Origin of the sequence: Prosthecobacter sp., from assembly GCF_044232965.1 — a bacterium.
In the GTDB taxonomy this organism is placed as follows: Bacteria; Verrucomicrobiota; Verrucomicrobiia; order Verrucomicrobiales; family Verrucomicrobiaceae; genus Prosthecobacter.
Window position 1 is genome coordinate 1 of record NZ_JBIIKX010000054.1, and the last position, 41,879, is coordinate 41,879.

The window sequence follows — 41,879 nt, forward strand, 5'->3', positions numbered from 1 at the left end:
GCGAAGGCCAGCCAGTGCATGCCGGTCAGAGTCGAGGCCAGACGCTCGTAGTCCCTGGAAAGACGCTTGAAGTGTGCTGCCCAGCCAAAGCTGCGTTCCACCACCCAGCGGCGCGGCAGCAGCACAAAGCCCTTCTTGGCTTCCGAGAGCTTGACCACCTCAATTCTGATGCCGTGCTCCCGGCCCTGCCGTGCCGCCTCTGCTCCAGCACAGACCAACCGGCGTTGGTGGCCTCGATCTCGTAGAAGCTGGTTCGTCCGATCTTTGATGGTGAGGAACAGTACGTGTTGGGACCAACTGATCATGAAAGGGTTTCCCAATTTTCGAAAGCGGCTTCTCGGAAATTGCCAATTGGTCAGACGGCGTCTGACCTTTTTGGATTGCCCCAGATTTCCCAATAGCCTGCTGGGGGAGCTCGTTGGCGTCAGATTTGCCAGAAGCCTTCTGACAAATTGAGGTAACCTTGTGTTGCCACTCGATGAAGAAGTTCCGCATGGCCTGAAGATTCGACCGCGAAAATCCTCTCCCAAAACTCCTCCGTCAGCACCGCAGGGCATTGCAAAGGACAGTTTCACGCCACACGGCCTCACCCATAGGCCCGCACCTCGACAACTCGCGCATGGTCGAGGCCGTGGGTGGCCGTGATGATGAGGCGCAGGGCGGTGACAGGCCCGGCGATGGCCGACAAGTGCTTGCGATGCCTCTGGTGGTTGTTTTGGATGGACTCGACGGTTTGCCAACCGGTGGGCGTTTCGACGCTAAGCTCGTAGTCGCTCACCGTTTCCGGCTGCGGCTGGCCCCAGAGCATTTTTTGCGTGTAGCCGTCGGCTTGTGACAAAGTCAAAAGACGATGCAAACCGGTGTCGAAGGTCAAAACGACCTCGCGGAGCATCACAGGCTTGTTCCAGCGGATTTCGAGTGTGGCGGGCAGTTCGCAGCTCATCCAGCGATGCAGGCCGGGCTGCAAACGATCATGAGGGAGTTTGGAAACGATGCGCGTGATGCCACTGCGGATCATCTCAGGGCTGCATTTGTCTTGTTGGCAGGAGAATGACGGCAGGAGAATCTCAGAATCCATTCTTCTGCCCCCATTCTCCTGCCAGTTGGATTGGTAAGAAGAGGCCGTGATCTGTCCGGCGGTGCGCACGAGGTCGAGCGGGTCTGCGTTCGAGACGCCGATCAGGTAACAGTCATCGCGCAGGAGTTGTTGCTGGATGGCGTGGACGAGTTTCACATCGGCGGCGATCTCGGCGGGGAGAACGTTTTGCTTCAAAGCGAACGCTGCGGCAGTGCCAACACCTTGCCCGACGACGGCGCAGGTGGCCATGACGCGGGTGGAGGCGAAGGCGATGTGCGTGGCGGAGATGTTGCGACCGGCGAACATCAGATTGCGCGGGCCGATGGAGACGCAGCAGCGCAGCGGGATGTCATAGATGAAGGGCGGATGATGCTGCGTGCAGGGCGGCAGCTCCGGCGCGTCCACGCCCTCCGGCGGATGGGTGTCGATGGGCCAGCCGCCATAGGCGATGGCATCAGGAAAGGCGCGAGACGTGAGCAGATCGCCCTCTGTGAGGATGTGCTGGCCAATGAAGCGGCGGCTCTCGCGCTTGCCAGGCACGAAGCCGATCCACTCCAACGCCCAGTGCGACGCGTCGATGTCCGAGTGGTTTTTGACGAAGTTCCACACACCGAGCGTGATGGCGAGCAACTCATCGCGGATGCGTTCGTTGTCCTTCAGCGTGTCCAGACAGCCGCCCCACTCGATCCACCAGTAGCCGTATTCGAGCCCTAGATCCAAGCCGCTTTGGCCGTAGGGCCGCAGTTTGAAATCATCCGTACTGAAGCGCCTCGCCCACGGCGGAGCCTCAAACGGCATCGGGCGGTCGTGTTTGCGTGCCTGGAACATGATCGACGAGCCTAGCGTCTTCGCATCCGCATCGCCCTGCGCCAGTGATTCGCCGAACTGCGCCTGGCTCTCGCGTCCGCGCATGAACGGCGCACCCGCCTCGATGCCGAGTCGGCCATCGCCCGTGCAATCGACGAAGGTTTTCGCGCGAATGATGAAGGCGTCCTCCGTGGACGGCCGTTCAGCACGCACCTCGCGAATGAGGCCGTCCTCCACCACCGCGCTGACGACAATGGTGTTGAGATAAAGCGTCAGGTTCGGTTCGCGGCGGCATTTGTCGTAAAGCAGTAGGTCCATGAGCGCGGGCGAGCGCTGCGGATTCTGCACGGCGAGATCGAGGCGCAGTTCCTCGATGATGCCGCCCTCACGCAGCTCGTTTTGCAATTCCTCGCCGCCGCTGAGGCCGGTGGCACCGACGATGTGCATCCGCACCTCGCTGCTCGCATTGCCGCCGAGCACGCTGCGGTCCTGGCAAAGGATCACGCGAGTGCCGAGACGTGCCGCTGCCAGCGCACAGCACACGCCCGAGATGCCACCACCTGCCACGAGTAGATCCGTTTCGAGTGTGTGGATGGTCACGGGCATGGCGCGTCAGATTTCGACCGCCGCGCGGGCTGCTTTCATGCCATTGGAGACGCAGCGGAAGTCGCTGATCACATTAAAGAAGCGGAAGCCCATGTCGTGGTAGCCCTTCACCTGCTCCGGTGCGCAGGGAATGGCCGCCACTTTGCCGTGACGTGCACACGCATCAGCCACGCTCTGCAAAATGGCCCGCACTTCAGGATCATCCGTCATGCCGAATTTTCCAAGGCCCAGCGTGAGATCAGCGGGACCGACAAACAGCACATCCACACCCGGCGTGGCCGCGATCTCATCAATGTATGGCACCACTTCAGGCTCCTCGATCTGCACGACGAGGAAGTTCTCGTCATTTGCCTTCACCAGATATTCCGCAGGCGGGATGCGGCCGAAATCCGCCTCCGCATGAATGCCATCGTAGCCGCGCGCACCGAGCGGCGGAAAATTCATCGCCCGCACCACCTCGTGTACCTCGTCGGGATGTTTCACGCGCGGCAGCATGATCCCCCGCGCACCGGCTTCGATGAGATGAAGCACGTCCGTGTAGTTCGACGGCTTCACGCGGATCAGCGCATCCGCTCCGCCGAGCCGACATGCCTGGATGAGCGCGTAAACCATCGATGCATCCACGCGCTTGTGCTCCAGACAAATCCACACGGCGTCAAAGCCGGATGAGGCGATCATTTCGACCAGCTCGGGATCGGTGTAGCAGGACTTCGCCGTGATGACGGTTTCACCAGCGTGGATTTTTTGGAGGACGTAGGATGGTTGCATACGCTCGTTCAGAGAGCCTTGAACGGGCGGCCATGTCAAGGCAAGCCGTGCCTGGTCAAACGGGGCGCACGCCCGTCATCACGTTAGGGCTTGAACACCGCGATCTCTTTCGCGGAGGCAACGTCCCAGGCGCGAACGATGCCGTCTTCATCACCGCCGAGGATGAGATCACCGGCCCGATTGGTCGCGAGTGATTGCAGAAAGCTGGTCGAGCCGGGAAGTTTTTTCACCTCGCCGCCATCGCTGGTGATGAGGCGGAGCTTGGTGTCACCGGCGCTGGTGGCGATCTGATCAGCCGCCCCGAGGTAGCGGATGCCGGTGACTTCTTTGTCCCAGCCATCGACGTTCTTGCGGCGGTCGCCGGTGGTCCAATCCCAGACTTTGACGACGTTGTCCGCGCCGCTGCTGGCAAGCATGCGGCCGTCCGCGCGCCACGAAACGCCCAGCACATGATGCGTGTGGCCTTCAAAAACCTTCACGACTTTGCCGGTGCTCAAATCGGTGATGCGCACGGCCTTGTCGGCTCCGCCCGAGGCGAGGAGCTTGCCATCGGGCGTGAAGTCGAGCGCGAAGACGCTGTCGAGATGACGCTCGGCATAATCCTTGGTGAGCTTGCCGGTTTCGATGTCCCACAAGGTGATGTCGCCGCTGCGCGAAGGCTCGCCGCTGCCGATGGCGAGTGTTTTGCCATCAGGGCTGAAGGCGATGCTGTTGGCGCGGTCGGTGATGAGTGATTTCCCATCCCCCGTGCCGAAGGCGCGTTCAAGAATCCAGGTGGTGCTCGTGCTGCCGGATGCGATGGGTTTGCCGGTGACGGTGCTCCACGCGAGCTGCGGGCCGGCATCGAAGATGGCGATCAATTCGAGGCCGTTGGGTGAGAATTGCAGCGCCTTGGCCTTTTTCATGGAGGCGGCGAGCGCCTTGGTGGCGAGATCACGCTCGGCGTTCGCCTTCTCGGATTCCTTCTTCACGACCTCGAGACGTGCTTTGGCATCCAGCACGGTCTGTTTGGCCTTCTTCTCGTTTTCGGTGACGAGTTTGATTTCGTTCGCGGTGTCGGTGATGGCGGCCTCGCCGCGTGTGAGGGCTTCCTGGGCCAATTTGAGGTCGGTGGCGGCTTTGTCAGCCTTTTCCTTGGCTTCGGTCTGCTTTTTCAGCATCGCGTCATCCACCTTCATTTTCGGCGCGGCAGCGATTTGATCGGCGATGGCCTTCAATGCCTTGTCGGCGGCGGCTTTGGCATCCTCCTTTGGCTTCACGGTCTTCTTTTTCTCTTCGAGGCCCGCTTTGGCGAGTTCGATAAGTTCAGGTGTCGTCTTCGGATCGGCAGCAGCGATGGCGGCCTCGGCTTTTTTGAGAACCGCCTGGGTCTGGGCGAGATCCGCAGCAGTCTTGGCGGCGATGGCTTGAGCCTCCGCCTGCTTTTTGGCGAGGGCTTCATCCGGCTTGCCCGCAGAAGCTTGCGCGATTTGCGCATCGAGGTCTTTCGCGGCCTTGTCAGCGGCGGCGTGGGCGTCCTGCTTGGTCTTCAGGTCCTTCTTTTTGTCCTCAAGGCTCTTCTTCGCGAGTTCGGCGAGTTCGTTGGCTTTCTTCAAACGGTTCGTCTGTTCGGTGGCATCGGTCTCGGCCTTTTTGATGGCTTCATTTTGATAAGCGACCTCCAAAACGGCGCGTGAAGCTGCAAGCGTGCGCTGCGCCACGGCCTGCTCGCCGACGAGGTCGGTCTTGACGTGCGAAATGAGCTTCCCACCTGCGGTTTCAGTGATCTTGATCGAGTTGTCAGCCTCCTGCGTGGCGGTGAACTTCGGATGCGTCGGCACGAGCGCGACGGCGGGCTTGTTTTCGCGTTTCCAGAGCTTCACCTCGCGGAAGCTGCCGGTGGCGAGACGGGTTCCATCGGGGCTGAAGGCGAGAGATTGCACGACATCGCGATGCGCGACTCCGGGCTGCTTGTAGAGGCCGGATTTGAGCAAGGTTTCGTCGGTGAGCTTGGTGACGAGACTCTGCGTTGGCAGATGGTAGATGCTGATTTGATTGGCGCGCGCGGCGGCGGCGAAATCGCCCTGCGATGTGACAGCGATGGCGAAGATAGTCTGCAACCCCGGTGGCAATGGTTCCCAGGAAATGATGACCTCCCGTTTCGGCGAGGCTTTCGCGCCTTCATCGATCCAAGCTTTGAAAAGCGCGAGCTGTTCGGTGGTGAGGTTCACCGCGCCCACTTTGTTGCCCTTCGGTGGCATCTCAGAGTCCCAGGTATGCGCCGCAGCCTGGTACATGATGCTTTCCGCGCCTTTGCCAGGGATGATGCCCACGTCCGTCTCGCCGCCCTTGGTCATCAACTCCGGCGTCTCCATGTTGAGGCCGCCTTTGGTCGTGGTCTTGTTATGGCAGGCGATGCAGTTGTCCTTCAGGAAGGGACGAACCTGTGTGTCGTAATCAATCGGGGCCGCAGATGCGGCGATGACGAACGACGAATAAATAATGACGGATGGAATGATGACTTTCATTTTTTGGCGGCCTCCTTCACGCGGATGCGGATGGGATTGGAATAGACGATGAATGTGGCCTCTTTGGGCGCGGCTTTGGCGGTGAGGTCTTTGACGAGCTTGTCGGCAGTGGCTTTGGCGGTGTCGGCGGCTTTGACTGCGGCGGTGGCCGCTTTGACGAGTTCTGCTTTCTTCGGCGTGGCGTCGGCGTTGGCGGCGTCGAGCTGCTTTTTGGCGACCGCTTGAGCCTCGACGGCTTTTTTGGCATCGGCTTCGGCGGCGGTGAGTTCTTCGACTCCACGACGCATTTTCATCTTGGCGGGGCCTTGGAGAATGATGCCGTAGTCGCCGGGGGCGAGCTTGAGGGTCTTCACATCGAGTGTGAATTTGCCATCGGCTGCTTTGGCGGCGATGTCGGCCTCGGGGGCTTTGGTGACGTCTGCGATGAGGCCGAGGACTTTCAATTTGAGAGCGTCGGTGAACTCGGCGTGGCGGGTGACTTTGAGGGGGATTTCGAGTTTGGCGTCGGCGGCGACTTCGAGGATGTCGGTTTTCTCGGTCTGGATGAAGGCGGGCGCGGTTTGCGTGCTCACACCGAGGGCGGGAGCGCCCGAGGTGCGGTAGAGCGGGCTTTCTTTGGTCATGTCGGTCACGTTGTAACTGACGAACTGGCTTTTGGAGATGCCGCTGAGCACGCTGGCCCCTGCGGGAGCATCGGCCGCGGCTTGAAACGCGATGTAGCCGAGAGACTGGGCTTTGCCAATGAAGCCGCCGAGGCAAGTGACGCCTGCGGGAAGGTTCTCCGCCTTCAATTCGATGGCTTCGCTCAAAGCGTTGCGGTTCGGCGCGACAACTTCGAGCGCGGCGATGCCGTTGCGCGGGACGTTGGAGCTGCCGGACTCGGCGGTCTTGGTTTTCGCTCCGGGCAGGATGGGATTGATGGCGATGAGCGCCGGGGGTTTGGGCGCTTCTTTGAGGATGCGCAGCTCAAACGGATGCGTGGAGCCGAAGGCGTCGTTCAGCGTGAGGCGAAAAGTGCCGTCGGCCTTGGCCTCGTAGGCGTAGGAGGGATCGCGGTTGAGCACGGCGAGACTCGGCGCGGGTGTGATGGCGGGCGCGTCAGCGACTTCGGCCTGCGCGGTAAGTGTGCCGTCGGCCTTGAGGTTCTCGATGACGAGCTGTGGATCGGTGGGATGGCCGAGTTGATGCGAATGGACCTCGATGATGAATTTCTCGCCGGTTTTGAAGGCGAGATCGAAGCTATGAGCAGCACCGAGCGGCAGGAAGGCATCTTGAATGGTCTGACCGATCTGAACGGGACGCACAGGGCCTGCTTTGCTGGCGAGACGGGCCGGAGGCGGTGTGGTGCTGAGTGTGACGCGGTAGCTGTAGTCATCGCCGGGGCGGAACATGAGTTCGTTCAAGCGGAGGCGATAGGTGGCGTCGGCTTTCGCTGTGAAGGTGAGCACGCCATCGCGCATGCGGGCGAGTTCGCGGCCGGTGGGCGCGCTGACGGCGGCGAGAAGCTCCGTGCGCGTGTCGAAACGACGCCCATTGAAAGTAGCGGTGATCGTCTGGCCGTTTTTCGCGTCGAAGGTGAACCAGTGCGGCGCGGCGGACTTGAAGGCGCCCTGGATGACGGAATTCAGCACGACTTTGTGCGCTTTGTCGGCCTTGGTGTTCGTGCCGGGAGATTCGACGGTGTCGAGCGTGCTGATTTCAAACACACGCGGATTGGAGACGCCGTAGCGACCGACGAAACGAAGATCGTAGAGCGCAGGCTTCAGGTCGGCGGGTAACGCGAGGCTGACGACGTTGGGCTTCGGGCTTTTGACGGGAATCGAGCGTTCGTTGAGCAGAATCGCAATGGGTGCATCGAGATCAGTGCCGCGAAGCGTGAGTTCGACGGTCGCGCCGGCTTTGGAGCCGAGTGGAGCGATGCCGGTGAGCGCGGGCGTGGGGAATGTGGCCTGCGAGAACGCTGAAGCAGCGCAAGCGACAAGGATGAACGGAACGATATGAAATGCAGAATGGCAGCGAGACATGGAACGAGTGTTCATGGGCGTTTGGCAGGTCCTGAGTTGGATTTTGGAAGGCGGATGAGGGCATCCGCGCTCCGCATGAAGCGGCGCTCTCGATCAATGATTGAAGAGGAACTCCTTTGTGTTCAGCAGCGCCCACAAGATGTCCTCATAGGCCTCTTTTTTGCCTTTGAAGGCCTCGTCGCCGGTTTTGCCGGTGGTTTTCTTGTCGAGATGCGCGTGGGCGAATTTCACTTCGTCGGCGTTGGGTTCGCGGCTGAGGGCGATGTGGTAGAGATCGGTGATCTTGTCGTCGTCAGGTCGGGCGTCCTTGGTGAGCACGTCGGCGCGTCCATTGCCTCGGGAAAGCTGGGTTTGGATGTCCGCGGCGTTCAGCAGGTGCAGGCTCTGCGCAAGGCTGGCCTCCTGCGTGCGCTCGCATTCGCAGGCGCTGGAGGAATCAGGACGACCGAAGACGCTGAGGAAGTAGGTGCTTTGGTTGTAGCTGTTGTCAGGCAGCGCGACGGCGCGGGTTCCAGGAGCCTGACCGGCGAAATTGCTTTCGACATCAAGCAGCGTGTTCACGGCATCGTAGAGCACCTCGGCATTGAGGCGCTTTGGATAGTAGCGGCTGAAGTTCTGCCGGTCCTTGGCGTTGTGCGCGTTCGGCACGGCGCTGAGCTGATACGTTGTGCTCGTGACGATGGTGCGAATGAGCTTCTTCATGTCGTAGCCGCTTTTCACGAAGTCGGCGGCGAGAGCGCTAAGCAATTCGGGATTCACGGGCGGATTGGTTTCGCGCATATCGTCCTCCGGCTCGACGAGGCCGCGATTGAAGAAGTGCTTCCAATAGCGGTTCACCAGCGTGTGGGCGAAGAAGGGATTGTCTTTCGCGCTCATCCATTCAGCGAGGGCGTGACGTGGGTCTTGTTCGGGTTTCAGCTTCAAAGCGCTGCCGCCGAGGCTGGTGGGCATGACGTTTTCCTTGGTGCGGATGTTCTGCGTCTGAGCGATGCCGCGTTTGTGGAAGATGGTCTCCTCACCGATGAAGGTGGACGGTTTGCGGCTCACGTTGCTGAAGAAGGCAGCGAAGCCGTAGTAGTCCTGCTGGCTCCATTTCTCGAAGGGATGATGGTGGCACTGCGCGCACTGCATGCGCGTGCCGAGGAAGAGCTGCGCGACGTCCTCCATCTGCTGCTTCTGCTCCTTCACCTGCCGATACCACGCGACGGGCGGGTTCTGTTCGAGGTCACCTGCGGCGGCGACGACTTCACGAACGAACTGGTCGTAAGGCTTGTTGTCCGCGATGCTGTCGCGAATCCATGAATAGAAGAGATAGCTGCCACGCGCGAAGGTGGGCTGCGTACGCTGGTTGCGAAGCAGGGCGCTCCATTTGTTGGCGAAGTATTCGGCGTATTCCGGGCTGTCGAGCAGGCGGTCGGTCAGTGCGGCACGTTTGTTGGCATCTTTGGAGGCCATGAAGTCCTTCATCTCGGTGGCGGTGGGCAGGCGTCCGGTGAGATCGAGCGTGAGGCGGCGGACGAAGGTGCCGTCATCGGCCAAATCGGAGGGTGGCATGCCGATGGTCTTTAATTTCGCGAAGACGAGATCGTCCACGAAGTTGCTTACGGGCGGCAGTTTATCGACAGGAGCACCCAGCGGCACGGTGGCACGGAAGGTCGAGACTTTGCCCTGGTAGCGAACCATCACGGCGACATCGCCCGGCAGATCAAAGAGCTGCACGCGGCCGGTCTCGGTCGTTTCGGCCATTGCTTTCTCGTTCGCTTCATAGAGAGCGCGTTTGGTGACATCGCGTGTGCTGCCATCGGTGTAATGAGCGGTCACTTTGAGCTGCTGCGCGCCTTTGAGCGGCATGGTGAGCTTCGAAGGCTCGACGCTGATGCTGGCCATCTTCGGATCGGTGTCCTTGCCGTAGGGCATGCCTTCGCGAATCCAGCGGGTGATGTCGGCGTAGTCCTCGGAGTTCGGATCAAGCTTCTTGCCGCCACCGTGGGGCAGTTGAGCGGTGCCCTTCGTCAAAAGCAGGCTCTGCTCCGGCGATCCCGGAAACACACGCCGGCCACGGGCTTCCTTCACGATGTGCTCATAGTCCTCCTGCGGCTCAAAGCCGAGCAGCGAGAGCTTGAAGCCATTCTGCCCGCCCGATTTGCCATGGCAGCCGCCGCTGTTGCAACTGCCCTTGGTGAGGATGGGAACGATGTCGTTCGCGAAATTCAGCGGACGCGGTGCATCGGCAGCAAAAGCCGAGGAAGACGCGAGGGCGGCGAGGAGGGTGAGGCGTGGCAGGTTCATGACGGCGAGAACCTACGGGCTGAGAATGGGAATCTTGTCGGCGTAAGTCGCTTCGCGACATCTTATTCAAACCAGCTCCGCCATCGGCAGATTGCCATCCACGAGATACTGCGGCCTGCCGGTCAGATCCGTGAGCGTGGCTTTGGTCACGTCGATGCCCATTTGCTTGTAAAGCGTAGCGAAGACTTCGCCGAAGGCGACGGGGCGGTCGGTAGGTTCGCCGGCGTGCTTATCGGTAGCACCGATGACCTGACCGTGGCGCATGCCGCCGCAGGCGAGCAACGCGGAGGCGACACGCGGCCAGTGATCGCGGCCGCCTTTGTCGTTGATCTTCGGTGTGCGGCCGAATTCGCCCCAGACGACTACAGAGACATCCTGGTCGAGACCACGCTCGTGCAAATCGGTGATGAGCGCGGTCAATCCAGCGTCGAGCAGCGGCAAATCCTCACGAAGCTGGCCGAAGTTGTTCGAATGATAGTCCCAGCGGCTGAAGGCGAGCGTCACGACACGAGCACCGGCTTCCACGAGACGACGGGCCATCAGGAAGTGGCTGGTGAGGCGCGGACCACCGTCGTCGCGGTTGCGGTTCTCGCCTTTGCCGTAGCGCTCGACGATGCGCGGGTCTTCGCGGTTCAAATCAAGCGCGTGAAGCAGCTTGGGGCTCGTCAGCACATTAAGCGCCTGTTCATTGAAGACATCCACACCGCCCATGAGGCCGGTGGCGTCGAGATCGCGGCGCAGATTGTCAAAACTGCTCAGCAGCGTCTTGCGGTCGCCGAGACGGTCGAGTGTGATGCCATTGAGCGACATGTCCTCCGTGCCGCCGCCGCGATTCGGCTGGAAAGGCGCATGTGCGACGCCGAGGTAACCCGGCTCGCCCGTGCGGGCCCAGGGCATGTGGCCCATCTTTGGCGCGAGCCCAACAAACGCGGGCATGGCCGGATTTACACTGCCTTCGAGCTTGGAAACGATGGAACCCATCGACGGCCAGCCGCCGGGCGGCTGGCGCTTCGCGCTGCGTCCGGTGAGACACTGGAAGGCATCGTGGCCGCTGTCGCAGTCGGCCAGCGAGCGGATGAGCGTGCATTTGTCCATCATCTTGGCGAGACGCGGCAGATGCTCGCAGATTTGGATGCCGGGGACGTTGGTGGAGATCGGTTTGAACTCGCCACGGATCTCGCTCGGCGCATCCGGCTTCAAATCAAACATATCCTGATGCGACGGACCGCCCGGCAGGAAGACCATGATCACCGCCTTGTGCGACTTGCCCGCTTTCTGCGCTGCTTCGGCGCGCAGCACATCATTCAACGTCAACCCGCCCATGGCGAGTCCGCCGATTTTGAGGAAGTTTCGACGCGACACACCATCGCAGAAGCCGCCGCTGGATTTGGAATAGATTGAGAGCATGACCGCAAACCTACGCGGGCAGTGACAGCTCTCTTGCCACGACGGCGTTGAGTTCAAAACATGAGCGGACTGATCGGACACACCATGTATGGCATCCTCGCGGCGAAAGCGGCGAAGGGACGCGGCCTACCCATCACATCGATCATTGAGCGGCATCTGCCGAGCTTCCTCTGCGGCGCGTATCTCGGCTGTGACATCCAGGTGATGCCGGAAGCTGTGTGCGTCGATACAGGACGGGCGGTCGGCTTTGGCACCGTGCCGCTGGAGAAAAGCCCGCTCACCAGTGGCGCGGTGAGGCCGTGGGTGCTTGTGCATGACGGGCAGATGTATCGTCCCAGGCAGATTCACGAGCTGTTCTATGGCCGTGCACATCTCGTCTTCGGCTGGGCCAAGCCAGACGTAAGCCTCCGAGTGCCGTGGGATCATCTCGCGGACTACTGCGCGCTCGCGATTCGCGATGACATGACCTCCGAGCGTGGTCTGGCTTACGCGCTGGGCTGGATGGTTCACATTGTCGGCGATTCGTTGATCAAGTCGATCCAGCCCGGCATTCATATGCATTTGCTGGATGGCGTTTACACGCCGCGAAACCGCATCGTGCAGGATCAATTCACGTTTCACACGATTGGCGGTGAATTGGGCATCGACTGGCCCAAAACCTTCCGCGACATGGCCGCGACGCCGGTGGAGGCGATCCAACCGCACTACATGCGCATCGGCGAAAAGCGTGGAAAACTCGCCGAACTCTTCGACGAAGGCTGGAAGTCCGAGTTACAGCCGCTACTGGCCGCCGTGCTCGCCGAGAACCGCCGTTGGCTGCCGCGCCATACCGAGGACGTGCTGCGCGTAGTGCAGCGTGACAGTGAAGAGGCGAAACGCGTCAGCGGCGGCCTGGAGCATGAAAAGATGATCCAAATCGCCGAGGCAGCGGGCATGCGACAGACGCTGGTGACGATTGCCGAGAAGTGCACTGATTTGATCGAGCAGGTGGTGATGCAGGTGCCCGAGTGGCGTGGATTGAAGCGGAAACCGGATGACGAGTGGGATGCGCTGAAGAGCAAATGGCACGACGAATGACTCCAAAGTGGCCCGCACAGTCCTCTGTGCAGTGCTCCGCCATATTACATCGTGCCGAATGTCCGCAATGCGTCACTGCACGGTTCCTATCCGAGGGTTTTACAGTTTAGCAAAACCAAGAATCTGCCACGCGCCGCACAGGGGATTGCCTTCGGCGCGCTTCGCGAAGTGCGGACCAATTTACACCAACCCGCCAATCGGCGAACCCATGTAGAGCGTGTGTGGGCGGCCGGTGAAGTCTTTCCAGATGGTTTCGCGAGGGAGGCCGAGCGCTTCGTAGATGGTGGCGGCGAAGTTTTCCGGCGTTTGAGCGTCGCTGATGGGATAGCCGCCGATTTTGTCGGTCTCGCCGATGACGCGGCCTCCTTGGATGCCGCCGCCCGCGAGTAAGATGCTCTGCGCGTGGCCCCAGTGATTACGGCCTGGCAGTGCCGTGGGGGTGATGCTGGAAATTTTCGGCGTGCGGCCAAATTCTCCACCCATGACGATGAGCGTCTCATCAAGCTGGCCGCTGGCGTCGAGATCTTCGATCAAGGCGCTCACGGCTTGATCCATCGGCGGCAGCAGGAAGTTCTTCAGATTCGGCCACGCGGCCTGGTGCGTGTCCCAGGTCTCGTTGTTGCCGAGATTGACCTGCACGAGCCGCACGCCGCTCTGCACGAGGTTTTTGGCCATGAGCAGCGACCAGCCAAAGCTGTGACGACCGTAGCGGTCGAGGAGCTTGGGATCGACTTTCTCCAAGCTGAACGCGTCATGCACCTTGCGGTTGCTCAGCAGGCCGATAGCGGCCTGACGGGTGGAATCGAAGGCTTCATCACCCGCGAGCGCGGTGAGATCGTTGGTTTGCGCTTCGAACGCGTTGCGCAGCGAGACGCGATCCATCACCCGGTCGAGGGTCAGTCCCTGCGGCAGGGAAAGATGCGGGGCTTGGAACTTCAGCTTCTCGTCTTTTTCAAAGCCGCGCTCATGATGAAACAGATACTGCGGATAAGCTCCATAGTGATCCGGGTGGTAGGGCGACATCTCCAAGAACCATGGATCATGCTGCGAACCGAGCATGCCACCGAACTGGCCTGCGAGCGTGCGACCCACGCGATGCACGAGCTTGTCTGGCAGCACGATGGATGGCGGTAGATTGTCCTTCCGCTTCGGCAGCAGTGCGGTGGCGAGCGCGGCGATGCTGGGATGATCGGACTTCTTCGGCTTGCTGGGATCAAAGCCGAGCGGCGCATCACTGCGGCCCGTGAGCATGATGTGATGCCCCAGCGAGTGATCGCTGCTGCCATGCGTGAGCGAACGCACGAGAGACCACTTTTTCGAAATGCGCGCCAAATTCGGCAAATGCTCGCAGATGTGCAGACCGGGAGTGCGTGTGCGGATGGACTTGAACTCGCCACGATACTCCATCGGTGCGTCCGGCTTCATGTCGAAGCTCTCCTGCTGCGCCAGACCACCGCTGAGGAAGATGTAGATCACCGATTTGGCCCGTGCCGGCTGCGTGGCTGCGGTCATCGCCTGCAACGCACTGAGATGATTCATCCCGAGGCCCAGCAAGCCGACCGCGCCCGCCTGAATCATGTCACGGCGGCTGATGGGATGAACTGGATGCGGGAACGACATGCGCATCGAAGTACGCCGCCTACTCCACAAGCCTTTCCGAGCACGTTACTTTCGATTCCAGGCACCCAGCTTGACCTTGTAGTCGGCAGTGGGGGATTCCGAGCTCTTTTGCCGCAGAACCTTGGTCACGACCAGGACGCCATCTTGAATGACCACACGAAGATCTGCTTCGTCGCCTTCTTTGAGAGTCAGGCCCTCGGGTAGTGTGGTCTTAATCGGGGCCATGGAAGTGCCTACGCTCTAAAATGAGTCGAGGCAAGCCACGTCTCCGCATCAAATCAGCTCCGGCATCGGCTGCCATGAATCCGTGAGATACTGCGGACGACCGGTGAGGTCGTTGAGCGTGGTCTTCACGGTGTCGATGCCCATGTGCTTGTAGAGCGTGGCGAAAACCTCGCCGAAATGCACAGGCCGCTCGGTGGGTTCGCCGCCGAGTTTGTCGGTGGCACCGATGACCTGGCCGGTGCGCAAACCGCCACCAGCGAGCAACGCGCCGCCGACACGCGGCCAGTGATCGCGACCACCGTCCTTGTTCACGATCGGCGTGCGGCCAAACTCGCCCCAAGCAACGACGGCCACGTCTTTATCGAGGCCACGCTCGTGCAGATCCTCGACGAGGGCGCTCATGCCCTGGTCGAAGAGCGGCAGATGGCGGAGGAGCTGGGGGTAATTGTTGTCGTGGAAGTCCCAGCGGCCGAAATTCAGCGTCACCACCCGCGCACCGGCTTCGACGAGGCGGCGGGCTAGCAGGAAGTGCTCCAGGTTCATCGGCGCACCATCGCCGTAGTTTTTTGGATCACCTTTGCCGTAGCGTTCGCGCGTTTTGACGGTCTCCTTGGTCAAATCGAGCGCGTTGAGCAGCTTGCTGCTGGTGAGGACGTTCAACGCCTGTTGGTTGAAGGCGTCCATGCTGCTCACGAGACCGCTGGCGTCGATTTCGCGGCGGAAATTGTCGAAACCGGTGAGGAGCGAGCGGCGATCTTCGAGGCGGTCGAGCGTGATGCCGTTGAGTTGGAGATCCTCCACACCCGCGCCATTCGGACGGAAGGCGGAGTGCGTGTTGCCGCAGTAGCCTGGATGCCCCGGCGAGCCGTAGGGCGGATGACCGGCCTTGGGCGCGAGGCCGACGAAGGCAGGGATCGCAGGATCAGCCTGGCCATTGAGCTTGGAAATGACTGAGCCGAAAGAAGGCGGATCGGAAAGACGGCCGGTGGGAGCATTGCCACCGTTCGGGGGCGGCGCTTTGCCGGTGTAGCAGATGAAGCTGTCATGCGCACCATTGGGCGAGCCCCACATGCTGCGGATGGGCACCAGCTTGTCCATGATCTTGGCGAGACGCGGCGCATGCTCGGAGATGTGGATGCCGGGGACGGCGGTCTTGATGGGTTTGTAGGGTCCGCGAATCTCCAGCGGCGCGTCCATCTTCAAATCATACATGTCCTGATGCGGCGGAGCGCCGCACATGTAAATCATGATCACCGACTTGAAGCTGCGGCCCGCTTTGGCCTCCGCCTCGGCCTTCAAAAGCTCCGGCAACGACAAGCCGCCCATGGCGAGACCGCCGATGCGCATGAAATCGCGACGCGAGACGCCGTCGCAGAATTTGCCGTGGGATTTGCCGGAGAGGGTGAGCATTGGAGTGCCAAAATAAGCACCGAACGTGCCGGAACTATCAGCAAAACCGCGTTAAGTGCCGTTCATGCGCCGCACGCTTCTTTTCTTCATGTCTCTCACCGTTGCCGCTACCGCCGCTGATTTGAAGTGGTCGCAGCTTCCGCCGCTGCCGGATAAACGAGGCTTCGCCGGCTCCTTTGCAGGTGTGAGCAGTGGAGCGCTCATCGTGGCCGGTGGCACGCATTTCATCGACAAAATGCCGTGGGAAGGCGGCACGAAGCTCTGGCATGACACGATCTTCGCGCTCGACAAACCAGACGGTCAGTGGCGCATCCTTGGCAAGCTACCGAAACCCAACGGCTACGGCGTGAGCATCACCACGCCAGAAGGACCTGTTATCATCGGCGGCGGGAATGCCACGGAGCATTTTCGCGAGGTGGTTCGGCTGCAAAAAGAAGCTCCCTTGCCGCCGCTGCCGAAACCCTGCGCCTTCATGGCGGGCTGCGTGCTGAATGACGTGATCTACATCGCCGGAGGCATCGAAACACCCACCGCGACCAGCGCGATGAATACTTTCTGGGCGCTCGACCTGGAGCAAGAGGGCGCAAAATGGCAGGAACTGCCCCCCTGCCCCGGCAAACCGCGCATCTTGAGCAGCATGGCCGCAGCGAAGGGCGCGGTGCATCTGTTCGGAGGCGCTGCTTTAAAACCCGGCCCCGATGGTAAACCGGAACGCGAGTGGCTGAACGATGCGTGGAGCTACAATCCGGACAAAGGCTGGCAAAATCTGCCCGACATGCCCCGCGTGGCCGTCGCCGCTCCGAATCCGGCTTCAGTGGTCGATGGCAAAATTCTGATCATCGGCGGTGATGACGGCGCGAACGTGAATTTCGAGCCCAAATCGAAGCATCCGGGCTTTCCGCGTGATGTTCTGGCCTTTGACCTTAAATCGCAGTCGTGGTCCATAGCGGGCGAAGTGCCGTTTTCACTCGTCACGACGAATGCGGTTCTCTGGAGCGATCAAATCGTGATTCCAGGCGGCGAAGCACGGCCTGGGGTGAGATCGCCGCAGGTGTGGGGTGCATCTCTTCGCTTGAAACCTTGAGCGTGAAACTCCAATGCAAGAAGCATGAGCCGCAATATCCTGATCACCGGCGCGAATGGGGCGCTGGGCCTCGCCCTCGCCGAATATTTCCTCACGAAGGAGGCGGACTGCCGCGTGTTTTTGGGCGTGCGTGAGCGCCGTGAGCGTGCCGAGGAGCTGGCGGCGCGCTTTCCAGGACGCGCCGATTTGATCACGCTCGAAATCACCTCTCCCGAGGCCTGGAAGACCACGCTGGCCGAAATCGAGACCAAAGCGGGTGCGCTGGGTGTTTTGATCAACAACGCCGGCTTCCACGAAGACGCGCTGCTGGCGAACATGTCGCAGGACCAATGGTCACGCGTGCTTGATGCGAACCTGAACGCGGTCTTCCACGGCTGCCAGGCGGTGCTGCCGGTGATGATGCGGCAGCGACAGGGGCGGATTGTGAACATCGCCTCGCTCAGCGCTATTTCATCGCCTGCCGGGCAGACGAACTACGCGGCGGCAAAGGCTGGCGTGATCGGGCTGACGCAGAGTTTGGCCAAGGAATCCGCCCGTATGGGCATCACGGTGAACGCGGTGTGCCCCGGCTACATTGAAGGCGGCCTGCCAGCCGACTGGACGCCGGAGCACCTCAAAGCGCTCAAAATGCAGCTCCCGATGCGCCGTTTTGCGAAACCTGCCGAGGTGGCGGCGGCGGTTTTCTTTCTTGCCAGCCCAGAGGCGAGCTATATCACTGGCACTGCCCTCAAAATCGACGGCGGCATGCTTTAAGCTGCCGCGTCCTCCTTCAAAAACGTAATCCCCAGCATGCCCACCCGCCAGCGCCTCAAGGAACTCATGATCAGCGAGCTCATGCTCGACATGACCGCAGATGATATCGGCGACGACACCCCTCTCTTTGGCCCGGCGGGCATCGGGCTGGATTCCGTGGACGCGCTGCAGCTCGTGGTGATGATCGAAAAGCACTTCAACTTCAAGATGGCCGACCAGGACCAGGCGAAGCGCATCCTGCAAAGCGTGAGCACGATCGCCGAGGCGCTGGAGCAGAAAGCGGCGGCCTGATTCCTCTGCCCCAGCGTTTTGAAGCGTCTGCTCTCCATCTCCCTGCGTCTGGCCATCAGCGGAGTGCTGCTGTTTCTGCTGTTCAGGGAGCACAACCTCATCAGCGAGATCGCGCCGCGCTTTTGGACGCTGCTGACGAACTGGCCGTGGATGCTGGGAGGCATTTCGTTTGCCTTTCTTTCCCTGCTGCTGACCGCGCTGCGCTGGCACATCCTGCTGCGCGGATTTGCGCCTGGCCTGCCCTTTGCCGTGGTTCTGCGGGCGGAGGTCGTGAGCGCCTTCTTCAACATCAGCTCCCTCGGCGTGGTGGGCGGGGACGCGTACAAAATCATGTCCCTCTCACGCCGCCTGCCGGGGAAGACCATGCCGGTGGGCATCTCTTTGGTGATCGATCATCTGACCGGGCTGGTGGCCGTCGCGCTGCTGTTCGCGGTGTGCATCTCTGCCAAGGCCACGCAGTGGCCGGATTTCGGACCGAATGCGCGCATGCTTGTCATCGGTTACAGCATGTATGTGGGCGGCGCGGTCGTGGGGCTGCTGCTGTCATGGATTTCCTTCAAGCCTGCCCTGCTGGCCTGGGGGCGGCGCACCTTTCCACGCACCATGGGACTGCCGATCTTTGAAGGCATCCTCTCGCGCATGGCGCAGGTGCACGGGGTCTTCTCCAAGCTGTGGGGACGCACGTTGTCCGCCACCGCCGTGGCCGTGTTTCTGCATGTGGCCTTCTTCATGAGCTTCTACTGCGGCCTGCGTGCCGTGGGCGGCGCGGCTCCGGTGCTCGACGTGCTGACCGCCATGCCCATCGTCGATGCGGCGGCCTCGCTGCCGGTCTCGGTCTCGGGACTCGGCGTGCGTGAGCGCACCTTCGAGGCGCTGCTGGCAGGCATTGCCGGCGTGCCGGACGCGGTGGGCATTTCCGCCTCGCTGGCGGGCTGGTTGTTCAATGTGTTCTGGGGGTTGGTCGGTGGGGTGCTGTTTCTGCGATCACGGGGTTCGGCACCAACCTCAAAGGAGGTGCCCACGGCATGAAAAATCCGCCGCGCATCGCCATCTCCCTCGGCGCGTCCTTCATGGGCTACGCCACGCATGCGGGCTTCATGGCGCGACTGCATGCGCTCGGCGTACGCCCCGTCGCCATGGCTGGCTCATCCGCTGGTGCCCTCACTGCCGGGCTGTATGCCGCTGGCTTGGAAACAGAAGCAATCCGCCAGGCCGTGCTCAGCCCGCGGCTGTATCTCTCCTTTGCCAGCCGCACGAAATGGGTCTGGCATCAGTTTGTGGAGGTGTTTCGCCATCTCCACCCCGGCTTCCTCAATCCCATCGGTGCCATCGGCCACTTTGAGTCTCTCGTCGGCCAGCGTGGCATCGAATCACTCACCCAGCCTCGACTCATGATCGCGATGAGCGATCTGTCGCGTCACGAGACCCTCTTCGCCACCCAGGGGCCTCTCGCCCGTGCGATGGCGGTCAGTTGCTGCGTGCCGATGCTTTTTTCACCGCTGGAGTTCGACGGTCGTGACTGCACAGACGGCGGCGTCGCTCATGAGGTGCCTGTCGATCCATGGCTGAACGATGACGGTATCGACCACATCATCATGCACCGCATCACGCAGCCTGCGGGCAAACCACCGCTGCTGCTGCCGGGCAAGCTGGCCGCGACCATCGCCGCGTCACATGAGTTCATGGGCCGCCAGATCCTGGCCGACCGCATGACACTGGCACGCCTGCATGGCAAAAAAATAAGTGTCGCCACCACCACACACCCGCGTCCGTCCCCGCTGTTTCCGAGCCGGTTAAAAAGCGGCTACGCAATGGGAGAGGCCACGGCGCAGCAGCTCTTCGATGACGAACTGGCGGCGCTGCTCGTTTGATCAAAGCGTCCGCAGCATCGCCAGCGTCTCAATGAGCTGCTTGTGCCCTTCCTTGGCGGTGAGGCGCGGAAATTTGCCCTGGATCATCACCATCTTGCCATTGCGCGTCAGCATCAGTTTCCGCTCCTTGATTTCGACATCGCTGATGCCGTTGTGCGCGGCGGCGAGACGGATGGAGGCGCAAGTGATCAGATTCGTGACAGCATGCGGAAGTTTTTCTCCAAACTGATCGCGCCATTGCGCTTCGAGGTCGTCGAGTTCCTTGCGCGTCATGATCTCGCCGAGCTGACGGTAGGCGGTGATGCGCGTTTTCGCATCCTCGATGAAGGTGGAGGGTAAAAATGCGGGCGTGGCGCCTTTTGCAGCCTGGAGCATCATCGCCTCGCTCATCACCAGAAAATCGGCACGCAGTCCGACCTCAACCGGACGTGCGACGCGACGGCCCTGCATCCGCGCGACGCTTTGTTTGAGCATCTGGCAGTACAAATCGAAGCCGATGGCGGCGATGTGGCCGCTCTGCTCGGTGCCGAGCAGATTGCCCGCGCCGCGGATTTCGAGGTCGCGCAGCGCGATCTTGAAGCCGCTGCCGAGGCCGGCGTATTGCTTGATGGCGTTCACGCGCTTGCGGGCGTCGCCAGCGGTGACGGCATCGCGTGGTAGAAGTAAATAGGCATGAGCTTGGACGCCTCCACGACCGACTCGGCCACGGAGCTGATACAAGTCGGCCAGACCAAAGCGATCTGCGCGGTCGATGATGATCGTGTTCGCATTGGGAATATCGACGCCGCTTTCGATGATGGTGGTGCAAACGAGCACGTCCGCGCCGCCGTCCACAAAGGTGTGCATCACATCCTCCAGCAGCTCGCTGTCCATTTGACCGTGACCGATGATGACCCGGGCCTTCGGACACAAATCACGGATGCGCTGCGCCACTTTCTCGATGGTCATGACGCGGTTGTGCAGGAAAAAGACCTGTCCCCCACGCTCGATCTCAGAATCGACGGCCTGTTTGATCACTCGTTCATCGTAGGGGCAGATTTGCGTCATCACCGCCTGCTTGTTCGGCGGCGGTGTCTCGATGGTGCTCATGTCGCGCATGCCCATGAGCGCGAGGTAAAGCGTGCGCGGGATCGGCGTGGCGCTGAGCGTGAGCACATCGACGAGGCGGAAGAGGTCTTTGAAGCGTTCCTTGTGCTTCACGCCGAAACGCTGTTCCTCGTCGATCACGGCAAGGCCGAGATTTTTGAAGCGCACATCCTTGGAAATCACGCGATGCGTGCCGACGACAATATCGACCGTGCCCTCGCTGATGCCCTTGATGATCTCGCGCTCACGATTCTTCGGCGTGAGACGGCAGAGCATCTCCACCGACACGGGGAACTCGCTCATGCGCTGGCGGATGTTTTCCCAATGCTGGCGGGCCAAAACAGTCGTGGGCACCAAAATGGCCACCTGGCGACCTCCCATCACAGCTTTGAACGCGGCACGAATCGCGACCTCGGTCTTCCCAAAGCCGACATCAGCGCACAGCAGCCGGTCCATCGGCTTTTCGGCCTCCATGTCACGTTTGATCTCCTCCGCGCTGCGGAGCTGGTCGGGCGTCTCGCGATACAGGAAGGACTCCTCAAACTCGACCTGCCATTTCGTGTCCGGCGGATGCGAGTAAGCCTTCAACGTCTGCCGCTCCGCCGCCACGCTGAGCATGCGCACGGCAAACTCCTCCACACTCTTCTCGGCGGTTTTTCGCGTCTTTTGCCAGCGGTTCTCGCTCAGCTTGCTCAGTGACGGCGCTTTGCCACCCACACCCACATAGCGGCTAACCATGTGGACGTGCGCCAGCGGCACAAAGAGCTTCGCGCTGTCCGCGTAGTGCAGAACGAGCACTTCCTCCTTTTTACCGCTTTCTCTTGTCTCGATGCCAGCGAAACGGCCGATGCCGTGCTCGGAATGCACCACCAAATCGCCCTCGCGCAGCTCACTGAGCACATCACGCGCTTTGCGCAGCACCTCAGCCTCATCGAGCTTCGATCCGCGCACGCGACGGATCTGCTGATGACGGCCAAAAATCTCCGCGCCGGTCAAAACCGCCAGTTTCGCCGCCGGAACCGTGAATCCGCGATAGAGCAGGCCCAGTTTCGTCTCCACCGACGACGGCAGTTTGCTCTGCAACTCCGCGAAGCGCTCCCGCTCCGCCTCGTTGTGGAAGAAGATGACCGTGCGCCATCCTTGCGTGTGCCATTCCGTGATCTGGCGGGCAAAAAACTCACGCCGCGCCTCATGCAGCACGAAATCCGACGCGTCGAAGACCCCGAGCGGATTCTCATGAATCGCGGCGGAAAAGTCCTCAAGCCCCTCCACCTCCGCTGCGCCGCTTAAAATGCGCGCATGAGCCGTGGGAGCCGTTTCTCCCTCGATTTCGATGATGAAATCGTCTTTCTGAAAATGCTGACGCAGCGTGCCGGTGTCCTCCGCTCCGTCATTCATGCGCAGAATCACCCCTGCGCTGTCGAGACGGCGAATCGACGATTGATTGTGCAGATCGAAGGCGCGGATGGACTCCAGCTCATCATCGAAAAACTCCAGGCGCAGCGGTTCCTCCGCCTGCCAGGAGAAAAAGTCAACGATGCCACCCCGACGCGCGAACTGACCGCGCTCCGTGACGACGGGCACGCGCTCGTAACCGGCCTCGCTGAGTTCTTTGAGCAAAACTTCAACATCCAGCTTCTCGCCGACCTTGAGCATGCGTTTCTGATCGGTGATCTCCGCCAGATTCGGTGCTGACTCGTCCAGGCTGTCCGCGCAGAGCACTATGACGGGCGAATCGCCCTCCAGCATGCGGCTGAGCACCGCCGTGCGCTCCGCCAGCAGCTCGGGATCTGCCAGCGCTCCATCCATGAGCTGGCCCAGGCGCGGAAAATACAGCGCGGGGCACTGCCACACGCCCAGCTCGGCATGCACATGGTCCTGCGTTTTGACATCCGGGCAGAGCAGCCACACGCGGCGCTTCACCTTCTCCGTACGGCGCACCAGCAGCGCCGCCGCAAAGCCAAAAGCCTGCGGAGCCACATGGTCGAGGATCGTGCGTGTCTTGAACTCCTTCTTCGATAACACCAGATCGACAAGGCCGAGCGCATCCCCACGCGCACGGGTGGTGGGCGGTTGGTTCAGACGGCTGGCAGCTCGTTTGGCGGAATGCAAAAGAAAGCGCCGGGCGGTGAGGCCCGGCGCGGCATAACAGCGGATGCGGCTGGAAAGGTCAAACGGCTATTTGGCACCCGGACTTGTGCTTGCGGCGGCGGCCTTGGGCTTGCCAGCGGCGGCGGCCATCAGGCCCTCGTCGGTGGCGTATTTGAAAACCTCCTTGTCATTCGGGTCGAAGATGCGCAGCACAATGCCGCCCATTGCATCCGCAGAACGCGGCCGGGTGCCGTCGATGTAGATGAAATTTCCCTCCAACTGTCGCTTGTTCAGTTCAATGGGCAGCGTGTCGAACGCGTGAACGGCGGAGCCTTTGACCGACTCCAGCTTGTAGGAGCCGGAAGTCGCCACTCGTGCGGCTCCCAGCCCCCTCCCCTCGTCCTCCTTGCGGAAGAGCCAGTAATCCACCCGCAGATTTCTGATCTCCACCGGCTGCTTGTTGCGCAGCTCAACCTTGTAAGACCACCGCTCCGTCGTGAGCAGCTCGTCGTTGGCGCGCCGTTTCATCGTTTCCAGCTTCTTCTTGGTGTAGCTCACATCAAAGACATACTTGATGTTAGCCGCGGCGAACTCGTTCATGAACTTCTGGTCCTCCGCTGAAAAAGTGGCCACAGGCACATTGAACATCCGGCCATCGGCCGTGCGCTTGAGCGCGGCTTGTCCGCCGGACACAGCGACAAGCTCGGCGTCCAGCTTTCTTCCTTGCAAGTCGATGAACTCGCGTGCCTCGCTCTTCAGATTGCAGATGGCAATCAGGCACAAAATGGTAAGGGCGTGTGTTTTCATGTTTAGCGCATTGGTTTGATTGACGCATTCAGGCTAGTTGTTTCCACCATAAGCCGTCAAGAATGATTTTGGGATGAGGGAGCGGTCGCCAGCTCGTTGAAGCATCATCACGAGTGGAAGCGTTTTCATGCCCGCCATGAACGCCTCAGTCACCACCTCCCGCCGCCGTTTCCTCCAAAAATGCACCACCGCAGGCGCAGCGACGCTCGGTTTTCCAACGATCATCCCGTCGTCTGCTCTCGGCAAAGACGGCGCGGTGGCACCTTCAAATCGCACCACACTGGCGCTGATCGGATGTGGCGGTCGCGGCACGGAGGTGGTGAAGAATTTCCTTCAGGACGAGCGGGTGCAGGTCATGGCCGTGTGCGATGTGGAACGCGAATCAGACCGCTACAACAAGGGCATCATCAAAAAGACCGGAACACTGGGCCGTGAGCCCGCACGGCGGCTGGTGGACACGACCTACGGCACGAAAGGGTGCGCCACGCATGAGGATTTTCGCGAGGTGCTGGCTCGAAGCGATGTCGATGCCGTGCAAATCGCCACGCCGGATCACTGGCATGCTTTGCAGGCCGTCGCGGCCGCACGGGCAAAGAAACACATCTACTGCGAGAAGCCGCTGAGCCTCACCATCGCGCAGGGTCGCTTCATGAGCGAGGTCGTTCGCCAAAGCGGCGTCGTGTGGCAGACGGGCAGCCAGCAGCGCAGCGACATTCACTTCCGCATGGCCTGCGAATACGTCCGCAACGGCAAGATCGGCAAACTGAAGCAAATCCGCGTCGGCTTGGCGAGCGACAACCGCGACAACAACGGCTGCGCTTCGCAAAAAGAGCCAGCACCTGTGCCAGAGGGGCTGAATTATGAAATGTGGCTCGGTCCCGCGCCCGAGGCCCCGTTTTGCCCGGCGCGGCTGCACTCGAACTGGCGCTGGTTCTACGATTACTCCGGCGGCAACATCACCGACTTCGGCGCTCATCACCTCGACATCGTGCAATGGGCGCTCGGCCAGGATGAAAGCGGCCCGGTGGAGTTCTTTGATCTGAAGGCTGAATGGCCCGCTCCTGGCAGCCTCTACAACACCGCGCCCAAGTTCTCCTTCGCCTACCGCTATGCCGACGGCACCACCGTGCGCGTCATGGACAAACAGGACTTCGGTGCCGGCATCTCCTTCGAAGGCGAAAATGGCACAGTGCTTTGCAATCGCGGCAAACTTCAGATCACGCCCGATTCCCTGCGCAAACCGCTCGCTGAAGGCGATGTACGCCTCTACGAGAGCAAAGACCACTTCCGCAATTTCATCGACGCTATCCGCGACGGCGTGAAACCCGCCGCGCCCATTGAGTATGCGCACCGCAGCATCACCATCGCGCATCTCGCGAACATCGGCCTGCGTCTGCATCGCGAAAAAGTGCGCTGGGACCCCGTGAAGGAGCAGATCATGGATGACGCCGCAGCCGCCGCCATGCTGACACGTCCGATGCGCGGACCGTGGCAGTTGGCGTAATCAGCGTTCGACGGGCTGCGCCGGACGTGATTCCTCGGGGTCGTATGTCGGCTCTGTCCGTTCTTCCTCCCGGTTCCTCTTCTTTTTGTCCTCAGGCTCGTCTTCGGATGACGCTCTGCGCCCAGCCACTGCATCAAAAGGAGCCGTCACGATGTCGCCCGTCGTTTTGACGGTGGTCGTCACGATGCTGCCGGCTGTTTTGACCGGCACGGTGATGAGGGAGCAGCCAACAGAGGTGAGGCACAGGATCGCGAGAGCGGCGCAAGGTTTCATGCGGTTGGATGTAACCACGTTTGGCGGATTTGTCATCCAAACCCATCACCGCGCCTGCGGCGGCGGGTAGGGATACCAACGGCCCTGATACCACTGGCCCTGCGGCTGCTGAGGTGGATACGGATAAGCCTGCGGCTGTTGCGGATACTGCGGTGCATACTGCTGCTGTGGATAACCCTGCTGCGGAGGATAATACTGCGGCGGGTAAGGCTGTTGCTGCTGAGGGTAGCCTTGCGGCGGATAATAGGGCTGCTGGGGCTGCGGTGTCGGCTGACGATGGCTGCCCATGGCCTGCACGCCCGCTTTGGCGACCCCACCCGTGGCTTTGACCGTGGCACCCGCCACCGTGCCCGCCGCGCCCAGCGGCACGGTGATCAGCGAGCAACTGGCAAGACCACAGCAGAGCAAAAGGGAGGCGAGGAGGAAGCGCATGTGGCGGCCAATAGCCGTGATCGAACGCTTTGTCATCCAAACTGCCGCCAGAACATCACGATGGAGATGATGAGGCCAATCGCCGTGATGAGATGCCGCACGCGCCTCGGCTCGATGCGTTGCGAGTAGTGCGCGCCAAAATAGTAGCCGACCAGTGCCCCCATGGTCAGCGCGAGCGCCTGCGGCCAGTTCACCATGCCGGCCGCGATGAACCACACCGCCGCGACGACGTTGATGAGACTGCCGAGCAGATTTTTCATCGCGTTCATCTCGTGGATGTTCGTCATGCCCATGAAACCAAACGAGGCGAGCATCAGGATGCCGATGCCCGCACCGAAAAACGCGCCGTAGATGGCCACGGGCAGTTGCAGCGCCAGCGAGAACCAAAGCGTGTTCCTCCGCGATGTGGCGTGCGGCTTGCGCAGGAATCCCTGGATGAAAAACAGCATCGTAGCGAACAGCACGAGAAAGGGCACGAGCTTGGAGAACTGATCGTCACTCGTCTGCGTCAGCAACCAGCTTCCAAAGGCCGCGCCGACGAGGCAGATCGGGATGAAGCGCCACAGTTGCTCACGAATCGCCTTCAAATGCCTGCGAAAGCTCACGATGCTTCCTGCTGTGCCGATCACGAGTCCCACGGTGCTCGTAGCGTTCGCCAGCACTGGTGGCGTGCCGCACATGAGCAGCACGGGAAATGTCACGAGCGTCCCCCCGCCTGCCACCGCATTCACCGCCCCCGCCGTGCATCCGGCGGCGATGAGGGAGAAAAGTTCGAGGAGCGTCACACCTCGTTCCTAAAGGAACACGGTGGCAAAGCAACCAGCTACTTCGCGTTCGGATTGCACATGTAGTAGAGATGCCCGTCTTCGGCGCCGCCGACGAAGTCGGGGAGGCCATCTGCATTGAAATCGACCGTCGTGGGGCTCACGTCGTGGCCTTCGATGTTGGCGTCGGAAAGCAGACCCATGTCGGTGAAGAACCATTTGCCGTCAGCAGCGCTTTCCTGGCGGAGGAAGTTGGCGTTGGCGGAGTTGAGGAGGATGTCGAGTTTGCCGTCCTGATCCCAGTCCATGATGCAAAGCTTTCGGCGGCCACTTTTACCCGCGATACCGCTGTTGAGACGCAAAGGCTCGCCGGGCGTCATGGCGACCGGTGTCTTCACTTTGAGATGTTCGAGAGCCTTGTCGAGCAAACCGGGTTTCGCGGCGTCTTTGGAGGCACAAATCACGCGCTGCGGATGCTTGAGCACAAGTTTGCCATCCACTTTCGCTCGCTCGAAGAAGGCGAGATAGCCTTCTTGATCGAGCATGACGAGGTCGGTAAGGCCGTCCTTGTTCCAATCGACTCCGACAGGCGTCGTGCGCCATTGCGTGAGCAGCGTTTTGCCATCGGGACGCAGCCAGCCATAGGCGAGCTGAGGCTGCTCGCCGTTCCATTCGACTTCGATGGGCTGCGCGGCGGCGAGTTGCGGTTTTTGGCGAGTGCCGATGTTTTTGAACCACACGACTTTGCCGAGGATGGAATTGAGCAGCAGGTCGGGAAGGCCGTCTTGATCCCAATCGGCCACGGTTTGCGTCGTGTAGCCCCATTTGGCCTCGCAGGGGCCTTGGATGCTTCCATTCGGTCCGGCCATCGGACGGATGACTTTGCCTGCGGCGGTGAGTTTGACCGGCGCGGCCCATTTCGGCTGCTCCACGCCTTTGCCGCTGAGATTTTCGATGAAAGCGACATAACCCGCAGTGTTGCCGCAGATGAGATCGGTGTCGCCATCGCCATCCCAATCGAAACCGACGGGTGTCACGAGAGCACCGAACTTCACCTGATCAGCCTCCTGCTGGAAGTAGCGAGGCTCGGCATAGACCGGCGCTTTGGCGTCAAATTTGCCGGTGTGCTCGATGAAGGCCACGCGGCCGTCTTCATCGCCGCAAATAAGATCAAGGTCGCCGTCCTTGTCCCAGTCGATGGCCGTTGGAGTGATCATTTCGAGATCCATCGTGAGGTACTTGCCCGTGTCGGCTTTGAGGCGAACGCCGAGCGCATACTTCGGCTTGGTGCGGCTGCCGGTGTTTTGAAAATAGGTGAAGCCGTCGAGGAACTCGCCGCAGAGCAGGTCGAGATCGCCATCACCATCGAAGTCGCCAAAATTCGGCGAAGGCCAGCCAAAGGTCTCCACGGGGCGGTCGGTGGCGTTGATCTTCTTCGGCTTGTCATACTTCGGCGCTTCGTTGGTGCCGGTGTTGCTCAGCAGATACACATAACCGCGCAGCGGGCCGTTCATCCAGCGGCCGTCGGCGGTGTAGGCGTTGTCCCAGCCGTATTCGGTCCAGTCGCCGACACCGACGATGAGGTCGTTTTTGCCGTCGCCCTCGAAATCGACCATGCGCCACATGTTGGCGCGGACTTTGTTCATGTGGACGTTCGCAGGCGGGCCGAGCTTCACCTGCTGCTCGATGCCGGTCTTGAGGAAATCGGGATGCGAGTTGCCCGGAGAGAGCACGACGGGTTTGCCGTCGAGATAGCTCACCTGCACGTTTTGAGCGCCTTTGCTGATGCGCTTGGCGGGTTTGAAAACGGGCATCTTGTTCTTGGCGGTGTCGCCGCTGGCGTTTTCGAAGAAGTAGATGCCGTTGTAGGGCTTGTCCGGGCAGTTGACGACGAGGTCGAGGTCGCCATCGCCATCGAAGTCCATCGGCAGCGGCCAGGCCCACAAACCGACGCCGAGATCGACAACGAGACCGGGATTGTTGTACTTGAGCGGCGTGAGCGTGTCAGCGGCAAAGGACTGGCCGCAAAGGAGCGCAAAAAGTGTGATGGCAAGAAGCTTCATGGTCGAAAAGGAACGGTCGAGAGTGGAAAGGTCATGCTAGGCGAGGCGTACATCACCGCACAAGGAAACATGCAGGCCGAGTTCGCGCATCGCGGCGGCCTTGATGCGTGCGGCGCGATGCGCCTGCTTTTCATTCGGGCAATAGACCACCTGGATATGGTTCGACTGGTGGCGCGCCATCATTTGGTCGCGTGACACGCCTTTGAGCACGGTGTGCATGATCGGCCACTGCGGCGTGGTCTCCTGCCAGCGGCGATTCGTTTCGGCCTCCGGCAGCTTCACCACCTCGGCGACGCCGATGTCGCAATGCAGCGCGCCATTCATCACAAACACACGGCTCCAAACGATGTGCCCCGGTTTGCTGACGCCTTTCAACGTGCCGCCGCCGAGACGGAAATACATGCTTGGCTGGCGCTCGCTGCTCGCGCCCTTCCAACCGCCGATGAAATGCGCGGGCGGTGCCGCGCCGCTGATCAGCAGCACCCAGACGTAGTCCTTGCCAAATTTTTGGCCCCAGCGCAGGTCGTGCAGCGTGTTCTCCGGCGCAAAGCCAAGCTCGCGCCACAAGCGATACGTCACGAGTCCATCGAGACCGGCGCATTCATCGACCTCGTTGAAATGCGGCAGCGCCTCACCTTCAAACAGCACACGCTTGCCATCCACACTGCGCACCGGCGGGCGATCAGAGTTGTTGAGCATGCCTTCGACGAGATCGCTCGCGGGCGTGAGATCCTTGAGCCCCTGCTGATACTGGATGCCGATGGCGTCGCAGCCGAACTCGTCCGCCAGACGCACGGCGGCGATGTACATTTTGCACTGCAGCAGCACCTGCGGCTCCGTCAGCTCCGTGGCCTCATCGCTGCCCAGCTTCATCTGCAAGCCCTTGCGCTTCAGCCACGCGTAAACCGCCGCCGCATCGGCATCGCTCACGTTTTGCATCGCCGCGAAGAGCGTGGACTGACTGAGACGCTCCTTAAAGCAGCCGGTGGCGTGCAGCAGTTCGTCAGGGATGATCGCGTTGAACATGCCCATGCAGCCTTCATCGAACACACCGAGGATCGCCTTGTGATGTCGGAAACGACGACCAAAATCACTTCCGAGCTTTTCATCCTCGGCAGGCAGCTTCAGCAGCGGCAGGTCGCGGACGTGGGATTGATCATGCGTGACCTTGCCGGTGGTCAGCCACTCGTTCAGGCCGGTGGTGAAGAACGAATCGGTGAACGTCTCGCTCCACAGCGTCGAGTAAGTCACGCCCGCCTTCGTAAGCGAGGCGTTGAGGTTCAGCAGCCCCACCAAACCCGGCCACTGGCCGCTCCAATTTGCCACGGTGAGGATCGGACCGCGATGTGTCGTCAAACCGGCCAGAACATGATGCGAATACTGCCACACGGCCTCCGCCACGATGAGCGGCGCGTCGGGATCAATGCCGCGAAACACCTCAATACCCTCACGTTGGCTGGCGATGAAGCCGTGTTTCTTCTTCGCTTCATACGGATGCGCACGCTTTACCTCGAAGCCCTCGGACTTCAGAGCCTTCGTGAGCGCGTCCTCCATGGCCTTTTGCGCGGGCCAGCAGGTTTGGTTGGCGGCAAGACGAAGATCGCCGCTGGCGATGAGCTGGATGGTTGGTTTGGCTGGCATGGTCGGCGATTGTGGCCTCCGAGCCGCCCAAACAGCAAGCCCTCTCTTCAGCGCATCCTTGGCATGCGGCTGACGATTCTTGATCTAGCCATTACTTTTCCACCGGCACTTGGAAACGCGCATCCTTCCACGCAAACGGCGGGCGTTTGCCGAGCAGCAGCTCGTAGATCATGTGGTTCGTCTTCATCATCTCGGCCAGCATGTCTTTCCATGGCCGGTCGGCCACGCTGAGGAGGCCGGTGTTGTCGCTTTTACAATGGTATGGACTGAACCAACGGCCCGTCGACGCCTGATCGACGAGCGTGAACCACTCGATGCCGATGATGAAGCCCAGCGCGGCACTTTGCTCGACGTAGCTTCAGTCAGCGATGCGCCCAGCACTTTGTGGCTATGCTGAAGGCAGCTGAACGGCAGGAACAATGAATCGTCCGTGATGCCAGTCGCAAAGGTCTTCGAATTGAGGCGTAATGCTGTGTGCCCAACTTCACCCCGTCTTATGCATTCATTCCTGAAATCGTCTCTTTGCCTTCTAGCACTTGCTGCCGCCATTCACGCTGCGGATCCTCCAACTTGCGAATGGGTCTTCAGCGGTGGCGGCAGCGGGCATGACAAGACGCGGGCGGTGACGACGGATCGTGCGGGGAATGTGTTTCTCGCCTCTGAGTGCGTGGGGGATGCGATGTTTGGCGATCAACAGCATAAAACCGCCGGTGAGATGGACATGTGCCTGACGAAGCTCGATGCCGCAGGCAAGCCGCTGTGGGTGAGCGGCTTTGGCGGCAGCAAAACGGATCGTGCGTATGGCGTGATCACGGACCCGGCGGGCAATGCGTATGTCACCGGACACTTCGAAAGCACGGATGCGATGGCGAATGGCGAGAAGGTGCCGAATGCGGGCAACTACGATGCCTTCACCGCGAAGTTCACACCCGATGGCAAACTGCTGTGGGTGCGCGTGAAGGGCGGAGAGAGTTCAGATTACGGACACGGCATCGCCATCGACTCGAAGGGGCATGTCGTCATCACGGGCGCGATTGGCGGGCAGTTTTTCTGCACGAAGTATGACGCGGAAGGCCGCGAGATCTGGCATCGCACGCCTTCCGGCAAGGTCTCGGGCAGCGGGCACGGCATCGCGATTGATGGGAAGGGCCACATCTACCTCGGTGGCAATGCTTCGGGCTCAGGAGCCTTTGGCAAAGTCGCCATCGAATCCAAAACGAGCGCCGCGCTCGTGCTGAAGCTCACCCCGGAAGGCGAGGGCGAATGGGCGAACCTCATCCCGGGCACCACGAGCGCCATTTATCATGAGATCGCGTGCGATTCCCAGGGTCGCGTGTGGGGAGCGGGCATGTTCAAGGGCAGCGTGAGTGTGGCAGGCCAGACGTTTCAAGGCGGCACCGAAAAAGATTACGATGGTCTCATCGTGCATCTCGATGTCGCGGGCCAGGTGCAGTGGGCGAAGCACATGCATGGCCCGGGCACCGATTACTGCCTCGGCGTGACCACCGATGATCACGGCACGGCCTTTGTGTGCGGCGATTTCAATCAAGACACCGTGCTCGCCGGTCACGCGCTCGCCACCCGAGGCAGCGGCGACATCTTCCTCGCGGCGTTTGATGTGAAAGGCGGCTTGCTCTGGCTGCAACAAGCCGGCGGCAAGCTCAACGACAGCGCTTACCCGATCACCTTCCGCGCTCCTGATGAACTCATCATCGCCGGAGCCCTCTCCACACCTGCCACGTTCGGTTCACATGAAGTGACGAAGTCCGGCTCCAGTGATTTGTATGCTGCGAAGTGGAAGCTGAAACCCCTCCAATGATCATGATGAAGCCTCTCTTTCTTTTTCTACTCTTGCTGACCGCCCTCGCCTCGGCCGAGCCCAAATACGATCCCGCGAAGCTGCCGAAGGGTCACGACTACTTCGAGCTGCGCGATGGATTGGCGAACTGCCAGCGCAAGTTCACGCAGGAGAAAACCGGTCGCGTCATTTTCTTCGGTGGCTCGATCACGGCGGGCGGTGCGTGGCGGCAGCACACCTGCGATTACCTCACGAAGAAGTTCCCGGAAACAAAGTTCGAGTTCATCAACGCGGGCATCGGATCCATGGGTTCCGTGCCGCATGCCTTCCGTTTGGAGCGCGATGTTTTGGCCAAAGGGCCGGTGGATTTGCTCTTCGTCGAGGCGGCAGTGAATGACAGCTCAAACATTCCGCAGCATCCCGATCTGATGCTGCGCGGCATGGAGGGCGTGGTGCGTCACATGCGCACCGTGAGCCCGCTGACGGACATCATCCAGCTTCATTTCGTCATGCCACCGCACATGGATGACTACCATGCTGGCAAGGTGCCCGCGTCCATAGCCCAGCATGAGCGTGTGGCCGTGGCCTATGGCAATCCGTCGTTCAACCTCGCGCGTGAGGTCACCGACCGCATCGACGCGGGCGAGTTCACCTGGGCGGACGATTTCAAAGGCCTGCATCCCTCGCCGTTCGGTCATCAGCTCTACTCCAACAGCGTTGCTCGCATGTTCGTCGTCGCCTTTGCCAAACCCATTGCCGCTTCTGGGAAAGAGCATCCGCTGCCCGCGCCGCTCGATGTCCAAAGCTACGCCAAAGGCCGTCTCGGCGACATCGCGCAGGCAAAAATCATCAAGGGCTTCACGCTCGTGCCTTCGTGGAAACCTGCCGACGACGACAAGCAGCCGAATGGCAAAAAGATCGGCGTGCGCGAAGGCTTTGTGAACGTGCCTGCGCTCGTCGGCACGGAGCCGGGCGCGGAGTTTGAGTTCAGCTTCGAAGGCACCGGCTGCGGCCTCTTCATCGCCTCCGGCCCCGATGCCGGGCAGATCGAGTTCAGCGTGGATGGAGGTCCACCTCGCACGCTCGACACGCTGACGCATTGGAGCAGCGGCCTGCATCTTCCGTGGGCCTTGATCCTCGACGACCAGCTCAAACCCGGCCAGCACACCGCGCGAGTCCGCCTTGTCGCTTCGCAGAACTCATCCAAGACTGCGCTGCGGGTGTTTCATCTGCTGCTGAACTGAATCTGAAATCGCGGTTAGCCGCCAAGACGGTCTCAGCATGAGCGCGGGTCGTTCGATACCTCCCTTGCGCAGGGCGCGTGCTGTGAGGTTTCGGAAAGCTGAAGTTTCCCGCAAGAAAACGCGGCAGCATGGGTATAACGCCCGTGACACCCATAGAACACGTTCCAAATACGGCACGGCAGCGTTCCACGAACGTTGCCGGCGCGAACATTGAAGCTCCGGCGCTGGACCGGGGGCTGGCGATTCTGGAGGCGCTGGATGCGAGGCCGGAGGGGATGAGTTTGTCGGAGATCAGTCGGGTTATCGGCAGTCCGAAGAACTCGACCTCGCGGCTGGTGCAGACGTTGATGGTGCGCGGCTATGTGGAGCGGGATGAGGCGACGATGATCATCCGGCTCACGGGCAAGCTGCTGCGGCTAGGGCATCCGCGCGTGGGTCGGGTGAGCCTGGTGGAGTGCGCGCTTGAGCCGATGCGAGCGCTGCGGGATGCGGTGGGCGAGACGGTGCAGCTCGGCATTCCCATCGGAGATGAAGGCGTGATCATCGAGCAGGTGGAGAGCACGCAGGCGGTGCGGATCTGCGTGGAGATCGGGCTGCGCTTTCCATTGCACAACAATGCGCCGGGAAAGGTGCTGCTTGCCTTTCAGCATCCGAAGGCCTGCGAGCGGACGATTCAACGGCTGAAATTGCCGCGTTTCACCGCACGCACGATCACGACGAAGGAGACGCTGCGACAGGAATGCGAGCGCGTGGTGAAGCTGGGCTATGGCACGGACTGGGGCGAGGCGGACGAAGGCATTCATTGCGTGGCCGCGCCGGTGTTTGACCGGCCAAATCACCTGCTTGCGGTCATTTGGGCCTCCGCGGTGGCCGGACGCATGCCGAAGGCCCGTTTTCCGAAAGTGGCGGTCGAGGTGATGAAAGCAGCTCGTGAGATCGAAAGGAGGCTGCAGGCATGAAACGGGCTGTTTTCCTGTTTGGATGCTTCGCGGGCTTTTCGAGCGTTTGCGCGGACGAGTTCTTCACCTCAAAGATCGAGCCTCTCTTGAAGCAGCGCTGTTTTGAATGCCACTCGCATGAGAAGAAGATGAAGGGCGGGCTGACGCTTGATTCGAAAAGCGGTTGGGAGCAGGGCGGCGACTCGGGGCCTGCCTTGGTGGCGGGAAAGCCGGAAGAAAGCCTGCTCATCAAGATGGTGCGTTGGAGCGATGACGAGCATCAGATGCCGCCAAAGGAGAAACTGCCATCGGCGGAGATTGCGCTGCTGGAGGAGTGGGTGAAGCGCGGTGCGCCTGATCCGCGTGTGATGGTGAAGAAACGGCCCACGGAGGCGGATTGGTGGTCGCTGAAGCCGCTGGTGGTGCCGAAGCTGCCGGAAGTCGCGGGCGTGCAGCATCCGGTGGATCGTTTTATCCGCGCACGGCTCGCGGAGCGGAAGATCACGCCTTCCCTGGAGGCGGATCGGCGCACGTTGATCCGGCGTGTGATGTTTGATCTGCATGGATTGCCGCCCTCGCAGGCTGAGGTGGAGGCGTTCTTGGCTGAGACGGAGAGACCATCAGACAATCAGACTGGGGGACAATCAGACAAGGAGAAGGACAGCTCATTGTCTGCCTACGAAAGACTGGTGGACCGCCTGCTGGAGTCGTCGCGTTATGGCGAGCGCTGGGCGCGGCACTGGCTGGACACGATCCACTTTGCCGAGACGCATGGCTGCGGTCACGATTTGCCCCGCGATCATGCGTGGCGCTACCGTGACTATGTCATCACGGCGCTGAACGAGGACAAGCCGTGGCCGCGCTTCGTGCGCGAGCAAGTCGCGGCTGATGTGTTGTTTCCCGAGGAGCCGAAGCTCGTTGCGGCGCTTGGTTTTCTCGGCGCGGGTGTCTTCGACCACAGCGCTTATCAAACGGCACCGACCAATTTTGATTACCTCGACCGCGACGATCTGGTGACGCAGACGATGGGCGCCTTTGCCAGCACCACGGCGAACTGCGCCCGCTGCCACGCGCACAAGTTCGATCCCATCTCGCAGGATGACTACTACGCGCTGCAGTCAGTCTTCGCGGGGCTGATCGAGGGCAACATTCCTTTCGATGAGGACAAGACGGTCGCGCAGTCGCGGCGGCGCTGGCAAACGATCCTCACCGCCGCTGAATCGAAGGACAAAGCTGTGCTTCTCACGCCGGAAAATGCCTCGCTGGTCGGTGCCTGGGAAAAAACGCAGGGCGCGCCGGTGAAGTGGAGTCCGCTGGGTTATGAGAGCTTTGTCAGCGCCGAGGGATCGAGCCTCAAACGCACTGGTGACACGCTGTTTTCATCGGGTGCGAAACCGGACAAGGACAGCTACATCATCACGAGCAGCGTGCCGCTCACTAAGATCACCGCGCTGCGGCTCGATGTGCTCGCGGACCCTTCATTGCCGATGAAAGGACCGGGGCGTCAGGACAATGGCAATCTCACGCTCAGCGAGATCGAGGCTCAGCTCTTCGATCCCGGTGCCGCGCAGCCGGTGAAGCTGAAGTTCACGCGTGCCACGGCGGACTTCGATCAGCAGGGGTGGACCTCGGGGATGGCGATTGATGGCAACGCGGCGACTGGCTGGGGCATTCATCCGGCGGTGGGCGTATCGCACCATGCGGTGTTCGAGATGGCGGATGCCGTCGCCATCAAGCCCGGTGCGAGGCTCACGCTCACGCTGAAGCAGCTTTCGGGAAAATCGCATCTCATCGGCTCCTTCAAGCTTTCGGTGACCGATGAACACGCCGTGCGTGCCGCTGCCATGCCGACGCTGGCGCAGGAGGCGCTCACTCTGCCTGCTGAGAAACGCAGCGAGCCACAGCGGGTTGCGCTCGCCGCCCACGCGCTGCGACTCATCGCCACCACCGAGCTTTCCAAACTGCCCGCGCCCGCGCAGGTCTATGCCGCCGCGAAAAAGGCCGATGTGCTGCTCGCCGTGGGCAAAGGCACGCCCACGACCGTCGCGAAAGCAAAGACCGTGCAGGTGCTGAAGCGCGGCGAGTTTGACAAGCCGATGAAGGAAGCGGTGAGCGGTGCTTTGAGTGCGATCCATGCCTTGCCAGCCCGCTTTGAAAAGGCGCAAGCCAGTGATGAAGCCGCACGACGTGCCGCGCTGGCCGACTGGCTCGCCGATGAAAAGAACCCGCTCACCTGGCGCAGCATCGCGAACCGCGTCTGGCACTATCATTTTGGTCGCGGCCTGTGCGATACGCCGAACGACTTTGGCCGCATGGGCGGCACACCCTCGCATCCCGAGTTGCTCGACTGGCTCGCTTGCGAACTGCGGGATCACGGCGGCTCGCTGAAGCATCTGCATCGTCTCATCGTCACCAGCGCCGCCTACCGGCAAAGTAGCGCCCATCGCGACGACGCGGTGCTTTTGGATGCTGACAATCGTCTCCTCTGGCGCATGAACCGACTGCGGCTCGATGCGGACAGCTATCGCGACTTTGTGCTCGCCACCAGTGACCGGCTCGATCCCGCGCTCGGAGGCACCAGCGTGCGGCAGTTCGTCACCGGCCCGCCCGTGCAGCTCACGCCCACGCTGAACTACGAGGCCTACGACTGGTCCGCGCTGCCCAAGCATCGCCGCAGCATCTACCGCTTCGTCTGGCGCGGCGTGCCCGATCCCTTCATGGACGCGCTCGACTTCCCCGACCTCGGCATGCTCGCCCCCGCACGCGGTTTCTCCGCCTCCGCGCTGCAATCCCTGGCCCTCTACAACAACCGCTTCGTGCTTCATTTCAGCGGCGAGCTTGGAAAACAACTCACCACGCCCGAAGAAGCCGTGCGCCGTGTCTTGCTCCGCGAACCCACTGCGGAAGAGAAAACGAACTTCACCACCTTCGCCCAAAAGAACGGCCTCGCCGCGCTCTGCCGCGTGCTGCTCAACAGCAACGAGTTCCTATTTGTGGATTAAATCATCATGCCCATAAATCCTACCCTCGCACTACTCACCGCTCTGCTGCTCGCTCCGCTGTCGCTACACGCTGCCGACTTGTCGAAGCGCGGGCCGTTGCAGGTGGAGATCGTGGAGTTTGGTGATCTCACTGATGCCTCACGCATAAGAGCGGCTCAGCCCCGGGGTGCGCTGCGTATTCGTCAAGGATCATCGGCGAACGTTCGCAAGGTGCCCATCAAGGTGCATCTACCGAAAACGGACGGGCCGTTTCCCGTGGTGATCGTCTCGCATGGTGCAGGTGGCGACTGGGACACGCATTTCGCGCAGGCGCAGCACCTTGCTTCGCACGGTTACGTTGTCCTTTGTCTCGAACATGTGGGCAGCAATCGCGAGCGGATGACGCAGGGCTTTCGACTCATGAAGAACCTGGAGGCGATGATCCACGATGCCGACGAAGTGCTCGCGCGGCCCAAGGATGTGAGCTTCGCGATCGATCGTGCCGAGGAATGGAACCGGACGCATGAGAGGCTGCGTGGGAAGTTCGATCTGCAACGCGTGGGTGTGATGGGGCATTCATTCGGAGCTTTCACCACGATGGTTGTGTGCGGGATGAAGCCCGCACTGGACTGGCTGACGCCACGCGTGGAGCCGGGCAAGGGGCTCGGCCCCGACCTGCGCGAGCCGCGCGTAAAATGCGGTGTGTCGCTGTCGCCGCAGGGCGTGGGCGAGCCGTTTTTCTTTCGCGAGAGCTTCGGTTCATTGAAGCAGCCGCTCCTTGGCATCTCCGGCACCGAGGACCGGCAGCAAAACGGCCTCACTGCGGAGAATCGGCGCGAGGCATTTTCGCTGTGGCCGCAGGGACCGCATCAGTTCATCTGGCTCGAGAACGCAAAGCATCTCGATTTCACCGACTCCACGGGTGCGGATCGCCGCGCGACACCTTCGCCGACTCGCGAAGATGTCCAGCCGCTCGTCCGCGCCGCCACGCTCCTGTTTTTCAATCTTCATCTCAAAGCCGACACGGAAGCCGCGAAGCAGCTCAGCGTCGATGCTTTGAAAGCTTACCTGCGCGGAGCGGTGACGAAGGTCGAGGTGTTGTCGAAATAGAAAACGTTATCCATGCCATGAAACCCACCTTCACACTCATCGCTGCCCTGCTCCTCGCGCCGCTGGCCGCGCTTGCTCAGGAGCGTCAAACGCCGTCGTGGACGACGTCGCCGGTGCGTGCACCACGCGTGGAGTTTCGCACCTTCCCGAGCCAGGCGGCGAAGGCCACGGTGAGTTTCCATGTCTTCACGCCGGAGATTTACGACAGGGAAAAGGAGAAGCGTTTTCCGGTGCTCTATTGGCTGCACGGCAGCGGTGGCGGAGAAAAGGGCGTCACCCCGCTGTCCGCGTTTTTCGACCGTGCGATCCGTGAGGGCAAGATCCCGCCTATGCTCGTGGTGTTCCCCCACGGCATGGCGGCGAGTATGTGGTGCGACTCAAAGGACGGGGCCGTCCCAATGGAGACCGTGGTGACGCGGGAACTCGTGCCGCATATCGACGCCACCTTCCGCACACTCGCCACGCGGGAGGCGCGCATGATCGAGGGTTTCAGCATGGGCGGCTACGGTGCCGCGCGGTTGGGATTGAAGTATCCGCAACTCTTCGGCGCGGTCTCCATTCTGGCCGGGGGACCACTGGACTTGGATTTTGCCGGGCCGCGCGCCGCAGGCAATCCCGCAGAGCGCGAACGCATCCTGAACAGCACCTTCGGTGGCGACCTCGACTATTACCGGGCCATCCATCCCATCACTGTCGCGGAACAGCAGGTGGATGCCGTGCGCGGGAAGATTCGCGTGCGGATCGTGGCCGGTGCGCGCGATAATACGGGGCCGCTCAACCGCACCTACTCCGATCATCTCAAGAAACTGAACATTGCGCACACGTTCACCATCGTGCCGCGTGTCGGCCACGAGACACTCCCTTTGCTCACAGCGCTCGGCGAGGAGAACTGGCAATTTTATCGTTCCTCGCTGGGAAGTTCATCGCCGCCAGCCACGCCCATCTCCCACCGCCTCCTCGTCACCGACTATGGCGCCAACCGCGTGTGCATCGTGTCCGCATCCGGTGAGATCGAGTGGGAATACCCGGCGACCACGCCACAGGATTGCTGGCTGCTGGCGAATGGCAACGTGCTCTTCAGCCAGAGCACCGGTGCGGTGGAGGTCACGCGGGAAAAGAAGGTGGTGTGGCAATACATCGCGCCGCCGCAGGCCAAGGTCCACTCCTGCCAGCCCCTGCCGGATGGCAGCGTGCTCGTGGCCGAGTGCTTCATGAGCCGTCTTGTCATCGTCGGACGCGATGGACGCGTGGCGAAAGTGTTGCCGGTGAAGTCCACACCAAAGGTGATGAGCCACCAGTTTCGCGGCGTGCGCTGCAGCGCGGACGGCCACTTCTGGATCTGCCTCATGGATGAAAAGAAGGTCGTCGAACTCGATGCTGAAGGAGCACAGTTGCGCGAGATCCCGCTCGATGGGCATCCCGGCGGGCTCGTGAAGCTGCCGAACGGCCACCTGCTCATCAGCGTGTGGGACAAGACGGAGATCATCGAGTTGGATGCGAACCTCAAACCCGTCTGGCGCATCGGCGAGAACGAGCTTCCAGGCAACCCGCTGCGCATCCCCATGGGCATCCATCGGTTGGCAAACGGCAACACCGTCTTCGGCAACTACATCGGCCACGGCTTCACCGGCAAGCAACCCATGCTCTTTGAGGTCACGCCGGACAAGAAGGTCGTCTGGGAGTTCGCCGACCACACCCGCTTCAAAACCGTCTGCCAGGTGCAGATCATCGACACCCCCGCCGACCCACTCAAAGGCGAGGTGCTTCGCTGAAAACCTCATCTTCATGCCATGAGCCCGCATCCCATCCTGCGCCGTGATTTTCTTTCCAGCCTGAGCGGAGGCTTCACCGGTCTCGCGCTCACGCAGATGCTCGCCCGTGAAGCATCGGGTTCGTCTGCCAAGCCGGAACTCAACGGCGGCATTCATCATCGTGCGAAGGTGAAGCGCGTCATCCAGCTCTTCATGAATGGCGGCGCGAGTCCCATGGACACCTGGGACTACAAACCCGCGCTCACGAAGCTCGACGGCCAGAAGCTCGGCTCCAAAACGAAGATCGAAGGCGCGACGGGCATGCAGGGCGCGCTGATGAAAAGCCCCTTCGAGTTCAAGCAGCACGGGCAGTGCGGCAAGTGGGTGAGCAGCGTGTTTCCTGAACAGGCGAAGCTCGTTGATGAGATGGCTTTCCTGCAGGCGATGACCGGCCGCTCGAATGTCCACGGCCAGAACGCCTATCTCATGAACAACGGCTTCCTGCTGCCCGGCTTTCCCTGCATGGGCGCATGGATCTCGTATGCGCTCGGCAGCCTGAGCGACAACCTGCCCGGCTTCATCGTGCTGCCGGATGCGCGTGGTCTGCCCTACAACGGCCGCGGCTGCTTCACCGCCGGCTTTTTGCCCGCCGTCCATCAAGGCACCGTCATCAAGACCGACAGCCAGCAGCCCATTCCTGATCTCTTTGCCTCCGACCAGTTCGCCTACGCCACGCGCAGTGCCGATGCCGACGGTCTCGCGCTGCTCAATCAAATCAACCGCGCCCACGTCGCCCAGCATCCCGGCGACTCACGGCTCGCTGCCCGCGTCTCCGGTTATGAACTCGCCGCGAAGATGCAGCTCAGCGCCCCCGAGGCCTTCGATGTCATGCGCGAACCCGAGTCCGCCCGCAAAACCTACGGACTCGACAACCCCGACAAAGCCACCGCCGACTTCGCCAAGCGCTGCCTCCTCGCCACGCGCCTCATCGAGCGCGGCGTGCGGTTCGTGCAAGTGTGGAGTGGACCCGAGGGTGCGGTGAACAATTGGGACAACCACGGCAACATTCCCACGCAACTCCCGCCCATGGCCCGCAGCATCGATCAGCCCATCGCCGCTCTGCTTCAGGATCTGCGCCAGCGCGGCCTCGCCGAGGACACGCTCGTCGTCTGGACCACTGAGTTTGGCCGCACGCCGTTCTCCCAAGGCTCGCTCGGCCGCGATCATAATTGCGGCACCTTCGTGAGCTGGCTCTGGGGTGCCGGCGTCAAAGGCGGCGTCACCCACGGCGTCAGCGACGAAATCGGCTACCAGGCCGCACAAGACATCACCACCGGCTACGACCTCCACGCCACCATCCTGCATCTCCTCGGCATCGATCACGAGAAGCTCACCGTGAGAAACAACGGCGTCGATCGCCGCCTCACCGATGTGCATGGTCATGTGGTGAAAGAGGTGCTGGCGTGATGAGATGTTCTAGGTGGAGCCGCGTGGATTGATGAGGCCAAAAGGACGTTTTGTGACGTGCCCCACAAAACGAATCATTCGGCCTTCTGCCAGCGTATGAGCTAACTCGCTC

31 protein-coding genes and 1 pseudogene are annotated in these 41,879 nt (G+C 61.3%); 14 read left to right on the forward strand and 18 right to left on the reverse strand.

Annotated elements, in window-relative coordinates:
- The 7 genes and pseudogenes from ACILSI_RS19310 to ACILSI_RS19340 all read right to left on the reverse strand — a co-directional run.
- Nucleotides 1-206: pseudogene (locus ACILSI_RS19310) on the reverse strand (transposase); the annotation flags it as partial.
- Between the two features lie 380 nt (nucleotides 207-586).
- Complete coding sequence (locus ACILSI_RS19315; RefSeq protein WP_395723546.1) at nucleotides 587-2,491, reverse strand: FAD-dependent oxidoreductase; 1,905 nt, start codon at nucleotides 2,489-2,491, stop codon at nucleotides 587-589.
- 6 nt (nucleotides 2,492-2,497) lie between these two features.
- Complete coding sequence (locus ACILSI_RS19320; protein WP_395723547.1) at nucleotides 2,498-3,259, reverse strand: HpcH/HpaI aldolase/citrate lyase family protein; 762 nt, start codon at nucleotides 3,257-3,259, stop codon at nucleotides 2,498-2,500.
- Nucleotides 3,260-3,342: 83 nt separating this feature from the next.
- Nucleotides 3,343-5,766 carry a c-type cytochrome domain-containing protein gene (locus ACILSI_RS19325; RefSeq protein ID WP_395723548.1) on the reverse strand — a complete coding sequence of 808 codons (2,424 nt, stop codon included), beginning with the start codon at nucleotides 5,764-5,766 and terminating at the stop codon, nucleotides 3,343-3,345.
- Complete coding sequence (locus tag ACILSI_RS19330) at nucleotides 5,763-7,805, reverse strand: hypothetical protein (RefSeq protein ID WP_395723549.1); 2,043 nt, start codon at nucleotides 7,803-7,805, stop codon at nucleotides 5,763-5,765. The genes ACILSI_RS19325 and ACILSI_RS19330 overlap by 4 nt, the downstream gene beginning before the upstream one ends.
- 78 nt (nucleotides 7,806-7,883) lie before the next feature.
- A complete protein-coding gene (locus ACILSI_RS19335) occupies nucleotides 7,884-10,079 on the reverse strand; it encodes a DUF1549 domain-containing protein (RefSeq protein WP_395723550.1) in 2,196 nt (731 codons plus the stop codon).
- A 66-nt stretch (nucleotides 10,080-10,145) separates the two neighbouring features.
- Entirely contained in the window at nucleotides 10,146-11,486 is a 1,341-nt protein-coding gene (locus ACILSI_RS19340; protein ID WP_395723551.1) for a DUF1501 domain-containing protein, read from the reverse strand.
- Between the two features lie 60 nt (nucleotides 11,487-11,546).
- Here ACILSI_RS19340 and ACILSI_RS19345 point away from each other — a divergent pair, with 60 nt between their 5' ends.
- Entirely contained in the window at nucleotides 11,547-12,563 is a 1,017-nt protein-coding gene (locus ACILSI_RS19345; RefSeq protein WP_395723552.1) for a hypothetical protein, read from the forward strand.
- Between the two features lie 180 nt (nucleotides 12,564-12,743).
- Here the strand turns inward: ACILSI_RS19345 and ACILSI_RS19350 are convergent, their stop codons facing one another.
- Genes ACILSI_RS19350 through ACILSI_RS19360 form a run of 3 tightly spaced genes read right to left on the reverse strand, consistent with a single transcriptional unit; the run spans nucleotide 12,744 to nucleotide 15,818 of the window.
- Nucleotides 12,744-14,183 carry a DUF1501 domain-containing protein gene (locus tag ACILSI_RS19350; protein WP_395723553.1) on the reverse strand — a complete coding sequence of 480 codons (1,440 nt, stop codon included), beginning with the start codon at nucleotides 14,181-14,183 and terminating at the stop codon, nucleotides 12,744-12,746.
- Nucleotides 14,184-14,228: 45 nt separating this feature from the next.
- Nucleotides 14,229-14,408: a hypothetical protein gene (locus ACILSI_RS19355; RefSeq protein WP_395723554.1), complete on the reverse strand. Its 180-nt coding sequence runs from the start codon at nucleotides 14,406-14,408 to the stop codon at nucleotides 14,229-14,231.
- Between the two features lie 48 nt (nucleotides 14,409-14,456).
- On the reverse strand, nucleotides 14,457-15,818 hold the full coding sequence (locus ACILSI_RS19360) for a DUF1501 domain-containing protein (RefSeq protein ID WP_395723555.1): 1,362 nt from the start codon (nucleotides 15,816-15,818) through the stop codon (nucleotides 14,457-14,459).
- A gap of 64 nt (nucleotides 15,819-15,882) precedes the next feature.
- On the opposite strand from ACILSI_RS19360, the gene ACILSI_RS19365 reads away from it, so the two are divergent.
- The 5 genes from ACILSI_RS19365 to ACILSI_RS19385 are packed head-to-tail and all read left to right on the forward strand — an operon-like array spanning nucleotide 15,883 to nucleotide 19,817.
- Complete coding sequence (locus ACILSI_RS19365; protein WP_395723556.1) at nucleotides 15,883-16,902, forward strand: galactose oxidase; 1,020 nt, start codon at nucleotides 15,883-15,885, stop codon at nucleotides 16,900-16,902.
- A gap of 24 nt (nucleotides 16,903-16,926) precedes the next feature.
- Nucleotides 16,927-17,655 carry a 3-oxoacyl-ACP reductase FabG gene (gene fabG / locus ACILSI_RS19370; protein ID WP_395723557.1) on the forward strand — a complete coding sequence of 243 codons (729 nt, stop codon included), beginning with the start codon at nucleotides 16,927-16,929 and terminating at the stop codon, nucleotides 17,653-17,655.
- 36 nt (nucleotides 17,656-17,691) lie between these two features.
- Nucleotides 17,692-17,946 (forward strand): phosphopantetheine-binding protein, encoded by a 255-nt coding sequence (locus ACILSI_RS19375; protein WP_395723558.1) that lies wholly within the window; start codon nucleotides 17,692-17,694, stop codon nucleotides 17,944-17,946.
- An 18-nt stretch (nucleotides 17,947-17,964) separates the two neighbouring features.
- Nucleotides 17,965-18,975 (forward strand): YbhN family protein, encoded by a 1,011-nt coding sequence (locus ACILSI_RS19380; protein WP_395723559.1) that lies wholly within the window; start codon nucleotides 17,965-17,967, stop codon nucleotides 18,973-18,975.
- Nucleotides 18,972-19,817, forward strand: coding sequence for a patatin-like phospholipase family protein (locus ACILSI_RS19385; protein ID WP_395723560.1), 846 nt, complete (start codon nucleotides 18,972-18,974; stop codon nucleotides 19,815-19,817). The genes ACILSI_RS19380 and ACILSI_RS19385 overlap by 4 nt, the downstream gene beginning before the upstream one ends.
- Here the strand turns inward: ACILSI_RS19385 and mfd are convergent, their stop codons facing one another.
- Entirely contained in the window at nucleotides 19,818-23,015 is a 3,198-nt protein-coding gene (gene mfd, locus ACILSI_RS19390) for a transcription-repair coupling factor (protein WP_395723561.1), read from the reverse strand.
- Between the two features lie 66 nt (nucleotides 23,016-23,081).
- A complete protein-coding gene (locus tag ACILSI_RS19395) occupies nucleotides 23,082-23,801 on the reverse strand; it encodes a hypothetical protein (RefSeq protein WP_395723562.1) in 720 nt (239 codons plus the stop codon).
- 136 nt (nucleotides 23,802-23,937) lie between these two features.
- Here ACILSI_RS19395 and ACILSI_RS19400 point away from each other — a divergent pair, with 136 nt between their 5' ends.
- Nucleotides 23,938-25,305: a Gfo/Idh/MocA family protein gene (locus ACILSI_RS19400; protein WP_395723563.1), complete on the forward strand. Its 1,368-nt coding sequence runs from the start codon at nucleotides 23,938-23,940 to the stop codon at nucleotides 25,303-25,305.
- Here ACILSI_RS19400 and ACILSI_RS19405 read toward each other — a convergent pair whose 3' ends face one another.
- The 6 genes from ACILSI_RS19405 to ACILSI_RS19430 form a co-directional block, all read right to left on the reverse strand.
- The gene (locus ACILSI_RS19405) at nucleotides 25,306-25,578 is read right to left on the reverse strand and encodes a hypothetical protein (RefSeq protein WP_395723564.1); all 273 of its coding nucleotides are present in this window, start codon (nucleotides 25,576-25,578) and stop codon (nucleotides 25,306-25,308) included.
- 45 nt (nucleotides 25,579-25,623) lie between these two features.
- Nucleotides 25,624-26,010, reverse strand: coding sequence for a hypothetical protein (locus tag ACILSI_RS19410; protein ID WP_395723565.1), 387 nt, complete (start codon nucleotides 26,008-26,010; stop codon nucleotides 25,624-25,626).
- Between the two features lie 32 nt (nucleotides 26,011-26,042).
- The gene (locus ACILSI_RS19415; RefSeq protein ID WP_395723566.1) at nucleotides 26,043-26,795 is read right to left on the reverse strand and encodes a sulfite exporter TauE/SafE family protein; all 753 of its coding nucleotides are present in this window, start codon (nucleotides 26,793-26,795) and stop codon (nucleotides 26,043-26,045) included.
- Between the two features lie 38 nt (nucleotides 26,796-26,833).
- The gene (locus tag ACILSI_RS19420) at nucleotides 26,834-28,837 is read right to left on the reverse strand and encodes an FG-GAP repeat domain-containing protein (protein WP_395723567.1); all 2,004 of its coding nucleotides are present in this window, start codon (nucleotides 28,835-28,837) and stop codon (nucleotides 26,834-26,836) included.
- 36 nt (nucleotides 28,838-28,873) lie between these two features.
- Complete coding sequence (locus tag ACILSI_RS19425; RefSeq protein WP_395723568.1) at nucleotides 28,874-30,478, reverse strand: fucose isomerase; 1,605 nt, start codon at nucleotides 30,476-30,478, stop codon at nucleotides 28,874-28,876.
- 91 nt (nucleotides 30,479-30,569) lie between these two features.
- Nucleotides 30,570-30,704: a hypothetical protein gene (locus ACILSI_RS19430; RefSeq protein ID WP_395723569.1), complete on the reverse strand. Its 135-nt coding sequence runs from the start codon at nucleotides 30,702-30,704 to the stop codon at nucleotides 30,570-30,572.
- 270 nt (nucleotides 30,705-30,974) lie between these two features.
- Here ACILSI_RS19430 and ACILSI_RS19435 point away from each other — a divergent pair, with 270 nt between their 5' ends.
- The 7 genes from ACILSI_RS19435 to ACILSI_RS19465 all read left to right on the forward strand — a co-directional run bounded on the left by ACILSI_RS19435 (nucleotide 30,975) and on the right by ACILSI_RS19465 (nucleotide 41,767).
- Nucleotides 30,975-32,297, forward strand: coding sequence for a hypothetical protein (locus ACILSI_RS19435; protein ID WP_395723570.1), 1,323 nt, complete (start codon nucleotides 30,975-30,977; stop codon nucleotides 32,295-32,297).
- 2 nt (nucleotides 32,298-32,299) lie between these two features.
- Nucleotides 32,300-33,520 (forward strand): GDSL-type esterase/lipase family protein, encoded by a 1,221-nt coding sequence (locus ACILSI_RS19440; RefSeq protein WP_395723571.1) that lies wholly within the window; start codon nucleotides 32,300-32,302, stop codon nucleotides 33,518-33,520.
- A 143-nt stretch (nucleotides 33,521-33,663) separates the two neighbouring features.
- Nucleotides 33,664-34,479, forward strand: a complete 816-nt coding sequence (locus tag ACILSI_RS19445) for an IclR family transcriptional regulator (RefSeq protein WP_395723572.1) — start codon at nucleotides 33,664-33,666, stop codon at nucleotides 34,477-34,479.
- Nucleotides 34,476-37,460, forward strand: coding sequence for a PSD1 and planctomycete cytochrome C domain-containing protein (locus tag ACILSI_RS19450; RefSeq protein ID WP_395723573.1), 2,985 nt, complete (start codon nucleotides 34,476-34,478; stop codon nucleotides 37,458-37,460). The genes ACILSI_RS19445 and ACILSI_RS19450 overlap by 4 nt, the downstream gene beginning before the upstream one ends.
- Before the next feature lie 6 nt (nucleotides 37,461-37,466).
- Nucleotides 37,467-38,549, forward strand: coding sequence for an alpha/beta hydrolase family protein (locus ACILSI_RS19455; protein WP_395723574.1), 1,083 nt, complete (start codon nucleotides 37,467-37,469; stop codon nucleotides 38,547-38,549).
- Between the two features lie 17 nt (nucleotides 38,550-38,566).
- Complete coding sequence (locus tag ACILSI_RS19460; protein WP_395723575.1) at nucleotides 38,567-40,321, forward strand: alpha/beta hydrolase-fold protein; 1,755 nt, start codon at nucleotides 38,567-38,569, stop codon at nucleotides 40,319-40,321.
- A gap of 18 nt (nucleotides 40,322-40,339) precedes the next feature.
- On the forward strand, nucleotides 40,340-41,767 hold the full coding sequence (locus ACILSI_RS19465; protein WP_395723576.1) for a DUF1501 domain-containing protein: 1,428 nt from the start codon (nucleotides 40,340-40,342) through the stop codon (nucleotides 41,765-41,767).
- Nucleotides 41,768-41,879: the final 112 nt, after the last annotated feature.

What these genes read in the sequence shown, in the direction of transcription:
- ACILSI_RS19315 (WP_395723546.1), bottom strand. Translation starts at nt 2,491, where the DNA reads ATGCCCGTGACCATCCACACACTCGAAACGGATCTACTCGTGGCAGGT.
- ACILSI_RS19360 (WP_395723555.1), bottom strand. Translation starts at nt 15,818, where the DNA reads ATGCTCACCCTCTCCGGCAAATCCCACGGCAAATTCTGCGACGGCGTC.
- ACILSI_RS19325 (WP_395723548.1), bottom strand. Translation starts at nt 5,766, where the DNA reads ATGAAAGTCATCATTCCATCCGTCATTATTTATTCGTCGTTCGTCATC.
- ACILSI_RS19345 (WP_395723552.1), top strand. Translation starts at nt 11,547, where the DNA reads ATGAGCGGACTGATCGGACACACCATGTATGGCATCCTCGCGGCGAAA.
- ACILSI_RS19455 (WP_395723574.1), top strand. Translation starts at nt 37,467, where the DNA reads ATGCCCATAAATCCTACCCTCGCACTACTCACCGCTCTGCTGCTCGCT.
- ACILSI_RS19335 (WP_395723550.1), bottom strand. Translation starts at nt 10,079, where the DNA reads ATGAACCTGCCACGCCTCACCCTCCTCGCCGCCCTCGCGTCTTCCTCG.
- ACILSI_RS19385 (WP_395723560.1), top strand. Translation starts at nt 18,972, where the DNA reads ATGAAAAATCCGCCGCGCATCGCCATCTCCCTCGGCGCGTCCTTCATG.
- ACILSI_RS19365 (WP_395723556.1), top strand. Translation starts at nt 15,883, where the DNA reads ATGCGCCGCACGCTTCTTTTCTTCATGTCTCTCACCGTTGCCGCTACC.
- ACILSI_RS19375 (WP_395723558.1), top strand. Translation starts at nt 17,692, where the DNA reads ATGCCCACCCGCCAGCGCCTCAAGGAACTCATGATCAGCGAGCTCATG.
- ACILSI_RS19460 (WP_395723575.1), top strand. Translation starts at nt 38,567, where the DNA reads ATGAAACCCACCTTCACACTCATCGCTGCCCTGCTCCTCGCGCCGCTG.
- ACILSI_RS19355 (WP_395723554.1), bottom strand. Translation starts at nt 14,408, where the DNA reads ATGGCCCCGATTAAGACCACACTACCCGAGGGCCTGACTCTCAAAGAA.
- ACILSI_RS19320 (WP_395723547.1), bottom strand. Translation starts at nt 3,259, where the DNA reads ATGCAACCATCCTACGTCCTCCAAAAAATCCACGCTGGTGAAACCGTC.
- ACILSI_RS19330 (WP_395723549.1), bottom strand. Translation starts at nt 7,805, where the DNA reads ATGAACACTCGTTCCATGTCTCGCTGCCATTCTGCATTTCATATCGTT.
- ACILSI_RS19420 (WP_395723567.1), bottom strand. Translation starts at nt 28,837, where the DNA reads ATGAAGCTTCTTGCCATCACACTTTTTGCGCTCCTTTGCGGCCAGTCC.
- ACILSI_RS19340 (WP_395723551.1), bottom strand. Translation starts at nt 11,486, where the DNA reads ATGCTCTCAATCTATTCCAAATCCAGCGGCGGCTTCTGCGATGGTGTG.
- ACILSI_RS19395 (WP_395723562.1), bottom strand. Translation starts at nt 23,801, where the DNA reads ATGAAAACACACGCCCTTACCATTTTGTGCCTGATTGCCATCTGCAAT.
- ACILSI_RS19440 (WP_395723571.1), top strand. Translation starts at nt 32,300, where the DNA reads ATGATGAAGCCTCTCTTTCTTTTTCTACTCTTGCTGACCGCCCTCGCC.
- ACILSI_RS19450 (WP_395723573.1), top strand. Translation starts at nt 34,476, where the DNA reads ATGAAACGGGCTGTTTTCCTGTTTGGATGCTTCGCGGGCTTTTCGAGC.
- ACILSI_RS19405 (WP_395723564.1), bottom strand. Translation starts at nt 25,578, where the DNA reads ATGAAACCTTGCGCCGCTCTCGCGATCCTGTGCCTCACCTCTGTTGGC.
- ACILSI_RS19350 (WP_395723553.1), bottom strand. Translation starts at nt 14,183, where the DNA reads ATGTCGTTCCCGCATCCAGTTCATCCCATCAGCCGCCGTGACATGATT.
- ACILSI_RS19425 (WP_395723568.1), bottom strand. Translation starts at nt 30,478, where the DNA reads ATGCCAGCCAAACCAACCATCCAGCTCATCGCCAGCGGCGATCTTCGT.
- fabG (WP_395723557.1), top strand. Translation starts at nt 16,927, where the DNA reads ATGAGCCGCAATATCCTGATCACCGGCGCGAATGGGGCGCTGGGCCTC.
- ACILSI_RS19400 (WP_395723563.1), top strand. Translation starts at nt 23,938, where the DNA reads ATGAACGCCTCAGTCACCACCTCCCGCCGCCGTTTCCTCCAAAAATGC.
- ACILSI_RS19410 (WP_395723565.1), bottom strand. Translation starts at nt 26,010, where the DNA reads ATGCGCTTCCTCCTCGCCTCCCTTTTGCTCTGCTGTGGTCTTGCCAGT.
- ACILSI_RS19465 (WP_395723576.1), top strand. Translation starts at nt 40,340, where the DNA reads ATGAGCCCGCATCCCATCCTGCGCCGTGATTTTCTTTCCAGCCTGAGC.
- ACILSI_RS19435 (WP_395723570.1), top strand. Translation starts at nt 30,975, where the DNA reads ATGCATTCATTCCTGAAATCGTCTCTTTGCCTTCTAGCACTTGCTGCC.